Source organism: Actinocorallia aurantiaca (assembly GCF_039533685.1).
GTDB lineage: Bacteria > Actinomycetota > Actinomycetes > Streptosporangiales > Streptosporangiaceae > Actinocorallia > Actinocorallia aurantiaca.
Genome location: NZ_BAAATZ010000037.1, coordinates 14,792 through 63,790, shown reverse-complemented (window position 1 = coordinate 63,790; position 48,999 = coordinate 14,792). Strand labels below are relative to the sequence as shown.

Here is a 48,999-nt window from a genome sequence, read left to right as displayed (position 1 = left end):
TTCCTTGAATTGACTATCTGATTCGGGGATCAATTCGCTGATCTCGTCGATGGAATCTTTCAAAAGATAGGTGAACTCGCTGTCCAACGAGTACACCAAACTTGCAAGTCTGGCCCGCAGTCGGTATTTGCGCTCGAAAGATTCGAGGTCCGACCACCGGTAGAGACTGGGATCGAGGAGGTGTAGTAGCGCCAATTGGGTAACGTGGTTCGACATGACCGGTGTCGCGGTCATCAGCAGCAGACGTGTTGATCCGTGAGCAAGACGCGTGAGGCTGCGGTACGGTTCAACTTCTCCATTTGTGACCTGGACGAGTTGGTGGGCCTCGTCGACTACGACCAGATCGCTGTCCTCCCATGACACCCATCGCTCAGGTTCGTCCTGACGCAGGATCCGGATCGTCGCGCTTGGGAAGTCGTCGATGAAGAACTTCTCACGGAGCTCCCGCTGCCACTGACGTCGCAGCACATCGGGTGCTATCACGCAGATCTTTGCGCGCGGATTATCGATCAGGGTCTGTCTGATCACATAGCCGGCTTCGATCGTTTTGCCGAGGCCGACCTCGTCGGCGAGAAGGTAACGCTGAACCGGATCAGACAAGACTGTGAGCGCTGCATACACCTGGTGGGGAAAGAACTCGACAGCAGACGAAAGCAGAGCCGAGACGCTTGCACACGCCGCCCGTTGCCCAACGAGGTTCCGAAGGAAGGGCAGGCGCGCGTTAGAGAAGTAGCCGGACTCGCTTCCGCCTGATGTCAGCACCAGTACAGGATCCGCGACGGGACGGTCCCAGCGGACGTGGAGTTGCTTCTCGTGGACGGGAAGATCGTATTCGACGTTCGGGAAGCGCACAAAATACTCGCCCGTGTTGACCTGACCCTTTACCCGCCCGGCCAACCACATACCGGTATCGGGGTTGCGCCGGTAGACGCGGGTCTCGGGCATGAGGGATACGTGTTGGCATGCGCCGAGCGGTACAAAGGCTGAAGCAGCGGAGGGTTTTGCAACTGACTCGAAGAACTCGACCTGGAGATGAGAGCTAGAAACTCCGACAACCTTGCCGATGCCCGGAGAGTTGGTGTACTCGACCAATTGGCCGACCGTGAAACGTGCCGACACGGGGACAGACCTCTCTTCGCCTGCGCAGGGACCGTCTGGGGAACGGTCCTTCCGTCTACGGGACCGACGTTAGCGTCTGGATTCCGGAAATCACCTGAAACTAGCCGAGGTTCCTCCAAAGGTGACTGTAGGCTTTCAGTTGGCACCCAATCGCTACGTAAAGTAGCCACCCGACTGTGAATCCTTGGTCGTTCAAGCCGTCGGCACTCCTACCTATATGCGATCTTGGTCCTTGACCTGCGATTTTAGGATCGTACTCGGCCACTCCTGGCCCCGCCAGAACGAGTCCCGAACATAAGGAATCGACCTCTCAACCCGGGCCTTGTCCTTGGGCTTGCGGATCCTCGCGACAGCCGATGCAGGGCCGAGGGCGTTGCGGGCGGTCCGCGGGGCGCGTGCGGCTGCCCGGGAACGGGCCTGGCAGTTGGCGGGCGAGCATGCTCCGGGCGCGGACGGCTCTCTGATTCCGGTGGATCTGGACGCGACGATCGTGATCGCGCATTCGGAGAAAGAGGCCGCAGCGTCGACCTGGGAGCGTTCGTTCGAGTTCCATCCGATGACCGCGTTCATCGACCACGGCCCCGGCGGGACGGGCGAGGCCGCCGTGCTGCTGCTGCGTCGCGGTAACGACGGGTCGAACACCGCCGAAGACCACATCACGGCGGGGCGGGCCGCACTCAACCAGATCCCCGACCACCTGCACAAGCAGGTGCTGATCCGGGCTGATTCCGGGGGTGGCACGCATGAGTTCCTGAACTGGGTGGCCTCTTGCCGGCTGAAGTACTCCATCGGATTCGGCCTGACCGACGACATCTGCGCGGCGATCCTCGCCCTCCCCGAAGACATGTGGAAGGTCGCCTACGACGACGAGCGGCGGGTCCGGGACGGAGCGTGGGTCGCCGAGCTCACCGGGATGCTCGATCTGTCGTCCTGGCCCAAGGGCATGCGGGTCATCGTCCGCAAGGAACACCCCCACCCCGGCGCGCAGCTCCGCCTCACCGATCTGGATGGCCACCGCTTCACGGTCTTCGTCACCGGCACCCGGCCCGGCGGTGGCCGCGGCCAACTCGCCGACCTGGAACTACGCCACCGCCACCGCGCCCGCTGCGAAGACCGCATCCGCAATGCGAAAGACACCGGCCTGCGCAACCTGCCCCTGCATGGAGCCGCCCAGAACCAGGTCTGGCTGGAGTTCGTCGCGCTCGCCGCCGACCTGCTCGCCTGGATGCAGATGCTCGCCCTGCACGACCATCCAGCCCCACGCTGGGAACCCAAACGGCTCCGGCTCCGCCTGTTCTCCGCCGCAGGCCGCCTCGCCAAAGGCGGAAGACGGCTCCGGATCGCCGCCCGCTGGCGCTGGGCCGACCTCATCGCCTCCGCGGTCACCCGCCTGCAGACCCTGCCCGCACCCTGACCAACACCAACCTGCCCCCACCAGCCAGAAAGGACGACCACCCGGGCCGATGGAACCCCGCCCCCGACGCGACAGTCGGGCCATCCGCACGACCGCCTACCGAAAAAACGGTCTGGTCCGGTCGCTACGCGACCAAACCAGACACGCGAAAGATCGAGGTTGACGAGGTTTCAGGCGTGATGTCGCCAGGGTGAGGCCGGTGGCGGCGAGGCAGCTGTTGATGAGGTCGCTGCGGTATTGGATCTTTCGCAGGCCCTGGCGCAGGGTGGTCAGGAGCTGGTCGGGTTCGGTGAAGTGCCGGTTGGTCTGGCTGCTGCGGCGCAGCAGGGATCATGCTGTCTCGACGGGGTTGAGGTCGGGTGCGTAGGCCGGCAGGTAGAAGACGGTGAGCCAGGCCGAGGCGTCGACGAACGCTTTCAATCGCTTGTCCCGGTGGACGTTGAGATTGTCCCAGACCAGCACGATCGGGCCGTTGAGCTGGTGGTGGGCCGCTGTGAGCAGGTCGCGGTAGTCGCTCCAGGCGAAGCTGCGGCGTTGGGCGCTCTTGTGGACGGGATGTCGTTTGGGCCGGTAGATCAGCCGAGGTCGCTCACCGGGCCGGTAGCAGGCCAGGGCCGCCAGGGAGAAGCGTCGCTGAGAGCGTCCCCGGACCCGGATGAGAGGGGTGCGGCCGCGGCGGGACCAGGTCTTGCGGGTCGGCGGCGTCATCGAGAACCCGGCTTCGTCTTCGAAGATGATCCAGGCGCCGAGCGCCGCCGCGGTTTTTCCACGTGCGGCCAGGTCTCCCTCACCCAGCTGGCCACCGCGGCATCGTCTCGTTCGACCGCTCTGCGGGCGGGACTTTGGTGTGTCCAGCCGTTGCGCCGCAGCATCTGGCAGATGCCCGACAAGCTGACCCTCTTGTGGAAACGACGGCCGATGAGTGTCTGGATCCGGGCCAGCGTCCAGGTCTGGTCCGGCCAGCCATGCGCGGCCGGCCCCCGATCGAGCTCGGTCTCCAGCGCCTCCCACAGAACTGGGCTCAGCTTCGGCCGTGCCGCCGATCCCTTCGACCGCAGCCCCGCCGGCCCCCCGGCATTCCATGCCCTGCGTCAGCGCTGCACGGACCGGACGCTGACCCTCAACTCCACGCCGGCGGCGAACAACCCGGCCGCCCGCGCCCGGATCCCTTCACGGAACGCCCGCCGCTCAGCGGTCAACCCGCCACCCTGCGGATACCTCATACACCACACATACCGCCCCAGACGCCATCTGTCAGACCAGCGACATCACGCCTGAAACCTCGTTAGAAGAGGCGTTCCTGGTTGATCAGGCGAAGAAGACCCGTAGTAAGGGTACGGACGTCGTTCGGAGTGTTTTGAAAACTGTTCCACTTACGGATCTCGTCCGGGCCGAAGGACCACGTGCCACTGGTCCAAGCCGCTGCCCGTTCGATGCGTTTGAGAGCGTCGGTGACAACACTTTCGATTTCGCTGGGAACAAGGTCTTCAGTGAGGTGGTCCATGAGGAAGCCCATGGCCTGGATACCGACACCGTGGGTGAGGCGGGAGAGACGGGGCGGGAGTGCCCAGGCTTCAGGAAAGACGCCCTTGACGAGTCGCCAGTAGGTGTTCAGGTGTAGGAGTATCTGGTCGATGTCGCCAGTACCGTCCTCCGGGTTGCGGTACTGGTAGAGCGCGCCTTCGTAGAGACTGTGCTCGATCATTCGGAGGATGCTGTTGTCCTTGATGTAGCCATCCGGCGAGGTGGGGGTAGCGATAGCCCGGTAGAAGGGGCCGCCGATAGTGCCGTTCAGGCGAGTCATGATTATTGCGGGAAGTTGCCGGCGAGCGTATGCCTGGGGTAGGTGACCGGTCGTATCAGGCAAGAGCTCGTGGATCAAGCCCTTGGGCAGAGGCTTGGTGTTATTGACCAGGATGAACTGAGCGCGCTGCTCGGCCTCGTCGTCGGCGATGAATGCGACTGCGGCTACGGGGAATTCGCCGACGTCGGCTTCCCGAATCGCGGCGCTGCGCTGTTGACCATCAACGAGCCAGGCCGGTTTCTCGTTCTCGCTGAGGGTCTCGTCGATCGGGACGACCAACTCACCCGGTGTGGAATAGGGATGACCCTGCTCTGGTACGAGAGGTTCGAACTTCACTCTGCTGTCGAAGGCCAGAACGATCGCGTTCGGAAGCATCGCGCCTTCTGACTCCAGGTAACGCTGGATCGACCGAATATGAGAGGCGACCTCGGGGCGCTGATACCCGTGGAGTTGTTCGTTGTCATCGCGCTTGATTCGCGATATAGCAGCGAACTCGTGGACCCTTTTCCCATCTACTGCGAAGCAGTAGATACGACGAGAACCTTGCCGAACCTCTAGCGCCGGCAGGCGGAGCGTGTCACGGTCGGCCATTAGTTCTCCTCATTGATCGGACGGGTGACATGGTGAATTCTGTCACCAAAGACATGTAGATTATGGAATCCCCGACGCTTATTCCGCTCAGTTCCCCGGAAGATCACAATCTCGATTCCATGCTTTGTGCAGAGCGTGCAATTGCAGGACTTCCACGGTCCTACTTCCAGCGTCTTGCGATACGCCGGAATACGTGTCTTCTTCTTTCCCGACGGTTCGATGATCTTCTCGTATTCGGCGAGTATCGCTATTACTCGATCGATGGTCTCCTCGCCCTGGTCGAAGGATCGAAGCCTCTTCAGGCACTCCTTCTCCGCGGCTTTAGCCTCCATCTGAGAGACCTCGCCTGCAAGGATCTGCCGCTTGAGGGTCGGGTTCCCGTCAACCTGCGGGACGCGAATTGCCGTGTAGGCGGTATCCTTGAAATAGTAATTATTCCGTTCGTCCATGAATGCCTGACGAAACGGGGAGGTAGAGTCGATACTCGTAACGCCGTAGGCCTGAAATTCCTCCAACGAGGCGACCCGGGTAATACCGAGCAGGTGAAGTCCGGTTTCCGGCTTCAGGACCTTGCTGATTTCCTTAAGGCAGGCGAGAATATCCGGGGTCTTGAGTGGAACCATGCCCCCAAGAGCAATTCTCTTGTACCCAAATTCCTGAAGATGTGCAACACTATCGGCATAACTCGCGGGACTCCAGCCTTGCGCAGAACCGACGGGCTCAAGCCGAGAATTGCGCTCCTTGACTTTATCAATAAATTCTAGTGCATACCGTAGCGAAATATCACGGCGATTGATCCAATCTGGATTGACGTCCTTGTCAGCGATTTCACTTTCGTACCCGAAGATCAAATGGTCAATGCTGATACCAGAGTCGAATCCGCACCGCTCATAGAAATCCAGTACTTCATCCGTTGTGTACGGAGGAAGTTCCTCCTGGACGTAGGTGAATGCACCGCAGTCACCGAGCGTCGATACGTTGGCCGGCAGGCGGAAGTACTTAGTGACACCGAGCCTGTAGAGCCGCTCCCGCTGAGGCATGGAGTACTTGCCCGCACCCCTTACAGAACCGTCGACGATGGCCTTACTGACGAGGATCCCGTCATACGGGACTGGTTGGAGTACCTCATGGGCATATTTATCGTCGCGCTGCCGGACGCGGGTGGCCGGGTACTCCTCGGTGAGGAAGTTGAAGCTAGGGCTTACCTGGTCCTGGCTGTCGGGGAAGTAGAACCTCACGGGAGCTCCCTGCGGGCGTTTTGGTAGAGACGAATAAGATGGTTGGAGAGCTCTCCGACATGCTTGGCCACGTTTTCGATCTCGTTCCAGCGGTATCCAAGATCTTCCCATGTGCCCGATGTCCAGCGGCAATGCGGGGCGATGAGGGCAAGGTGCTGGCGAACCGCATCCGGTGCGTCTCGGCGTAGCGGGTCGACTGCTCCGAGCACCCGGTCCATCAGCCGTCCCATAGCGCGGATCCCTGCGCCATGCATGAGTCGGCTTTTCTCAGGCGGTTTACCCCAAGCTTCAGGGAATGTGTCGCGCACTGCCCACCAGTAGATATTCAAGGCTTTGATGATGCCGTCAAAGTCGGTCTCACCCTTACCGATGTCTCGGAAAGGATAGAGACAACCAGAAGACAAGGTCAGGCTCTGCTGGATCATGTCAACGATGCCGGTGTCGGTGATCACCGCTTGGGATGATTTGCCGGCCATCGACGCACGCTTGATCATGCCGAAAAACGGTGAGTTTTTATCAGAGTTCAGCACATCACACAACTGCGAAGGTGCTTTGCGAACTGCCAGACGTGGAGGAAGAGGGCTGTCCACATCAGGCAATAGTTCGGTCACTAGACCGCGCGGAAGCGGTTTGGTGTTGTTGATCCTCACGAATTGGTCACGCTGGAGATTGACGGTATCCGCCACAAACGCAGTAATTGGAACGGGGAAGTCACAACGTTCTGCCTGCGCCAAGGCGAGAGCCCGTTGCTGTCCATCAACAATCCATGCAGGCTTCGTGCGGCCTTCCTCCGGAGTTGGGATCGACAGCCTACCTGTGTCGGAGAGACCGTCGTCGGGAAGGCCGTGCCCTCCTCGAGTCCGGTTAAAATGAACTTGAGGAGACAACGCCATGATGATCGGGTTCGGGAAGATTGGAAAGTCGCTGTTAAGGTAGTCGACGATCTCCTGGATATGCTTTTTGACATGTGGTCGTTGATAACCGATCAACTTGCCAGCATCATCACGGCTTACACGGGAGATGTCGGCAAAATTGAGGATATCCGCCGCGCGCAACATGAAGATGTAGAGAGGGTAACTCTTGGCTTGGATGATGCGCAGCGCCCTGACTTCGGTGAAGCCAGGTTTGAGCGGAGCGGTCATCAGAAAAGCCCCCCTGACCCTGCAGACCTCGATGCGGTGACATCAAGGAAAAGTTGCCTGAAGCGTGACTGCTCGCAAGACAGACCTGCATCGCGAAGAGCCCGCAACAATTTGGTCGCCGATGTAGGACCAAAAGCCACGTGCTTGAAGATGAAGTCACGCACCTGATCGTCGGTGAGGCGTGCCCCAGCAGGCCTGGCTTCAATGACAGGCGCGGCCTCATGGGCGCTCTGCATGAGTTTCTTGAGGAACGGCCGTTTAAGCGGATCGCCCACACGCTGGCAAGCATCAATGACATCGGCGGCAGCACGCACGTTCAACGACAGCAAACTGCCACCCACGGCACTGCGTAGCGCCGCTGTGACGGGCACGACCATGTCATCGACCTCGTGGCAGCGTCCTGCGGGGCCGACGACGGACAGGCTGTCCGCGTCGGAAAGTTGCTTCTCCGCGTCTCGCAGATCGAGCGCACAAGCTCGCACATATGGATCGGATAGCACCGCGATGATCACAGAGTCCGGCTCTCGCGCAGCAAGAGCACTGATCGAACGCGGCTGTCCCGGCTCAGGTCCCTCCCACTGAGCCAAGCCTTCCCACCAGGCTCTTACCCCGACAAGGTCGTCGGCGACCGAGTCGTCTTGCCCCAATGCGAACGTTGCGCCATACGGGGCCAAGGGGGCATCGGCACTGATCAAACCGTAACCGGCTGAACTAACCCAGAGACGTCCGTGGGCCCCGACACGTTCGGCCAGACCACGTGCAATCTGCCAGTGTTCACCGGCATAGAGTTCCTTGGCCAGCGCTACCGTTGGCGCATCGGACAGTCGCTTGATCCATGCCCGACTGCGCCTTGCTACGTCTGACTTCTGAAGATCGCGCACCTGTAGGTGGCTAGGAACACGAACGCGTTTACGGTTAGTGCACGTCACCACGATATGAACAGTCGGCGCCTCGTTCTCGACGGCGCTACCCATCGTCAGGCGTCTCCTGGGAACGTCCAGGCAACCGCTGCGTAGGCCGCGTGATTATGGATACTCTCGTCGTTTAGTGCCCGAACGCGATAGCCGACGACTCGATCCGATGCCCTAAGCGCGAGGCATACGTTACGCACCATGTCTTCAACGAAAACAGGATGGTCGTAACCCGCCATCGTTACATATCGCTCATCAGGTCGCTTCAGCAATGCATAGACGGGCGACGAGGAGGATGCCTCTGCGATGTCGATCAATTCATCGAACCAGAGATCATCCGCAGCAGGGCGGGCATCAATGGTGATGTAGCCGCGCTGGTTATGTGCGCCGTAATCACTGATCGCCTTGCTACATGGGCACACACTAGTAACTGGAACCACCACTCGGAAGGTTGCTGTCGTCCCCTCAGGGTTGCTAGATGCACTGATCGAGCAGGTGTATTCCACATAAGCCCTAGCGCGAGTGACCGGTGCCTCCCGCTCCAGAAAATAGGGAAAGGAAAACTCAATTTTCGCGGTTGGGCTCCCCATGTGCTGGCGCAACTCGTCTGCGAGGTTCTTCGCCGAATCCAGAGTGAGTTGTTCCCGAGAGCCATGCATGACCTCGACGAACCGACTCAGATGGGCTCCCTTGACGTCAGGACTAAGGCCGACGGACATCTTGGCAGTCGCCACTGTCTCGCGTTTAGCCCCTTGACCATCTGCTACGAGCACCGGATAGCGAAGACCGTCAATGCCCACCTCGTCAAGTGCAATGCCCCGGGTGTCAGGCGTGGCCTGGACGTCTTCGAGCATCACTGTTCACCTCGGTAGACGCATCCAGAGGTACAGGTTTCCCGGACGACGATCTTTGATAGGGGGAGAACATCGGTCAGTCGGCCCCAGACCCACTTGGCGAGCACTTCGCTGGTCGGATTCTCCAGGCCAGAAATTTCGTTGAGGTAGTAGTGGTCGAGTCGGTCGATCACTGGTTTCACGGCCGCTTTGACGTCGGCAAAGTCCATGAGCCAGCCCATCGACTCGTCCACCTCGCCGCGGACATGCACCTCCAGTCGGTAGCTGTGCCCGTGCAGGCGCGCGCACTTGTGCCCATCAGGAACGTTGGGCAGTCGGTGCGCCGCTTCGAAGGTGAACTCGCGAAAGATCTCGATCAAGGGATTCCCAGAGTCTTGTGGGTTTGGAGGCTCAACTGCCACTGCGGGTGTTCGAGGCAGTAAGCGACGGTGGCTTGTATGTTCGCGACGATGTCCGGCCCATCCATCGGCTGAAGCAAGAACCGGTCGAAGTCGAGGTGCTCAAAACGCTCCGGCGGGGCCTCAGGCTGTGGATACACCAGTTTCAAGTCGTGACCGGATGTCAGGACGACTTCTGCATCTGCTTTGGGGCTGACGCAGATCCAGTCGATGCCATTAGGCGCGGGACGTGTGCCGTTGGTCTCGATGGCGACCTCGAAACCCTCCGCATGAAGTGCGTCAACGGCGTCCTGGTCCAACTGCAGGAGTGGTTCACCCCCGGTGCAGACCACGTAGGGCTTGCTCCGTGGGTGCGGTTTGCCCTGCCAAGCCTTCGCGACAGCGGCGGCGAGGTCAACGGATGTTTGGAACCTTCCGCCGCCGGGCCCGTCTGTTCCAACGAAGTCTGTATCACAGAACTTACAGATTGCCCGGTGGCGATCCTTCTCTAGACCGGTCCACAAGTTACAGCTTGTGAATCGACAGAACACGGACGGACGCCCAGCATGACTGCCCTCGCCCTGAAGCGTGTAAAAGATCTCTTTGATCCGGTACATGGACCGGATCAAGCCTTCGCGGAGGTGAATGACGGGTCGACGAGACCGAGTTCAGCAAAGCCGCGACTGCGCAGCAAGCACGAGTCACAGGTTTCGCAAGCACGGCCGCCGACCGGGTCGTAGCAACTGTGGGTCAGGGAGTAGTCGACACCAAGTTCGAGCCCACGCTGGATCGTCTGGGCCTTGGTCAACTGAATCAGCGGGGTGTGAACCTTCAGCTTCTGGGTGCCCTCAACACCGGCCTTGGTAGCGAGGTTCGCCATCTTCTCGTAGGCCTCGATGTACTCAGGGCGACAGTCAGGGTAGCCGCTGTAGTCGAGTGCGTTGACACCGATGAAGACGTCGGACGAGTTGAGCGTCTCCGCCCAAGCGAGGGCGAAAGAGAGGAAGATGGTGTTGCGTGCGGGAACGTAGGTGATCGGAATCTCAGTACCGATGTCCTCAGCGCTCTTGTGGTGCGGAACATTCAGAGAGGCGTCGGTGAGGGCAGATCCACCGAAGACAGCGAGGTTGATGTCAGCGATCACATGTTCGGTGGCGCCGAGCTCGGCGGCGATCCTCTTGGCTGCTTCGAGTTCTTCGGTGTGCCGCTGGCCGTAGCGGAAGCTGAGCGCGTACGTCTCGTAGCTTTCGTGGCGAGCGATCGCGAGAACAGTGGTCGAGTCCAGGCCGCCGCTCAACAGCACAACAGCCTTACGCTTCTCTGTAGTCACTTGCGCCCTCTGCTCGTCTCAGGTCCTGTCAGGAAACTACGCCCCTGCTGTCGCATGGTCGAGCGTAGTTTCAGCAGGCCATCTGGGCAACCTGAACACGAATAAACACCAGACCAGCTGGCGGAGCCGGTGCCACAGCGGCGCGCGGATCCTTGTTCCTCGCCTGGTCGTCAAGGCGAACTGGATCTTCGGCTCGTAAGTGTCGACAAGGCTCAACCGCTGAGTACTCAGTTATCTGTAGATGCCTACAGAGTCGAAGTGCTACACCGCGTGCCACTCCGACCGCTCTCCCTCTCCTGCTCTGATGGGCTTGGGAACTCGGCCCTCTGGGCGCGGACGGCCTGATGATTGAGCGTGGTGCAGCGGCGGATCTGGTCGCTGGCGTGGTCGGCAACTCGGGCGGCGTCGTCGTAGACCACTTGGAGTTCCGCGTGAGCTTCCCGCGGCACGGACTCTTGATGTTGCCCTGGTTGGCGGGCACGAGTGTTGAGAGAGATTCGGTTCGACGACCTTCTGACGGCTTTGGTAGTGCCGGCGGAGAGCGGATGGCCAGCGGGCCCGGAGCTTCGGCAAGGTCAGATCCGGAGCGAGCCGTCCGCCGCTGAAGTAGATCGGCCAGCCGTCGCGGCTGCTGTTGCCTGGGAGTGCGACGGCGTAACCGGTGATCTGCTCCGGGTTCTGGCGGCTGTGCCGGAACTTGACCAGGACGCCTTCGCCACGCAGCCGGGAGAAGAACTCCTTCTCGCTGCGTGCCCGGCGGCGCAGGTAATGACATGCCGTCGCAGTGAGGCTCGTGGAGCCTCCGGAGGGTGGTGGCGACTTGCCTTCTCCGTCTCTCCCCGGGTCGGTCTCTTCGCCGCTGTCCTGTCCGCCGGGGACGTCCGCACGAAGCCGTTCTTCCGCTCGATGCGGCGTGGCGCCGCCCGTCCTGTCGGGCCAGCGTTGCGACCAGGTGGATGTGGTCGTCAACGTGCCGGACCGTGAACCAGCGGCAGCCGTCGTCGCCTCCTTTCGGAGCCAGTCCGGTGGTGTGCATGATCTCGCGGGCGATCTGGGCCCATTGCTCGTTCGTGAGGATCGGATCGTCCGGATGAGGTAATGCCGCACCGGCCTGGCCAGGTTGAGCTCTCCGAGCAGCGCCAGCGGTTGCGTCATCACCTCCTCCAGTGCCTGGAAGTCCAGGCCTCCGTCAGCCCTGCGCGGAGGTTCCAGGTCCTCGGCCGAGCGGTATTTCGTGATGACGTGCGGGTCGTGATGCCTCCCGTGGTTATCGGGGCCGAACACGTAGCGGATCAGGCCTTGGACCCGCTTCCCTCGGATCACCTTCCCGACCACGACAGATGGGCCCTCACCCGAGCGGTCAGATCGTCCATTCTCCGCAGGGTCCGGTCAGCCGCCGCTGCGTATACAGCGAACCGTTCCGCCTGCTTGCCTGTTGCGTTCAGCCTGGCCACCACCTGGTTGAATAGCACGCCGGCTTTCCGGACCTGACCTGTCCGCCAGTATCAACGCCCCCAGCAGGTCACGCAGCGCTTCCTGCTCGACCGAGTCCAGGTCTCGTACATGTGCCATGCACGCCTGCGCCGCATAGATCCCGTTCGACAAACCCCGCCGTTCGGCGGCCGAAGGGAACGCCGCGTACTCCTCCTCGTTGAAACGCATCTGAACCAGTCGCCGCCGACCCACGCCCCGGCGTGGAGCCTGTGGCAGCGTTGATTCCCAGCAGCGCCACGTCATTGATTCCGTAGTCGGCGATCGCGACGTCCAGCGCCGTGGTGTGCAGTTCGGGCCGCCAGCGCCGACTGGCCAGGCGCCGTTGCGGCACCACGACGTAGTAGCCGTGCGCGACTGCCCGCAACGCCCTGACGTGCCAACTGCGGACGGGGATGCGCGTAGACATCGGTGCAGCACCGCGTTGTGTCGGTGGGGAGCTTCAGTGGCAATCCCACTGCCGTCTCCGGCGCATCTGACACGTCTTTACCCCTGGAGAGATCCTGAGGCCCGTTGTGGTGATGAACGCAGGCTAAGACCCTACGTTCGTCATAGTGATTCGAGCGGGCTGCGGGGTGTCGACGGAGGAAGCAGGGGGTGCCGGGCGATGCTGATCGAGACCGGGTTCGCATGTGAACTGCCAGCGCGTAGCGGCGATTCCCAGTGACATTTGGGTGACAAAAGATCTTGAGCCGTGATCCACTAGAGTGAATCACGGCTCTGACCTGCGGAAACAAAGAGCGGATGACGGGAATCGAACCCGCGTAGCTAGTTTGGAAGACTAGGGCTCTACCATTGAGCTACATCCGCGTGGGGCCGTGTTGATTGGCTCCGTCGGTAGCGTACAGGGTTTCGGGGGGTGTACGCGAAATCGGGGTGCGGCGGGCTCGGTGTTGGGCCGGGGTGAGGCCTCGGGTGCGCTTGAAGGCGGTGCTGAGGGCGTAGGGGGTGGCGTAGCCGACTCTTCGGGCTATGGCCTCCAGGGTGAGGGCCGGGTCCTCGAGGAGGTCGGCGGCGAGGCTCAGGCGCCAGCGGGTGAGGTGGGCCATGGGGGGCTCGCCTACCAGGGCTGTGAAGCGGCGGGCCAGGGCCGAGCGGGAGACGCCCAGTTTTGTGGCGAGGAGCTCCACCGTCCAGGGGTGGGACGGGTTGTGGTGCAGGAGGCGCAGGGCCTGGCCGATCAGAGGGTCGGACTGGGCTTGGTACCAGGCGGGAGGGCGTGCGTCTTTCCGGGTGAGCCACGTGCGCAGGAGTGTGATCGTCAGCAGGTCCAGGAGGCGGTCGAGGACCGCGGTCTGGCCGGGGGAGTCCTGGGTGATCTCCGTGGTGAGGAGGGAGATCAGCGGGGTGTGGGCCGGGTCGGCCGGGAGGGTCAGCAGCGGGGGCAGGGCGTTCAGGAGTTGCTGCGTGGTCTCGGTGGCGGTCTCGTAGGTGCCGGTGAGCATGACGGTCTCGCCCTCGGGGGTGTTGCCCCAGGTGCGGACGCCCTGGGACATCGTCTCCTCCAAGCGGGTGCCGTCCAGGGTGGTGCAGATCTGGCCGGGGTGGATGACGATCTGAGGTGGCGTGCCGGGGGAGTCGGAGACGGTGTAGGGGCGGTGGCCTCGGACCAGGGCGACCTCGCCGGGGGCCAGTTGAAGGGGAGACCCCGTCTCGGGGGTGATCCAGGCATGGCCTTGGGCGATGACCACGACCGTCAGGGGCGAACGGTCCTGGATGCGCATGGACCACGGAGGGTCCATGACCGAGCGGAGAAGGAATGCGCCTTGGGCCCGGGGGCCGTCCAGCAGGGCGGCTAGAGCGTCCATGGGATGAAGGTAACGCGTGGACGGATGCGTATGCGCGTGCGCTTCTCAGCGATGGAGGTCGCGGCTTCGGAGCGGTGGGATGAGGGGGTAGCCCAATCCTGGAGGAGAACACCTTGAACCGTACTCTGCTGCTCGTCTCGACTGTCGGGGCCGGAGTTAACGCCGGCGTCTTCTTCGCCTTCTCCACCTTCGTCATGCGCGGGCTGGTGAATCTGCCGGCCGCTCAGGGTGCCGCCGCGATGCAGTCGATGAACAGGGCCGCGCCCAGTTCGCTCTTCATGCTCACTTTGTTCGGCACGGCGGTGACGGGGGTCGTCGTGGGGGTCGGGGGGCTGCGTGACCTCGGGGCGCCGGGAAGCACGTATGCGGTGGTGGGAGCCGGCCTGTGCCTGGTTCCGATCGTGCTGACGGCCGTCTATCACGTGCCTTACAACAACCAGCTCGAGGCGCTGGACGCTGCGGCCGCCGGTACAGCCGAGTTCTGGAAGACGTACGCGTCGCGGTGGACGGCGTTCAACCATCTGAGGGTTCTGGGCGCGCTCGGTGCGGCCGCGGCGTTTGCGCTCGCGTACAGAAGTGGAAAGTAAACCCTTACGGAGGGTGGAGGAAGCAGGGGTCATTGGGGTTGAATGAGAAACCGAATCCGATTCGGTTGAGGAGCCCGGATGACTGATATCGAGGCGTATGCCAGTCAGGCGAAAGCCTGGCTGGAGAAGACCCCCATTCCGGAGAACACGGGGACGGAGGTGTCCCGGGAGTTCATGGCGAAGCTCTACGACGCGGGCTACTCCGGCATCTCCTGGCCGGCCGAATACGGCGGGCAGGGGCTGAGCACCGCGGAGGAGCGGGTCTTCCAGCAGGCCGCGCGCGGAAAGGCCCTGCCGGTCGGCGTGTTCGGCATCGGCCTCGGCATGTGCGGGCCGACGCTGCTGTCGCTGGGCACCGAGGAGCAGAAGAAGCGCTACATCCGGCCGCTGCTGCGCGGCGAGGAGATCTGGTGCCAGCTGTTCTCCGAGCCCGGCGCCGGCTCGGACATCGCCTCGCTGCAGACCCGCGCGGTCCGCGACGAGGACGGGTGGGTCCTGAGCGGCCAGAAGGTCTGGACGACCGTCGCGCAGCACGCCGACCACGGCCTGATCATCGCCCGTACCGACGCGGACGTGCCCAAGCACAAGGGCATCACGATGTTCATCGTCGACATGCGCGCTCCCGGCGTCACGGTGCGCCCGCTGCGTGACATGACGGGCATCGCGCACTTCAACGAGGTCTTCTTCGACGACGTCCGCATCGCCGAGGACCAGGTCCTCGGGGGAGTGAACAACGGCTGGCACGCGGCCATCACCACCCTCCTGCACGAGCGCATGTCGATCGGCATGGGGAGCGCCGCCCCGGACCGTCCCACCTCGTACAAGAGCATCGCCGCCCGCGCGCAGAAGCGCGGCCTCACCGAGGACCCGGCCGTCCGCGAGAAGCTGGTCGACCTTTACATCCAGGAACGCGCGCTGGAGCTGTTCAACGCCCGGCTGGCGCAAGAGGTCAAGGCCGGCGTGAACCCGGGTTCGCGCGGTTCGGTCACCAAGCTCCTGCTGGCCGAACTGACCCTCGACAGCGCCGAGACGGCCGCCGAGATCTTCGGCGAGGGCGTCGTCGCCCACTCCGAGGACGACGAGCTGGCGCGTTACGCCGTGGCCCTGGCGTGGGCTCCGGGCATGGCGCTCGGCGGCGGCACCAACGAGATCGTCCGCAACGCGATCGGCGAGCGGGTGCTGGGCCTGCCGCGCGAGCCGCAGGTCGACCGCGACGTGCCCTTCCGTGAACTCAAGGTCGGCACGCAGAAGAAGGAGACGGGCGCGTGAGACTCATCCTTACCACCGAGCAGCAGGAGCTGGCCGGGGCCGTCCGGTCCTTCCTGGCCTCCGCCGCGCCCATCGCGCGGGTCCGGCAGGTCGTCGAAGGCGAGGAGTCCTACGACCGCAAGACGTGGGACCGGCTCGCCGGGGAGCTGGGCGTCACCGGCCTGGCCATCCCCGAGGAGTACGGGGGAGAGGGAGCCGGGCGCGCGGAGGTCGCGATCGTGCTGGAGGAGCTGGGCACGGCTCTCACCCCGGTGCCGTACTTCGCCTCGTCCGTCCTGGCGGCCGAGGCGCTGCTCGCGCTGGACGACGAGGACGCCAAGCGGGAGTACCTGCCGGGGATCGCGGCGGGCACGACGGTCGCGACGCTCTCGTTCGGCGAGGGCGTGACGGCCTCCGCCGACCACACCCTCGACGGCCGTGCCGAGCGCGTCCTCTACGGCGCGGACGCCGACCTGCTCCTGGTCGTCGCGAGCCTGGACGGGAAGCCGGCCGTGTTCGCCGTCTCCGGCGAGGCCGTCAAGCGCACTCCGCTGGAGGTCCTGGACCTCACCCGTCCTCAGGCCGCCGTGGAGTTCGACGGGATCCAGGCCCGGCTCGTCGGCCCGGCGGACGCCACCGAGGCACTGGCCCGCACGCTCGACGTCGCCGGCGCGGTCCTGGCGGCCGAGCAGCTGGGCGGGCTGCGCCGCTGCCTGGACACGATCGTCGATTACGCCAAGCTGCGCGTGCAGTTCGGCCGGTTCGTCGGTTCCTTCCAGGGGGTGAAGCACCGGCTCGCCGATCTGCACTGCCTTCTGGAGCAGTCCGAGTCGGTGGCCAGGTACGCCGCGTGGGCCGCGGACGAGGCGCCGCAGGAGCTGCCGCAGGCCGCGGCGCTCGCCCAGGCCTACGTCGGCCCGGCCTACTTCCGGGTCGCCAAGGAGCATCTGCTCCTGCACGGCGGCATCGGCTTCACGTGGGAGCACGACGCGCACTTCTACTACAAGCGCGCCAAGAGCGCCGAGTTGCTGCTGGGTCCGGGCCGGCGTCACCGGGCCCTGCTGGCCGAGCGGCTGGGCCTGGTCTGAGCCGGGCGGCGTGACGTTCCCTCCGCTCGATTCCGGTCGGTCTTGAGCGGGGGGGATAAAAACGCCGGAAACTCCTTGCCGTCGCTGCCTGCTATCTGGCATATCCGTCATGTCACGATGAGTGTCCCTTCGACCCACCCCCGGAGGAACCATGCAGCCCGTACTCCTGGCGTGCGCCGCCCACCTCGTCTACCTCACCGGTTTCGTGATCTTCAAGATGACCGGGGCGTCGCTCCCGCCGCTCACCGCCCGCCGCCCGTTCCACGCCACGATGAAGCTGGCGACCAGCGGTTCGTGGATGATCGGCCTGACCACGGTGATGAGCGGGACCGTGGTGGCCGCGGCCGCGGTGAACACCGCACCCGTCTCGATCATGCTGGCCACCTACCTCTTCGGCCTGCTCCTGCTGCTGCTGGTCGGCGTCCAGGGCTTCAAGGAGCGACTGTCCCGCCGGGAGGCCGGCGCGATCTCCCTGCTGGTCGCGGCACTGGTCCTCGTCGCGGTCTCCGTCGCCTTCGGGTACGGCTCGTTCCCCTCGCGCAGCCTGGCCGGTCCGCCCGACCCGTCCCCCTGGACGTTCGCCGCGGCGACGGTCCCCTCGCTCCTCTTCCCCATCTGGCTGTTCTGCGTGCGCGAGCGCAAGGTGGAGGGCCGGCACGCCCGGCGGCTGACGGGGGTCGCGTACGGGATCGGCGCGGGCGTGCTGCTCGGCACCGCCGAGACGATGGGCGTGGCGATGATCCCCTACATCACCGGAGACCCGCGCTACCTGCTGTTCACGCCCTACCCGGTGCTGTTCGTGCTCGCCGGGGGGCTGGGCCTGGGCCTGCTGCACATCGGCCTGCAGCAGCGCCGCCTGATCGTGGTCTGCGTCGTGATGAACATCGTCGGCAAGATCCAGCTGGTGTGCGGCGCGGCGCTGCTCTTCGGGGAGCCCTGGCCGTCCGAGCCGCTGTGGCTGGCGCTGGAACTGGCGGGCGTCTTCCTGGCGCTCTACGCCGTCCTGCTGTTCCCCCGCTACGAGCGGGTCACGCGGACTCCCGCCGCGCCGGCTCCGGAGCCCGTGCGCCACCCTCGCCCGGAGCACCGGACGGAACCGTGGATGACCACGCCCCCGCGTGCCCGCCGGTGAAGGCGGGCACGCGGAAAGGGGTCAATTCTTGACGGGCTCGCCGTCGCCGTCTTCGACGGAAGCGGAGCCGGATTCCTCCGGTCCCGCGTCGGCGCCGACTGCGGCGTCGACTTCATCGACGCCGTTCGATTCGGTCATCTCCTGGCGCCCCGCCTCGGCCTTCTTCCGCCGGAAGAAGGGGAGGTGGTCCTCGGGGTGGTCGGCCAGCGAGGTGATGACGGGCTGCAGCAGCCGCGCCGCCAGCGGGCCGAACGCCGCCAGGATGAGGACGTAGCCCGCGGCCAGCGGGCCGAGGTCCGGGTGGGCTCCGGCCGCGACGGCCAGACCGGCGATGACGATGTTGAACTCACCGCGGGGGACCAGCGCGAGACCGGCCCGCGCCCGTCCGGCCCGTCCGATGCCCGCCTGCTGCGCCGCGTAGTAGCCGGTGAGCAGCTTCGTGAGGATGCTGACGAAGGCCAGCAGCAGCGCCAGCCCGGCGACCGGGAGGATCTTCGCCGGGTCGGTGTTGAGGCCGAAGAAGACGAAGAACACCGCGGCGAACAGGTCGCGCAGCGGGGCCAGGATCTCCTGCGCCTCGTGGGCGAGCTGCCCCGAGAGCGCGACGCCGACGAGGAACGCGCCGACGGCGGCGGAGACCTGCAGCTGCTGGGCGATGCCGGCGACCAGCAGCGTCAGGCCCAGCACCTTGAGCAGCAGGACCTCGGAGTTGGGGCTGGAGACGAACATCTCCAGGTAGCGCCCGAACTTCAGGGAGATGACCAGGACCACCGTGACCGTGGCCAGCGCGATGCCGACGCTGGTGGCGCCGGCGGCGAAACCCGCGCCCGCCAGGATGGCGGTGAGGACCGGCAGGTAGACGGCCATCGTGAGGTCCTCGAAGACCAGCAGCGACAGCACGACGGGGGTCTCGCGGTTGCCGACCCAGCCCAGGTCGGTGAGGACCTTCGCGGTGATGCCGGAGGAGGTGGCGTAGGTGACGCCGCCCATCGCGATGGCGGCGACCGGTCCCCAGCCCAGCACCAGGGCGATGATCACGCCGGGCGCCGCGTTCAGCACGAGGTCGACCAGACCGCCCTTGGCGTTGCCCTTGAGCGAGGTCAGCAGCTCGTTGGCGTTGTACTCCAGGCCGAGGGTGAGCAGCAGGAGGATGACACCGATCTCCGAGGCGGTGTGGACGAACTCCTCGCTGGCGCCCAGAGGGAGGATCCCGCCGTGGCCGAAGGCGAGACCGGCGATGAGGTAGAGGGGGATGGGCGAGATGCCCGCGCGGAGGGCGAAGGATCCGAGGATGCCCAGGGCGAGGATGATGCCGCCGAGCTCCAGGAAAAGAATGGCTATGTCGTGCACGCGCTCCCCTACCCGCTGGCCAGGATCTGGCCGGCAGCCTCAGTGGTCTCCGGACTTCCGACGACGACCGCGACGTCGCGCTCCCGCAGGACGAAGTCCGGCAGAGGGCTGGCGTTGACCTCGCCGCTGCGGACGACGGCCACGATGGACGCGCCCGTCTGGGTGCGGATCTGGGCCGAGCCCATCGTCTTGCCGTCCCACCTGGACGAAACCGGCACCTGCAGGCTGACCAGGCCCTCGACTTCGCGGTGCAGGTCGTTGAGGCGCTGGACGATGCGGGGCGCGCCGAGCAGCTCGACGAGGGCGTCGGCCTCCTCGTCGTTGAGTTTGACGGTCTCACAGGCCCGGTCGGGGTCCGCTTTGTCGTAGATCACCAGGTCGCGCCGGCCGGTCCGGTAGGACACGACGCCTACACGGCGTCCGGCGCGGGTGGTGAACTCGTGGCGCAGCCCTATACCGGGCAGCGCCGTCTGCTCTACGTCCACTGCTTCCCCTCCCTTGGGTACAGCACGAAAGTCCAGGGGCTGATTTTGGCCTAACGACACGTGTCGGACCAATCCGGGGTGTGATCCCGGCACGTGCCCGTACCTCTCTCTGATCCGGAGAGTCGTCGGAACCGGAAGACCGTCGGGTTGAAGAACGTCCAAAACCCGCCAGGTAGTGGCCGATAACTCTGTGACATGCATCTGACCGGTCAGGTAACGGATGTGTTAACGCTTCTTCACGCTCCGGTTCGGCGAGGTCGAGAAGGGCTCACACTGACGCGCCGTGCCCGGTGCGTGACAGGTAATCGGGTCTTGACCTCGTGGCAACAGCCGGGAAGGAGCCCGTACCTACCTTCGGGACGACGGCAACGACAGAGCAGAGCAGAAGTACCTGGAGGCAGGGCATGACCACGCTGACCGGCGAAAGGCCCGAGGCGCCCGGCGCAGACCAGGGCCGCTGGATCGAAGACTGGCGACCCGACGACGAGCGGTTCTGGAACGAGACCGGCAAGAGGGTCGCCCGCCGCAACCTCGCCTGGTCCATCCTCACCGAGCACCTCGGCTTCTGCGTCTGGCTCCTGTGGAGCATCGCCGTCATCAACCTCGGCACGGTGGGCGTCACGCTGGACGTCGGCCAGCAGCTTTGGCTGACGACCGTCCCGAACCTCGTCGGCGCCTTCATGCGCATCCCCTACACCTTCGGGCCGGCCCGGTTCGGCGGCCGGAACTTCACGATCATCAGCGCCCTGCTCCTGCTGATCCCGTGCGCCCTGTTCGTCTACGCGATCGAGAACCCCGACATCCCCTTCTGGGTCCTGCTGCTCATCGCGGCCACCACCGGCCTGGGCGGCGGCAACTTCGCCTCGTCGATGTCGAACATCACGCACTACTACCCGACGAACAAGCAGGGCCTCCCGCTCGGCCTGAACGCCGCGGGCGGCAACCTCGGCACCAGCGTCACGCAGCTGGCGATGCCGCCGCTGATCGTCGCCGCGGGGCTCGTGGCGGTGGGCTGGGTGTGGATGCCGCTGGTGCTGGTCGCCGCCGCGGGCGCGTATTTCTTCATGAACAACCTGCGGCACGCCACCAGCTCCTACACGGTCAAGGAGATGGCGGCCATCTCCCGCAGGCCGCACACGGTCATCATGTCGGTGCTCTACATCGGCACGTTCGGCTCGTTCATCGGCTACTCCTTCTCCTTCGGAGTGCTGATCAAGAACCAGTTCCCCGACATCAAGGCCGCCGACTACATCTGGCTGGGCGCGCTGGTGGGCTCCGTGGCCCGCCCGATCGGCGGCTGGCTGGCCGACCGGCTCGGCGGCGCCAAGGTGACGTTCTGGAACTTCCTGATCATGGCGTTCGGCATCGCCGCCGTCTGGTTCGCGGTCGGCGCTGGCAGCTGGCCGCTGTTCCTGGCCGCCTTCCTGTGCGTCTTCGCCACGACCGGCATCGGCAACGGCTCGACCTACAAGATGATCCCGGCGATCTTCAAGAACAAGGCGATGGAGGGGGTGGACCCCGCGGACGAGGGGGCCGTCGCCGCCGCGATCTCCTCGGCCCGGCGCACCGCGGCCGCCGCCATCGGGATCTCCTCGGCCGTCGGCGCCCTCGGCGGGGTGCTCATCCAGCAGACCTTCCGGATCTCCCTGGCCGAGGCCGGGTCGATCGCCCCCGCGCTGCTCATCCTCGCGGCCTTCTACACGGTGTGCGTGGTCCTCACCTGGGTCACCTACCTGCGCAGGACCGGCGACCTGCGGCGCAGCCTCGCGGACGCGGGGGTCTGATCCCGGCAGGAGGACGCGGCCCCCGCGGACGGGCCCGTCGACGAGAAGAGCCCCGGCGTCGTGACGCCGGGGCTCTGATCATCTCGTCGGGCTGGCGGGATTTGAACCCACGGCTTCTTGCACCCAAAGCAAGCGCGCTACCAAGCTGCGCCACAGCCCGCGACGCGCGACAGTCTAGCCGCTCGGCGGCCGGGGGGAGAGTGGTGTTTCCGCAGCGGCGATCATCCGCTCCGCGCCCCGGGGGCGGGAAGGGCCCGGAAGGCACGCGGAGAGGGGGCGCGCGTGGAGGCATGTCACGGGAGGTGGCCGTGACCCCCTAGACTGAGGGCCGCATAGGCATGTGCCGTGCCGCCCGAAACGACCACGTGAGACCGGCGGCCGCTCGCGCTCGCGGCCTGGCAGGGTCCAGGGTCGCTCCACAGCGCGCCGAGCCGTGTGACCCGCCGGATCAAGGAGACCTGCCCCAGTGAAGACCGCTGTCGAGGAGCTGACCCCGACCCGGGTGAAGCTCACCATCGAAGTTCCGTTCGAAGAGCTCAAGCCGAGCCTCGACAAGGCTTACAAGGAGCTCGCCAAGCAGGTGCGGCTCAAGGGCTTCCGCCCGGGCAAGGCGCCCGCGCGCCTGATCGACCAGTACGTGGGCCGCGGCGCGGTGCTCCAGGAGGCCGTCAACGACGCGCTTCCGGGCCTGTACGGCGCGGCGATCGAGGAGAAGGAGCTCTTCGTCCTCGGCCAGCCCGAGGTCGAGGTGACCAAGATCGACGACGGCAAGGAACTCGAGTTCACCGCCGAGGTCGACGTCCGTCCGACCTTCGAGGTGCCCGAGTACGAGGGCCTGCCCGTCACGGTCGACGACGCCGTCGTCACCGACGAGGAGATCGCCGAGACCCTCGACAACCTGCGTGACCGCTTCGCCACCCTCACCACCGTCGAGCGCGCCGCCGCCGAGGGCGACACCGTCACCATCGACCTGAGCGCCGTCATCGACGGCGAGGAGGTCGAGGACGCCGCCACCAAGGGCTACTCCTACGAGGTCGGCGCCGAAGGCGCCATCGAGGGCCTCAACGAGGCGATCGTGGGCCTGTCCGCCGGCGAGTCCAAGTCCTTCCCCTCCACGCTCGTGGCCGGTTCCCGCCAGGGCGAGGAGGCGGAGGTCACCGTCGCCGTCCAGTCGGTGAAGGTCAAGGAGCTGCCCGGCGCCGACGACGAGTTCGCCCAGCTGGCCTCGGAGTTCGACACGATCGAGGAGCTCAAGGACGACGTCCGCAAGCGCCTCGACCGGCAGAAGAAGATGAACCAGGTCGGCCAGGCCCGGGACAAGGCCCTGGAGGCCCTCCTGGAGAAGGTCGAGATCCCGCTGCCCGAGAGCGTGGTCGACAGCGAGAAGGCCCGCCGCAACGAGCAGCTCGACCAGCAGCTCGCCTACGCCGGCCTGACCCGCGAGGCCTACCTGGCCGAGGAGGACAAGAGCGCCGAGGAGTTCGACGCCGAGCTCGACGAGGCCGCGCGCAAGGCGGTTGCGGGCGGCTTCATCCTCGACCAGCTCGCCCTCCAAGAGGAGCTGGGCGTCGAGAACGAGGAGCTCAGCGAGTACGTGGTCACGCAGGCCATGCAGATGAACCTGCCGCCCCAGCAGCTCGCCCAGTACCTCACCGAGAACAACCAGATCCCGGCGCTCGTCGCCGAGGTGCTGCGCAGCAAGGCGCTCAACCTCATCGTCGAGCACGTCAAGATCTCCGACGAGTCCGGCAACGAGCTCGACCTCGAGGAGCTCCGCAAGGAGATCAACGGCGAGACCGCCACCGTCGAGGTCGCGGACGAGGCCGAGTCCGACGAGGCCGCGGAGGTCGCCGAGGCCGAGATCGTCGAGGAGGCCCCCGAGGCCGCCGAGGCGAAGGACGAAGAGGGCTCTAGCAAGGCCTGATTTGCACGAAAAAGCCAATTGCGCCCCGTATGCCGGAAATGGCATGCGGGGCGCCGGCGTTCAAACCACCGTTCGCTCGCGGCTAAACCCCGCACCGGGAAAAGGGCGAAGGGTACGCCGCCAGCGAAAAGAACGTCCGTATGGCGTGAGGCCCCCGCGGGGCGCGTTAGTGTCCAATCATCCGACCGTTCAGGGATCAGACTCGCTAGACACCTACGGAGGAACAGGGTGAGCAAGCCTCCGATTTTCCACGATCCGCTCTTCGCCCGGGAGGGCGGACTGCAGGCCATGGCCGCACAGGAGGCCCTGCACCAGCAGTTGCTGCGCAAGCGGATCGTGGTCCTCGGCCAGCAGGTCGACGACGACATCGCCAACCGCCTCGCCGCCGAACTGCTGCTGCTGTCGGCCGAGGACGGCAAGCGCGACATTACCTTTTACATCAACTCTCCGGGTGGCTCCGTGACCGCCGGTATGGCGATCTACGACATCATGGAGTATGTGCCGAACGACATCGTGACGGTCGGCATGGGTCTGGCGGCGTCCATGGGGCAGTTCCTGCTCTGCGCGGGCACCCCGGGCAAGCGCTACGCCCTTCCGCACGCGCGCATCATGATGCACCAGCCGTCCGGCGGCATCGGCGGCACCGCCTCGGACATCAAGATCCAGGCCGAGCAGATGCTCTACGTCAAGAAGACGCTCGCGGAGCGGATCGCCTACCACACCGGCCAGACGGTGGAGCAGATCGGCGCCGACTCCGACCGCGACCGCTGGTTCACCGCCGAGGAGGCCAGAGCCTACGGACTGGTCGACCACGTGGTCACCAGCGCCAACGAGGTTCCCTCCGAGGGCACGGTCTCCTGATGGAGGGGTTCCGACCGATCATGCAGAGCAGCCGTCCGATTATGGAGAGCAGCATGGAGATTCGTGCCGGCGGCGTTCAGCCGGTCGACAGCCGCTACATCATCCCGTCCTTCGTGGAGCGGACCGCGTACGGGGTCAAGGAGATGAACCCGTACAACAAGCTCTTCGAAGAGCGGATCATCTTCCTGGGCGTGCAGATCGACGACGCGTCCGCGAACGACGTGATGGCCCAGCTGCTGACCCTGGAGTCGATCGACCCCGATCGCGACATCAGCATCTACATCAACTCGCCCGGTGGCTCCTTCACGGCGATGACGGCCATCTACGACACGATGCAGTACGTCAAGCCCGACATCCAGACGGTCTGCATCGGCCAGGCCGCCTCGGCGGCCGCGGTGCTGCTGGCGGCGGGCACGCAGGGCAAGCGCGCGGCGCTGCCGCACTCGCGGATTCTGATCCACCAGCCCGCCACGGAGGGCACCTACGGCCAGGGCTCGGACATCGAGATCCAGGCCCGCGAGATCATGCGCATCCGCGAGCTGCTGGAGACCATCCTGGCTCGTCACAGCGGCAAGACGACGGACGAGGTCCGGCTCGACATCGAGCGGGACAAGATCCTCACGGCGGACGAGGCCAAGGCCTACGGTCTGGTCGACGACGTCTTCGTCAGCAAGAAGCGCCGGGTAGAGGTAGTGTCTTGATAAGACGGCGCTAAGTTCGGGGAGACCCCCGGCTTCGCGGTCGGATCCCGAGACTCTCGGGATGTGACCCGGCGCCCCGGAGACGGTACCGTCGAAGCAGCCTCTGCCGGCGGTGCGCGGAACGAGAACTCCGCGCACCGCCGGGCGCAAGGCGGCCCCACGAAAAGGAGACAACCGGGTGGCACGCATCGGCGACGGTGGTGACCTGCTGAAATGCTCTTTCTGCGGCAAATCACAGAAGCAGGTCAAGAAGCTCATCGCGGGCCCGGGTGTGTACATCTGCGACGAGTGCATCGATCTCTGCAACGAGATCATCGAGGAGGAGCTCTCCGAGAGCTCGGACCTCAAGTGGGACAGCCTGCCCAAGCCCCGGGAGATCTACGAGTTCCTCGACGGCTATGTGATCGGGCAGGAGAAGGCCAAGAAGGCGCTGTCCGTCGCGGTCTACAACCACTACAAGCGAATCCAGTCCGGAGACTCGCGGGACGACGGGATCGAGCTTTCCAAGTCGAACATCCTGCTGCTCGGCCCGACCGGATCCGGTAAGACGCTGCTCGCGCAGACCCTGGCCAAACTGCTCAACGTCCCGTTCGCCATCGCGGACGCCACGGCTCTGACCGAGGCGGGCTACGTCGGTGAGGACGTCGAGAACATCCTGCTGAAGCTCATCCAGGCCGCCGACTACGACGTCAAGAAGGCCGAGACGGGCATCATCTACATCGACGAGGTCGACAAGATCGCCCGCAAGAGCGAGAACCCGTCGATCACCCGGGACGTCTCCGGGGAGGGCGTGCAGCAGGCCCTGTTGAAGATCCTGGAGGGCACGACCGCCTCGGTCCCGCCCCAGGGCGGGCGCAAGCACCCGCACCAGGAGTTCATCCAGATCGACACCACCAACGTCCTGTTCATCTGCGGCGGCGCCTTCTCCGGCCTGGAGAAGATCATCGAGTCCCGGGTGGGCAAGCAGGGCGTGGGCTTCGGCGCGGTCATCCGCTCGAAGGTCGACTTCGCCAAGAACAGCGACATCTTCGGCGACGTCATGCCCGAGGACCTGCTGAAGTTCGGCATGATCCCCGAGTTCGTCGGCCGCCTCCCGATCATCACCAGCGTGCACAACCTGGACCGGGAGGCGCTGATCAACATCCTCACCGAGCCGAAGAACGCGCTGATCAAGCAGTACCGGCGCCTGTTCGAGCTGGACGGGGTGGAGCTGGAGTTCACCGACGACGCCCTCGAGGCCGTCGCCGACCAGTCCATCCTGCGGGGCACCGGGGCGAGGGGTCTGCGGGCCATCCTCGAAGAGGTGCTGCTCTCGGTGATGTACGAGGTGCCCAGCCGGCAGGACGTCGCCCAGGTGGTCATCACCCGGGAGTCGGTGCTGGAGCACGTGAACCCGACGCTCGTCCCGCGCGAGCGCTCCCCCAAACGCGAACCGCGCGAGAAGAGCGCCTGAGCGTTCCTGTGACAGACCCGGCTCTTTCGAGCCGGGTTTCGTCATTCCAGGGCTCTGTACGAGCCTCTGCCGCCCCCTCAGGGCCGCCTGAGGGGGAGGGTGCGGGGAAGGCGTGCGGCGGGTCAGGTCAGGGGGAGGCGGGCGGTGACGGTGGTGCCGCCTCCCGGGCGGGAGGCGATGGTGAAGGTGCCGCCGAGTTCGGAGGCCCGCTCCCGCATCGACGTCAGGCCCAGGCCCGCACGGGGCTGGCGGGGCAGGCCCCGGCCGTCGTCCGAGACGGTGATCTCGAGTTCGCCGTTCCGTTCGGAGAGCCGCAGGTCCACGCTGGTCGCCTTGGCGTGCCGCCGGACGTTGGTGAGCGCCTCCTGGATGATCCGGTAGGCGGTCACCTCCTGGACGGGGGCGAGCTCGGGCAGGTCCTCGCAGCGCACGTCCACCCGGGGTTCGGGCAGGTCCGAGGCGAGGGCCTGGATCGCGCCCAGCAGGCCGAGCCGGTCCAGGGCGGGCGGGCGCAGCCCGTGCACCAGCTCCCTGATGCCGCCCATCGCCGTGGTCATGCGTTCGCGCAGCGCCAGCAGGGACGGCTCCACCGACTCGGGGTCGGTGGTGAGGCGGACCCGGGCGGCGTCCACCGACAGCGCCAGCGCCGCCAGGGTGGGGCCGAGCCCGTCGTGCAGGTCGCGGCTGAGCCTGCGGCGCTCGGCCTCGCGGGTGTTGATGACGGTCTCGTGGGAGACCCGCAGCAGTCGGACGGTGTGCGCGAGGTCGGCGACGTGCCGGGTGAGCACCCCGATCAACCTGTGGTCGGCGTGGCCCGGACCGTACAGCAGCATCCGGCCGATCTGCTCGCCGTGCCACACCAGCGGGACCACCTGCGCCTGCCCCTCCTCGATCCCGTCGGTGTGCACGACGGCCCCGTCGATCTCCACGGAGACCCCGGAGACCGCGAGCGTGCGCCGCACCGCCCGGACGGCCAGCCGCAGCGCGGTGGCCGGGTCCTCGGTCTGCTGGACGGTCCTGGCCAGTTTGTCGGCCAGCCGGTAGGGGTCTCGCTCCACCCCGAACAGCAGGTCGATGGAGAGCTGGACGCGGGAGCGGACGGGCTGGAACAGCGCGCCGACGGTCAGGGCGCCGAAGAACCCGGCGGCCTGGCCCGCGACCAGCCTGCTGACCAGCGCGATGAGCCCGAAGTAGACCAGGCCCAGGATCAGCGTCAGGGTGGCGTAGACCAGCGTCCGGTTGACGATCACGTCGATGTCGTAGAGCCGGTGGCGCAGGATGGCGATCGCCAGCGAGATCGGCACCAGGCCCACCGCGGTGCAGGTCAGGGTGGCGAACAGCCAGAACGGCATGTCCGGCCAGATGAGGTCGGAGTAGCCGGCGAGCGCGGTGCCCAGCAACGGGTAGGCGATGAGCGCGATCTGCCGCCGGGCGATGGGGCTGCCCGCGCGGAAGCGCACGGCCAGCGAGAAGAGGTTCAGGAAGGTGACCGCCACCGTGATCGGCTGGACGCCCTGCACGTAGACGTCGTCGAGGCCCAGGACCGCCTGGACGCCGAACGGGTTGGCCGCCTCCCGTCCGCCCACGCCCAGGTCGGCGGGGAGCAGCATCCGGTGCACGACGTTGAGGCCGATGAGCAGCACCGACAGCCACAGCACCGGACGCCAGCGCCGGGAGGGCGTCCTGCCGTCCGGGAAGAGCAGCGGGACGATCATCACCAGGGGCAGGAACTCCAGCATGTACAGCCAGGTGGCGCTCCAGCGCAGCACCGCGGCGCCGGTCAGGTCGTGCAGCAGGGCCCAGCGGGAGAACGGGATCATCAGCCAGTGGGCGGCCGCGAACAGGCCGATGCCCCACAGCAGCCTGGCTATCACCAGTCCCCGCCTGCGGCTGAGCAGGTAGGCGCCGACGGCCGGGTACAGGCAGCCCATGATGACCTCGGGCCGCCAGGACTGGCTGGTGCGGTACTCCAGCGGCACCGAGTAGCGGAAGGCGTACGCCAGGACGACGCACAGCGGGCCGGCCAGCGCCCCGGCCCACAGGATGGTCCTACGTGCCAAGGCCGGCCTCGCGAGCCAGCACTATCGCCTGCGCGCGGTCGGCAACGTGCAGTTTCATGAAGATGTTGGAGACGTGGTTGCGGATCGTCTTGGGCGACAGGAACAGGATCCCGGCGATCTCCCCGTTGTTGCGCCCCTGGGCGATCAGCTCGAGCACCTCGCGCTCCCGGTCGGTGAGCTCGGGGAAGGCGGACTTGCGCGGGTCGGGCATCTCGGTGAAGTAGGTGAGGACCCGCCGCGCGATCTCCGGCCCGTAGATGGCCTCCCCGGCCGCCACGGCCCGGACGGCCCGCGCGATCTCCTCGGCGCCCGACTCCTTGAGCAGGTAGCCGCGCGCCCCGGCGCGCATCGCGGCGAACACCGAGTCGTCGTCGCGGAACATGGTCAGCACCAGCACCCCGATGTGCGGGCTGGTGCGGGTGATGGTGCGGGTGGCCTCGATGCCGTTGCCGCCGGGCATGTGCAGGTCCATCACGACCACGTCGGGCTGGACGTCGTGGGCGAGCCGGACGGCGGCGGGCCCGTTCTCGGCCTCGCCGACGACCTCGATGCCCAGGGCCTCCAGCAGGGCGCGCAGGCCCTGGCGGAACATGGGATGGTCGTCAGCGATGATCACTCGGATGTCGTCGGACACGACTGGGTTCCTCCGGGAGCAGGTTGAGGGGAAGGCGTGCGACCACCGCGGTGCCGCCTCCGGGTCGGGGTCCGATGGTGCAGACGCCGCCGACTTCGGCGGCGCGTTCGCGCATCGCGGCCAGGCCCACGCCGTCCCGGCCGGACGGGACGCCGGTGCCGGGGTCGGCGACGACCAGGTGGAGCGCGTCGGGTCCGCGGTTGAGGCGGACCAGGGCGTTGGCGGCCAGGGAGTGCCGCCGGACGTTGCTGAGCGCCTCCTGGACGATGCGGTACGCGGCGACCTCGATCGCCGCGGGAAGCGAGGCCAGCTCACCGCTGATCTTGACTTCCACCATGATCCCGTCCATTCCGTCCGCGAGCCCGCCGACCGCCCCGGCCAGGCCGAGGTCGTCCAGCGCGGGCGGGCGCAGGCCCGCCACCAGTTCGCGGATGTCGCCGACCGCCGCGGCCAGCCGCTGCCGCAGGTCGCTCAGCAGCGGGCCGATCCGCTCGGGCCGGTCGCCCAGGGTGAGCCTGGCGGTGTCGAGGGCCATCGCCAGGCTGGCGAGGGTGGGGGCGAGCCCGTCGTGGAGGTCGTGCCGCAGCCGCCGGCGTTCTTCCTCGGCCGCCGCCAGGATGCGTTCCCGGGAGCGCTGGAGCGCTCCGGCGCGGTCGTCCGCGGTGGGGGCGAGCCGCCGGGTCGCGATGACGCCGACGACGAGCCCGAGCAGGAACGCGCCGAGCGCGGTGACGCCGTACATGCCGGAAACTCTCTCCGATCGCCTGAGCCACCGAACAGGGACGCGTGTCCCGGGTCAGGCGGGCTTCTCGACGTCCGGTCGCATCTGGCGCATCACGTCGGCCAGCCGGCTCCAGTTCATCGAGGTGCCTCCGGTGGCGTTGGGGCTGGCCGTGACCATGCCGAGCGAGGTGTCGGTCTGCCAGTAGCACAGCGGCACGGTGACGGTGGCCACGGTGATCTCGGCGCAGCCCGCGGTGCCCGGGCCGCCGGGGTCGGTGTCGTGGTGGGTGATGTTGGCGCCGGAGCCGGATTTCTCCAGACCCTGGCGGAACCCGCCGGCGTCTCCCATGTCGGTGCCGCTGACCCCGGTGAAGGTGACCGTGGTGCCGTTGACGTCGTAGGCCGCCGTGACCACGGTGCCCCGCGAGCCGAGCAGGTTCTTGAAGGCGTTGCCGTACGGGTCGCCGCTGGAGTCGCCGGCCTGCGGGTAGCCGCCCGCGGAGGGCGGCGCGCTGACGGTGTACTTCTGGTCGCCGATGCCTCCCCCGCCGCTCAGGCTCACGACGACGATCACGGCGATGATCACCACGACGACCGCCGCTCCGGCGAGCGCCAGGATCAGGCCGGTCTTGTTCTTCCTGGGCGGCGCGGGGTGGAACCCCTGCTGCCCGAAGGGCGGGGGAGTGGGCTGCCCGAACGGCGGCGGAGTCTGCCCGTAGGGCTGCTGGGGCTGTCCGTAAGGCTGCTGGGACTGCCCGTAGGGCTGTTGGGGTTGTCCGTAAGGCTGCTGCGGCGGCTGGTCCCCGCCATAGCCGGGTCCCTGCGGCGGGGGATTCCAACCACTCAAGGTCATCTCCGGGGGCTTTGCGATGGAAATGGGCAGAAGGATATTCTGTCCTATCTGCTGTTCCCTGTCTCTCGCTCTTCGGCTCCGGCCCGTGGCAAGGGTTGACAGCCCGTAGAATCGACCTCCGTGACCGAGTCCCAGTTGCCTACTCAGTACGCGCCCGCCGAGGTCGAGGGGAAGCTCTACGAGCGGTGGACCTCCGCCGGCCTGTTTGAGGCCGACCCCGACCGCGATCCCGGCGCCCCGTCGTACACGATCGTCATCCCGCCGCCCAACGTGACCGGCTCGCTGCACATGGGTCACGCCCTGGACCACTCCATCCAGGACACGCTGGTACGCCGCAGGCGCATGCAGGGATACGAGGCGTTGTGGCTGCCGGGCATGGACCACGCCGGCATCGCCACCCAGAACGTGGTCGAGCGCGAGCTCAAGAAGGAGGGCCTGACCCGCCACGACCTGGGCCGCGAGGCGTTCCAGGAGCGCGTGTGGCAGTGGAAGGCCGAGTCCGGCGGCCGGATCCTGGGCCAGATGAAGCGCCTGGGCGACAGCGTCGACTGGTCGCGTGAGCGCTTCACCATGGACGAGGGCCTCTCCCGCGCCGTCCTGACCATCTTCAAGCGCCTGTACGACGACGGCCTGATCTACCGCGCCGAGCGCATCATCAACTGGTGCCCGCGCTGCCTGACCGCGCTGTCGGACATCGAGGTCGAGCACTCCGACCGCGAGGGCGAGCTCGTCTCGATCCGCTACACCGACGACGTCACCGTGGCCACCACCCGGGCCGAGACGATGCTCGGCGACACCGCGGTGGCCGTCCACCCGTCCGACGAGCGCTACGCCCACCTGGTCGGCACCGAGATCGAGCTGCCGCTGACCGGCCGCCGCATCCCGGTCGTGGCCGACGAGCACGTCGACCCCGAGTTCGGCACCGGCGCGGTCAAGGTCACCCCCGCCCACGACCCGAACGACTTCGAGATCGGTCAGCGGCACGGCCTGCCGTCCCTGACCGTCCTGGACGAGCACGCGAAGGTCACGGCGCCCGGCCCGTTCCAGGGCATGGACCGCTACGAGGCCCGCGCCGCGGTGGTGGAGGCGCTGCGCGAGCAGGGCCGGATCGTCAAGGAGGTCCGCCCCTACGAGCACTCCGTCGGCCACTGCCAGCGCTGCCGGACGGTCGTCGAGCCGCGCGTGTCCCTGCAGTGGTTCGTCAGGGTCGAGCCGCTGGCCAAGGCCGCCGGCGACGCCGTCCGCGACGGCCGGGTCCAGATCCAGCCGCCGGAGCTGTCCTCCCGGTACTTCGCCTGGGTCGACAACATGCACGACTGGTGCATCTCCCGGCAGCTGTGGTGGGGCCACCGCATCCCCGTCTGGTACGGCCCCGACGGCGAGCAGCGGTGCTTCGGCCCCGGCGAGGAGGCGCCCGAGGGCTGGACCCAGGACACCGACGTCCTGGACACCTGGTTCTCCAGCGCGCTGTGGCCCTTCTCCACGCTCGGCTGGCCCGACGACACCCCCGACCTGCGGCGCTTCTACCCGACGTCCGTGCTGGTCACCGGCTACGACATCCTCTTCTTCTGGGTCGCCCGGATGATGATGTTCGGCCTGTACGCGATGGACGGCGTGGAGCCGTTCAAGGTCATCGCCCTGCACGGCATGGTCCGCGACCAGCACGGCAAGAAGATGTCGAAGTCCTTCGGCAACGTCGTCGACCCGCTGGACTGGATCGACCGCTACGGCGCGGACGCCACCCGGTTCACGCTGCTGCGCGGCGCCAACCCCGGCAGCGACGTCCCGGTCGCCGAGGACTGGGCGCAGGGCTCGCGCAACTTCTGCAACAAGCTGTGGAACGCCACCCGGTTCGCGCTGATGAACGGCGCGCACGTCAACGGGGAGCTCCCCGCCGGGCCGTCCGCCCTGTCCACCACGGACGCGTGGATCCTCTCCCGCCTGCAGACGGTCATCGCCGAGGTCGACGCCCACCTGGAGGGCTTCGACTTCGCCAAGGCGTGCGAGGCGCTGTACCACTTCGCCTGGGACGAGGTCTGCGACTGGTACCTCGAGCTGTCGAAGGTCCCGCTGGCCGAGGGCGGCGAGGTCGCCGAGACCACCCGCCGGGTGCTGGGCGAGGTGCTCGACACCGTGCTTCGCCTGCTGCACCCGATGGTCCCGTTCGTCACCGAGGAGCTGTGGACGGCCCTGACCGGCCGCGAGACGATTCTCCGCGCCGCGTGGCCGACGGCCGACGCCGCGCGCGCCGACGCCGCCGCCGAGGCCGCCGTCGTCTCGCTGCAGCGGCTGGTCACCGAGGTGCGCCGGTTCCGCTCCGACCAGGGCCTGAAGTCCGGCCAGCGGGTCACCGCCGCGCTGGAGCTGGACGGCAGCCCCCTGGCCGCCTACGAGGAGCAGATCCGTTCGCTGCTGAAGCTGACGGCTCCCGGCGAGTCCTTCACCGCCACCGCGTCCCTGCCGGTCGAGGGCGTCGTGGTGAGGCTGGACACCGCCGGCGCCATCGACGTGGCGGCCGAGCGCGCCCGGCTGGAGAAGGACCTGGCCGTCGCCCGCAAGGAGGTCGCCCAGACCTCCGGCAAGCTGGCCAACGCCGACTTCGTGGCCAAGGCGCCCGAGGCCGTCATCGGCAAGAACAGGGCCCGCCTGGAGGCCGCCCGGGCCGACATCACCCGCCTGGAGGCCCAGTTGGAGGCTCTGCCCTCCGCCTGAGCGCACGGGAACGGCCCGGTCTCCCTTCGAGGAGGCCGGGCCTTCTCCTTTTCCTCAGCCGGTTCTCATGCGGGCCTCAGCGGCGGTTCAGGGGGCGGAGGGAGGTTGAGGAGTGCAGGGCGCGGTTCCACCGCGTTGTTCCTCCAGTGAGATGAAGATGACCGAGCAGGAGCCGGAACGGGAGACCGAGGCGTCCGAACCGCGGGACGAGCGGGCTCCCACCGGACCGGCCCGGGTGACTGATGGAGAAGCGGGCCTCTTGCGGGAGGCCCCGCCGGAGGCGGGGGAGCGGCCTGAGGCGGCCGCCCCCGCTTCGCGGCCCCGGCCGGATCCGGGGTGTGCCGGGAGCGGGATAGCCTTCGGATGTGATGGATTATCGGACCGCCGTGGCCTCGATCATGGCACGGGGAGTCGAATGGGAGTTCGATCCCACCCTGGACCGCATACGGGACCTGCTGGACCTGCTCGGTGAGCCGCAGAGGGCCTGCCCGGTGATCCTGGTCGCGGGGACCAACGGCAAGTCGAGCGTGGCCCGCATGGTCGACGCGCTGCTCACCGAGCGGGGGCTTCGCGTCGGGCGGTTCACCAGCCCGCACCTGAGCGAGCTGCGCGAGCGCATCGCGATCGACGGCGAGCCGCTGGACGAGGAGCGCTTCGCCGAGGTCTACGCCGACATCGAGCCCTACCTGCAGATCATCGACGGCAAGCACCCGGTGCGCCTGTCGTTCTTCGAGACGCTGACCGCGATGGCCTACTCGGCGTTCGCGGACGCCCCGGTGGACGTCGCGGTCGTGGAGATCGGCATGGGCGGCGCCTGGGACGCCACCAACGTGGTGGACCCGGTGGTGTCGGTGGTCACCCCGATCGGCCTGGACCACACCGACTACCTCGGCGACACGCTGGAGGACATCGCCCACGAGAAGGCCGGGATCATCAAGCCCGGCACCGTCGCGGTGATCGCGCAGCAGGCGCCGGAGGCGGCCGAGGTGCTGCTGCGCCGGGCGGTGGAGACCGGCGCGCAGGTGGTCCGGGAGGGCATCGAGTTCGGGGTGCTCAACCGCGACGTGGCGCTGGGCGGCCAGCTGCTGAACCTGCGCGGCGTCCACGGAGCCTACGACGAGGTCTTCCTCCCGCTGTTCGGCGCGCACCAGGCCGCCAACGCCGCGGTCGCGCTCGCGGCCGTCGAGGCGTTCGCCAGCGGCGCCCCCACCAGCGCGGTCCTCGACGCCTCCGAGGTGACCAGGGGCGTCGTCTCCTCGGACTTCCTCACGTCCGAGGGCGAGGAGGGACGGCTGGACCCGGCGCTGGTCAGGGAGGGCTTCGCCAAGGTGTCCTCGCCCGGCCGGATGGAGGTCGTCCGCACCGGCCCCACCGTCATTCTGGACGCCGCGCACAACCCGGCGGGCATGGCGGCCTCGGCGCAGACGCTGAGCGAGTCCTTCGACTTCACCAGGCTCATCGGGGTGGTGGCGGTGGCGGCCGACAAGGACGTCACCGGCATGCTCGAGGAACTGGAGCCGGTCCTGGCCGAGGTGGTCGTGACCCGCAACTCGTCTCCGCGCGGCATGCCGGCGGAAGAACTGGCCGCGCTGGCCGCGGAGGTCTTCGGGCCCGAGCGGGTGCACCGGGCCGACCGGCTGGACGACGCGTTCGACCGGGCGGTCGCGCTGGCCGACGAGGCCGGGGAATACGGAGGTTCCGGGGTGGTCGTCACCGGGTCGGTCGTCACGGCGGGCGACGCACGAGTTCTGTTGAAGGTGAAGTGATGCGGCGTCTACTCGCCACGATCCTGGGCTGTGAAGCGCTCATTCTCGCGCTGGCGATTCCGGTGGCGATCTCGGTCGCGAAGGTGGACGCCGCGACGGCGGGGATCACCGGGGCGGTGCTGGTGGTCCTGGCCCTGCTCCTGGCGGGAACGCTGGGCCGGTCCTGGGGCGTCCCGGTGGCGACCGCATTCCAGGTGCTCGTGCTCGCGCTCGGTTTCTTCGTGCCGACCATGTTCATCCTCGGCTTCATCTTCAGCGCGCTGTGGGCTTATGGCATTTGGCTGGGTCTGAAGGTGGAAGGGCGCCAGAACCACTAGGTTCTTCCCCGGCCGCCTTTTCTTCCCGGATTCTGACTCTTAGAAAACGGATATTGCAGATATTTGCGATATCCCTCCTTGGAACGCCTCCGGGCGGACCACGGGCTCCGGCCCGGCGGGCGGTCCTCGTCGAGGAAGGACGCGGGGGCCGCGGCCGTTCGCCGCCGGTGCGGGAGCCGCGTCCGCGGGGCGCCGCGCACCGCGCGTGCGCCCGCGCGGGCACTTCCGGCGCCGTGCCACGGCGCCGGGACGCGATCGGGGAAGATAGGCTCTCCAGGGCATTCAACTAGTCGAATCCTCTGGAGAGCACAGTCGTGTCCGAGCGCACTCTGATCCTGGTCAAGCCCGACGGCGTACGCAAGGGCGTCGTCGGCGAGGTCGTCGCACGCATCGAGCGCAAGGGCCTGAAGCTGGTCGCCCTGGAGCTGCGCACCCTGGGCCGCGAGGTGGCCGAGGAGCACTACGCCGAGCACCGGGAGCGCCCGTTCTTCGGCGAGCTCGTCGAGTTCATCACCGGCGGTCCCCTGGTCGCCCTGGTCGCCGAGGGCCCGCACGCCATCAAGGCCTTCCGCGGCCTGGCCGGCGCCACCAACCCGGTCGAGGCCGGTCCCGGCACCATCCGCGGGGACTTCGCCCTGGAGATCGGCGAGAACATCGTCCACGGCTCCGACTCGCCCGAGTCCGCCGCGCGCGAGATCAAGATCTTCTTCCCCGAGCTCGGGGCCTGATCGACGCCTGATCCGGTCGTACCGGCAGCACAGCCGCACCGCGCGCCGTATGATCGGCGCGCGGTGCGGCTGTGTTTCACGGACCGGCGGTCGTTTTGCTGGAAACTGAACGTCGGCCGGACGTATTTTCGCGTAAGCGCACCCCGTTGGCGGCTGCCATGGGAGTCAATATCGCGTTACGATGAATCACGCCGCTTCGATCGTCATCTCTGGTGACACCGCCAGCAGGAAGGGCCCCCTTTTCTCCATGGGTAACAAGTTGTCGTTCCTCGGTCGTGACATGGCGGTTGATCTGGGCACCGCCAACACCCTCGTTTATGTGCGGGGGCGCGGGATCGTGTTGAACGAGCCTTCGGTGGTCGCCATCAACACCCACACGAACAAGATCGTCGCGGTGGGGATCGACGCCAAGCGCATGATCGGCCGAACGCCCGGCAACATCGTCGCGGTCCGGCCGCTGAAGGACGGCGTCATCGCCGACTTCGAGGTCACCGAGCGGATGCTGCGCTACTTCATCCAGAAGGTGCACAAGCGCCGGCACTTCGCCAAGCCGCGCATCGTCGTCGCGGTGCCCTCGGGCATCACGGGCGTCGAGCAGCGCGCGGTGAAGGAGGCCGGATACCAGGCGGGGGCCCGCCGGGTCTTCATCATCGAGGAGCCGATGGCCGCGGCGATCGGCTCGGGCCTGCCGGTGCACGAGCCGACCGGCAACATGGTCGTGGACATAGGCGGCGGCACCACCGAGGTCGCCATCATCTCCCTCGGCGGCATCGTCACCAGCCAGTCGGTGCGGGTCGGCGGCGACGAGCTCGACCAGGCCGTCATCACCTTCGCCAAGAAGGAGTACTCGCTCATGCTGGGCGAGCGCACCGCGGAGGAGATCAAGATCGCCATCGGCAGCGCCTATCCGGCGAGCGACGGCGAGGAGCCGAACGCCGAGATCCGCGGCCGAGACCTGGTCTCCGGCCTGCCCAAGACCGTCGTCATCTCCGCCGAGGAGGTGCGCCGCGCCATCGAGGAGCCGGTCGCCACCATCGTCGACGCGGTCAAGACGACCCTGGACAAGTGCCCGCCGGAGCTGTCCGGCGACATCATGGACCGGGGCATCGCGCTCACCGGCGGCGGCGCCCTGCTCAAGGGCCTGGACGAGCGGGTCCGCGAGGAGACCGGCATGCCCATCCACATGGTCGACAATCCGCTCGACTCCGTGGTCCTGGGCACCGGCAAGTGCGTCGAGGACTTCGAGTCGCTGCGTCAGGTCCTGGTGCCCGAGCCGCGTCACTGATGCGAGACAGCCGACGGACCCGTCTGGTGCTGGGCTTCCTGCTCTTCACCTCACTGGTCCTGATCACCGTGGACTACCAGGGCGGGGAGAACTCCCCGCTGCGCGGGCTGCGAGGCGTGGGCGCGGCGGTGTTCGGCCCGCTGGAACGTGTCGCCTCCAGCGTCGTGCGCCCCGTGGGCAACACCTTCGACGCCCTGCGCGACGCGCCCGGCCAGCGGCGGCGCGCCGAGGACCTGCTGCGCGAGAACCAGCGCCTGCGCGAACGGCTCCGGTCGGGCACCATCGACAAGGACCGCGCCGCGCAGCTGGAGCGGCTGCTGGGCAGCGCCGGGCTGGGCGGCTACAAGATCGTGGCGGCGAACGTCATCTCGGCCGGTCAGGGGTACGAGGACACCGTCACCATCGACGCGGGCACCCTCAGCGGAGTCAAACCCGAGATGACGGTCATGACCGGTGACGGGCTGGTCGGCCGGGTCACCAGGGCCGGACCCGCCACCGCGACCGTCCTGCTGGCCACCGACGCCTCCTCCACCGTGGGCGCGCGGCTGGAGGACTCCAAGGAGATCGGCGTCATCAAGGGAGAGGGAAGGCGCGGCCTCGGCGTCGGAGCCACCCCGCTGCGGCTGCAGCTCTTCTCCGCCGACGCGGCGCTGACCGTCGGCCAGAGGGTGGTGACGCTCGGATCGCAGGGCGACCGCCCGTACGTGCCCGGCGTGCCGATCGGCACGGTGGAGCGGATAGAGAAGACCCCCGGGTCCCTCACCCGCACCGCGCTGATCCGCCCCTACGTCATGTTCACCCGGCTGGACGTCGTCGGCGTGGTGGTCGCTCCGCCCCAACGCGACCCGCACGACTCGGTCCTGCCGCCCAAGCCTTCTGCGAGCCCGTCGGGGAGCTAGCCGTGCTGAACTCGGTCGAAGAGGTCAGGGGCGGTTCGTTCCGCTCCTTCCTCGTCATCGTCGTGGCGATCCTGTTCCAGGTCGCGGTGGCCAACCGGCTTCCGCTGCCCGGTTCGGTGACCCCCGACTTCGTCATGCTCACCGTGGTGGCGCTGGCGCTGTTCAGGGGCGAGACGGTGGGCATGGTCTCCGGGTTCTTCGCGGGCCTGGCCACCGACCTGGTGCCGCCCGCCGACCACACCATCGGCATGTACGCGCTGGTGTACTGCCTCGTCGGCTACCTGGCGGGGCTGGCCAGCCCGGAGATGGACCGTTCGCAGACCCTGCCGTTCATGGCGGTCGCGGTCGGCGCGCTGGTGGGCAACCTCGCCTACGCGCTGGTCGGGATGATGCTCGGCGATCCGCGCGCGGACTGGTCCATCGTCTCGCGGATGGTGCCGATCGCCGTCCTGTACAACGTGCTGGCCAGCCCGTTCGTGGTCTGGGCGGTACTGAGGGTGTCACGCAACAACGAACGGCTGGAGCCGCGCGGCGGGCTCAGCGTCCCCGGCTACGCGGCGAGGCTCGGCAGGCAGCAGCGGTGAACCCACGCACTCACTCCCGTCTCCTGGTGCTCCACGTCATGGTGGGGGCCCTGCTGCTGGTGCTGCTCGGCCGCATGTGGGTCCTCCAGGTGGCGCAGGGCGAGCACTACAAGGCGATCGCCGCCAACAACCGCACCCGCGACATCGTCGTCCCGGCCGTCCGGGGCTCGATCCTCGACGACATGGGCCGTCCGCTGGTCCGCAACCGCACCGCGCTGGTCGTCTCGGTCGACAAGACCGTGCTGTCCCGGCAGGAGGACCAGGGCGAGGCCGTGCTCGGCAGGCTGGCCGAGGTGCTGAGCACCACCCGGGAGGAGCTGGAGCTCAAGACCCGGCTGTGCTCGCCGACGGTGCCCCGGCCCTGCTGGCCCGGCTCGCCCTACCAGCCGATCCCGGTGGACGACCGGGTGAGCGCCAAGGAGGGGCTGCAGATCCTGGAGCGGCCGGAGGACTTCGACGGCGTCATCGCCCAGGTCCAGGCCGTCCGGGAGTACCCGAACCCGGAGGGGGCCAGCGCCGCGCAGGCGCTGGGCTACCTCCAGCCGATCACCCAGGGGGAGCTCGACAAGCGCGAAGGGCTGAAGGTCACCGGCTACAGCGGGGTCGACCTCATCGGCCGGGACGGGCTGGAGGCCACCTACGACACCGACCTGCGCGGCGAGCCGGGCGTCCGGCGGGTGAACGTGGACGCCAAGGGCCGGGTCACCGGCGTCGCCAGCGAGACCGAGGCCGTCCCGGGCGCGCACCTGGTCACCAACCTGGACGCCAAGGTGCAGGCCGCGGTCGAGGAATCGCTCGCCGAGCAGGTCAAGGCGGTGAAGAAGGCGGGCGGCGACCCGGCGGCCGCGGGCGTCGTCCTGGAGGTCGAGACCGGCAAGGTCGTCGCGCTGGCCAGCTACCCGACCTACGATCCGACGGTGTGGACCGGCGGCATCTCCCAGGAGGAGTACGACAGGCTGCTGGGCCCCAAGCGGGGCGAGCCGCTGATCTCCCGGGCCATCGCCGGCCAGTTCCCGCCCGGCTCGACCTTCAAGATCTCCTCGCTGGCCGCGGCGGTGGCCGACGGCTACTCGCTGAAGGGCATCTACCCCTGCCCCGGCTCCTACAACGTGGGCAGCCGCGCGTTCACCAACTTCCGGAGCACGCCCTATCCTCCGATGAACCTGCACCGGGCGATCGTGGTGTCCTGCGACACGATCTTCTACAAGTTCGCCTACGAGCAGTGGATCCGCGACGGTTCGACCAAGCCGGTGAAGGACCCCAAGGACCCCATGATCAAGATGGCCCGGGTGTTCGGCTTCGGCGCCAGGACCGGGATCGACCTGCCCGGCGAGGTCCCCGGCCGCATCCCCGACCGGGCCTGGAAGCAGAGCTACTGGGAGAGCACCAAGGACAACGACTGCAAGCGCGCCAAGACCGGCTACCCCGAGATCAAGAACTCCTCCCACGCGGCCTACCTGACGGCCATCGCCAAGGAGAACTGCCTCGAGGGCAACATGTGGCGCGCCGGCGACGCCGCGAACCTCTCGGTCGGCCAGGGCAACGTGCTGGTCACCCCGCTGCAGCTGGCCCGCGCCTACGCGGCCATCGCCAACGGCGGCACCCTGGTGGTCCCGCAGGTGGCCAAGGCGGTCGTCCGCCCCGACGGCACCGTGGCGCGCGAGATCAAGCCGGCCCAGGGCACGAAGCTGCAGGTCGACAGGAAGACCATCGAGTACATGCGGAACGCCCTGGCCGCCGTCACGACGGAGGGCACCGCGGCGGGCGCCTTCAACGGCTTCCCGTCGGACAAGGTGCACGTGGCCGGAAAGACGGGCACCGCCGAGGCGTACGGCTACAAGGACACCGCCTGGTTCGCCTCCTTCGCTCCGGCCAAGAACTCCAAGTACGCGGTGGTCGTCATGATCACTGACGCCGGCACGGGCGGCAGCTACGCGGCCCCGGCCGTCCGGAAGATCTACGAGGCGATCTACGGGTTCAACAAGCGGCCCGCCGCGCTCGAGAACGGCGAGGTGCCCACCCGACTGCCGAAGGTGAGCCAGTGACCACGTTGAACGAACGACGGGCCTGGCCCGGCCGGGCCGTGCGCCGCGACTCGGTGCTGCGCAGGCTGGACTGGGGCCTGGTGCTGCCCGTCGTGGCGCTGGGCGTGATCAGCGCGCTGATGGTCTACTCGGCGACCCGGGCGGGCCACCGCGGCGACCCCGAGGCGTTCCTCAAGAAGCACCTGCTCAACCTGGGCATCGGGGCGGTCCTGTACACCGTCGTGGCGTCCTTCGACTACCGGCTGCTGCGCGCCTACGCCCCGATCCTCTACGGGCTCTCGCTCATCGGCCTCATCGCGGTCCTGACGCCCCTGGGCGAGACGATCAACGGCTCCCACTCCTGGATCGTGATCGGCGGCGGCTTCCAGGTGCAGCCGTCGGAGTTCGCCAAGGTCGGCCTGGTCGTCCTGCTGGCGATGATCCTGGCCGAGCCCAGGGACGGCGAGGTCGGCCCCGGCCGCAAGGACATCCTGGTCGCGCTGGCGCTGGCCGGGGTGCCCGCGGCGCTGATCATGCTCCAGCCCGACCTGGGCACCACGATGGTGCTGTGCGCCATCCTCATGGGCATGCTGGCGATCTCCGGGGTCGCCAAGCGCTGGACCCTCGGGCTGGTGCTGGCGGGGGTGGGCACCGCTGTCGCGGCCGTGGCGCTGGGACTGCTGGAGGACTACCAGATCGCCCGGTTCACCGCTTTCGTCGACCCCACCGCCGACCCCAGGGGCGCCGGGTACAACGCCAACCAGGCCAAGATCGCGGTCGGTTCCGGCGGGCTGCTGGGCAAGGGGCTCTTCCAGGGCGAGCAGACCACCGGCCAGTTCGTGCCCGAGCAGCAGACGGACTTCATCTTCACCGTCGCGGGGGAGGAACTGGGCTTCCTCGGCTCGCTCGTGATCGTCGTGCTGATCGGCGTGATCCTCTACCGGGGCCTGCGGATCGCCGTCCACGCCAGCGACCAGTTCGGTACCCTGGTGGCGGCCGGAGTGGTGTGCTGGCTGGGCTTCCAGACCTTCGAGAACATCGGGATGTGCCTGGGGATCATGCCCATCACCGGCCTTCCGCTGCCACTGGTCTCCTACGGCGGTTCCGCCACCTTCGCCACGATGATCGCCTTCGGCCTGCTCCAGGGAGTGCACTCCCGGGGCCGGAGCCTGTGAGCGGCGGTACCCTGAGGGATTGACCTGGGACTCCGTTCCCGCAAGCCACCTGGAAGGTATGACATGCCTGTTGAGTCGGTGTTCCCCCGGCTGGAACCGCTGCTGCCGTCGGTGCAGAAGCCGATCCAGTACGTCGGCGGAGAGCTGAACTCCCAGGTCAAGGACTGGGACTCCGCCGAAGTGCGCTGGGCGCTGATGTACCCGGACGCCTACGAGGTCGGCCTGCCCAACCAGGGCGTCCAGATCCTCTACGAGGTGCTGAACGAGCGCGAGGGGGTGCTGGCCGAGCGCACCTACTCGGTCTGGCCCGACCTCGAGGCGATCATGCGGGAGCACGGGATCCCGCAGTTCACCGTGGACGGGCACCGGCCCGTCGGCGCCTTCGACATCCTGGGCGTCTCCTTCTCCACCGAGCTGGGCTACACCAACCTGCTCACCGCCCTCGACCTGGCCGGCCTGCCGCTGCACGCCGTCGACCGGCGCGAGGAGGACCCGATCGTCCTGGCGGGCGGGCACGCGGCCTTCAACCCCGAGCCGATCGCCGACTTCGTCGACGCCGCGGTGCTGGGCGACGGCGAGGAGATCGTCCTGAAGATCACCGAGGTGATCCGGGAGTGGAAGCGCGAGGGGCGCCCCGAGGGCCGCGACGGCCTGCTGCACCGCCTGGCGGTGTCCGGCGGCGTCTACGTGCCCAAGTTCTACGACGTCTCCTACCTGCCCGACGGGCGGATCCAGCGGGTCGCGCCCAACCGTCCCGGCGTGCCGTGGCAGATCGTCAAGCACACCGTGATGGACCTCGACGCCTGGCCCTACCCCAAGACCCCGCTGGTGCCGCTGGCCGAGACGGTCCACGAGCGCTTCTCCGTGGAGATCTTCCGGGGCTGCACCCGCGGCTGCCGGTTCTGCCAGGCGGGCATGATCACCCGCCCGGTGCGGGAACGGTCGATCACCACCGTCGGCGAGATGGTCCAGCAGGGCCTCAAGGCGTCCGGCTTCAACGAGGTCGGCCTGCTGTCGCTGTCCTCGGCCGACCACAGCGAGATCGGCGACATGGCCAAGGGCCTGGCCGACCAGTACGAGGGCACCCAGACGTCGCTGTCCCTGCCGTCCACCCGCGTGGACGCCTTCAACATCACCCTGGCCAACGAGTTCTCCCGCAACGGGCGGCGCTCCGGGCTGACGTTCGCGCCCGAGGGCGGCTCCGAGCGCATGCGCAAGGTGATCAACAAGATGGTGTCGGAGGACGACCTCATCCGCACCGTCACCACCGCCTACGAGAACGGCTGGCGGCAGGTCAAGCTCTACTTCATGTGCGGTCTCCCCACCGAGGAGGACCAGGACGTCATGGAGATCGCCGGCATGGCCCGGCGGGTCATCCAGGCGGGCCGCGACGCCACCGGCAGCCGCGACATCCGCTGCACCGTCTCCATCGGCGGGTTCGTGCCCAAGCCGCACACCCCGTTCCAGTGGGCGGCCCAGGCCGACCACGAGACCGTCGACCGGCGGCTGCGCGCGCTGCGCGACGAACTGCGCCAGGACAAGCAGTACGGCCGGGCCATCGGCCTGCGCTACCACGACGGCAAGCCCTCGATCATCGAGGGCCTGCTCTCCCGCGGCGACCGCAGGGTCGGTGCGGTGATCCAGAAGGTCTGGGAGGACGGCGGCCGGTTCGACGGCTGGTCGGAGCACTTCTCCTACGAGCGCTGGACGGCGGGGGCCGAGAAGGCCTTCGCCGGCCTGCAGGTCGACGTGGACTGGTACACCACCCGCGAGCGCGAGGAGGTGGAGGTCCTGCCCTGGGACCACCTGGACGCCGGCCTCGACCGAGAATGGCTCTGGCAGGACTGGCAGGAGGCCGTCGACGGCGGCGCCGAGGTCGAGGACTGCCGCTGGACGCCGTGCTACGACTGCGGCGTCTGCCCCTCCATGGGGACGGAGATCCAGATCGGTCCCACGGGGAAGAAACTTCTTCCGCTGACGGTGGTGAACGGTTGAGGACCTTCCCCCACGGGAAGGGCCAGACGAAGTGAACGCGGTTCGGTCGACGCCGGACACACGGGCCCGTCGAAGACGTTGAACCGCGTAAACGCAGTCTGACAAGGGGTGCGGGTCGGGGGGACCGCCGCGCTGGCCCCAGTTGGGTCGCGCGCACCGTACCCTAGGGGCAGATACTTGCTCGGACGACGGTCCCCGGACCGCCGTGAGAGACCTTGAGTAGGAAGGACAGACCACTGGCCCCCATGCCGGACGGTCCAGCACCGGCCCCGGTGATCCAGAAGCTGCGAGTCCGCTATTCCAAGCGCGGCCGCCTCAGGTTCACCAGCCACCGTGACATCTCCCGGGCCGTGGAACGCGCAGTGAGGCGCGCCGGGATCCCTGTCGCGTTCAGTGCCGGATTCACTCCGCACCCGAAGATCTCTTACGCGGGTGCGGCGGCCACCGGGACGGCCAGCGAGGCGGAATACCTCGAGATCGGGCTCACCGAGACCCGCGACCCTGAGCGGGTGCGAGCAGACCTCGACGCGGCGCTCCCCGACGGCATCGACGTCATCGACGTCGTGCCGGCCCGGGCGGGCACGGCTCTGGCCGACCGCCTCGAGGCGTCCGAGTGGCTCCTGCGGCTGGACGGTGTCCCCTCGGACACCGCCGCTTCGGCCGTAGCCGCCTTTCTCGGCTCCGAACTGATCGAGGTGGAACGCCTCACCAAAAAGGGACGGCGCAGGTTCGACACGAGGAGCGCGGTCGTCGCGCTGACGGTCGAGCCTTCGGACGCCGCTCCCAGTGCGGTTTTGCGCATGGTCGTACGGCACGCGATACCCGCCGTTCGACCGGACGACGTCCTCACCGGGCTTCGTCAGGTGGCCGACCTGGCGCCGCCGTCACCACCCCTGGTGACGCGGCTGGCGCAGGGGCCGCTGGACGGGCACGGAGTGATCGCGGACCCGCTCGATCCCGACCGTGACCCGGAGGTCACGACCGGAGCGGGCACCGGGCAGGACGCCGTCGGTGCCTGACCGGGACACCGCCGCCCGCGCACGGGCGGCGGCTCCCAGGGAACGGTCGGGCACACCCTCGTGAGCCGAAACGGCTCTGAAGACTTCGTCGCGGCCCGGCCGCGACGCCGACAGAACGGAGCGCTCCTGTGCGGCGCACTTTGAGCCCCGCCCGCGGCAGTGCCGCAGGCGTCCTCGGTGCTGCCCGGGAGCCTGACGGGAGACTGCCCGAATGCTCGACAACGAGAACGAACCCAACGCAGATGTGACGGAGGAGACCGCCGACGCCCGGGCCATCGCAGCCGGGCGCCGCAGGGCGGCCCGGCCGGCGGGCCCGCCGCCCGAACCCGAGGACGAGCCCGCGCCCGCGGTGATCACGGTCCCCGCGTCGGCGGTCCCGGCGGCCCCTGAGACCCAGGTGCCCGAGGAGGCCGCCGAGGTCCTCGAGACCGCGGAGGTCCCCGAGGCCGTCGAGGTCCCCGAGGCCGCGGAGGCCGCCGGGTCCGAGCCGCCTCTCCAGGCCGCGCCGGCCGTCACGCCGGTGCGCAAGGAGCGGCGTGCCGCGCGTCCCGCGGGCCCGCCGCCCGAGGACGACGGGGTGCCCGCCGTGATCACGGTGAGCGAGGCGCCGGCGCGTCCCGCCGTCGCCGAGCCCGCCGCCGCGTCGGCCCCCGCCGAGGCGCCCGCCGTGGTGAAGGTGCGCAAGGAGCGGCGTGCCGCGCGTCCCGCGGGCCCGCCGCCCGAGGACGACGACGCCGAGGACGCCGCCGAGCTCGGCCCCGACACCGAACTCGCCGAGCCGGTCGAGGACCTGGCCGAGGTGACCGGTGAGGCCGAGGCCGTGCTGGAGGCCGCCGCGGTGCTGGAGCAGCCCGCCAAGCGCGCCAGGACCCGCAGGCGCAAGCCCGCCGAGGTCGAGGCCGCGTCCGTGGAGGCCGCACCCGCGGAGGCCGTGGAGGCCGCACCCGCTACTTCTGCCGAGCCCGCCCCGCAGGCCGCTGAGGAGCCCGCTGAGGCTCCGGCGGCCGTGGAGCCCGTCGAGGCCGCACAGACCGAGCAGCCCGCGGCCGTGGAGCCCAAGAGGACCCGCAGGCGGACCGCCCGCAAGGCCGAGCCGGCCGCCGAGGCCGTTCGGGAGGACGAGCAGGCCTCCGCGGAGCAGCCCGTCCCGCTGGTCGCCGACCCGTTCTCCGCCCCGTTCGGGCCGCCTTTCGCCACCCCCTTCTCCCCGCCGGCCGAGACCGCCGCCGTGCCTGAGACCGCTCCCGCGGCCGAGGCCGAGCCCGCCGGGGCTCCGGACGTGCTGTTCCAGCCGCCGATGGTGGTGTTCCAGCCGCCCACGGTCGTCGAGCCCAAGCCCGTCCAGGCCAGGCCCGCCCAGACCACGCCCGCTCCGTTCGCCGGGCAGCAGCCCTCGGCGGAGCCGGTCGAGGAGGCGGAGGAGCCCGAGGAGGAGCCCGAGGGCACGGAGGAGGACGAGTCCGAGGACCTGGAGCGGCCCAGCCGCCGCCGGCGCCGCAGGGGCGGCAGGGGCAGGGGCCGGGGCCGGGACGAGTCCGAGGACGAGGGCGCCGAGGAGGCCGGAGAGGCCGCCGAGACCGACAAGCCCGCCGAGGAGTCCGCCGAACAGGCGGGCGAGTCCGAGGAGGACGAGGAGCGGGAGGAGTCCGACGAGTCCGAGGACGAGGGAGTCTCCTCCACCCGCCGCCGGCGCCGTCGGCGCCGCCGCTCGGGCGGGGGCGAGGACGAGCCGCAGCCCGACGACCCGCCGAACACCGTGGTGCGGGTGCGCGCGCCCCGGGTCACCCGGATCGAGGACGAGGTCCAGGCGGTGCGAGGCTCCACCCGGCTGGAGGCCAAGAAGCAGCGCCGCCGCGAGGGCCGCGAGCACGGCCGCCGCCGTCCGCCGATCATCACCGAGTCGGAGTTCCTGGCCCGGCGCGAGTCGGTCGAGCGGGTCATGGTGGTGCGCCAGCAGGGCGAGCGCACCCAGATCGGCGTGCTGGAGGACGGCGTCCTCGTCGAGCACTACGTGGACCGCGCCAGCCACCAGTCCTACGTCGGCAACGTCTACCTGGGCAAGGTCCAGAACGTGCTGCCGTCGATGGAGGCGGCGTTCGTCGACATCGGCAAGGGCCGCAACGCCGTGCTGTACGCGGGCGAGGTCAACTGGGACGTGGCGGGCCTGGTGGGCCAGCCGCGCCGGATCGAGTCGGCGCTCAAGTCCGGCCAGTCGGTGCTGGTGCAGGTCACCAAGGACCCGCTGGGCCACAAGGGCGCCAGGCTGACCAGCCAGGTCTCGCTGCCCGGCCGCTACCTGGTGTACGTGCCGGACGGCTCGATGACCGGCATCAGCCGCAAGCTCCCGGACGCCGAGCGCTCCAGGCTCAAGTCGATCCTGCGCCGGATCATGCCGGAGAACGCGGGCGTCATCGTGCGCACCGCGGCCGAGGGCGCCTCGGAGGAGGAGCTGGCCGGCGACGTCAACCGGCTGGCGGCCCAGTGGGAGCAGATCCAGAAGCAGATGAAGACGGCGACCGCGCCGTCGCTGCTGCACGGTGAGCCGGACATGACCGTCCGGGTCATCCGCGACATCTTCAACGAGGACTTCGTCAACCTGGTCGTGTCCGGGGACGAGATCTGGGACCAGGTCCAGGACTACGTGCACGGGGTCGCCCCGCACCTGGAGGACCGGACCGAGAAGTGGGACGGCGAGGCCGACGTCTTCTCGCACTACCGGATCGACGAGCAGCTGGCCAAGGCGCTGGAGCGCAAGGTGTGGCTGCCCTCGGGCGGCTCGCTGGTCATCGACCGCACCGAGGCGATGACCGTCGTGGACGTCAACACCGGGAAGTTCACCGGGCAGGGCGGCAACCTCGAGGAGACCGTCACCCGCAACAACCTGGAGGCGGCCGAGGAGATCGTGCGCCAGCTGCGGCTGCGCGACCTCGGCGGCATCATCGTGGTCGACTTCATCGACATGGTGCTGGAGTCCAACCGGGACCTGGTGCTGCGCCGCCTGCTGGAGTGCCTGGCCCGCGACCGCACCAAGCACCAGGTCGCCGAGGTCACCAGCCTCGGCCTGGTGCAGATGACCCGCAAGCGCGTCGGCAGCGGCCTGCTCGAGGTCTTCTCCGAGGTCTGCGAGTGCTGCAACGGGCGCGGTATCCACGTCCAGCTCACTCCGGTGGACGAGGGCAAGCCCGAGGTCGCGGCGGCCCAGGGCGGTCGCAAGCGCAAGCGCAAGGGCGAGATCGAGCGGGTCGTGGAGGCCAAGCTCACCCGGCAGGAGGCCAAGCCCGCCGCCGAGGTCGCGGAGAGCCAGGCGCCGGTCGTCGTCTCCGTCGCCGAACTGCCCGCCGTCGAGCCCCAGCCCGCCAAGCCGCGGCGTGCCCGCCGCACCCGCCCGGCCGGCCCGCCCCCCGAGGAGTTCGAGGACATCGGCACCGTCGCCCTCACCCTCGACAACGGCGACACCGTCCGCGTGGAGGCCGTGGTGGGCAACGGCGACACCGCCGCCGAGGGCGAGCAGCTCACGGTGGAGGCGGGGGGCG

40 protein-coding genes, 2 tRNA genes and 1 pseudogene are annotated in these 48,999 nt (G+C 67.9%); 22 read left to right on the top strand and 21 right to left on the bottom strand.

Annotation, left to right across the window (positions count from 1 at the left end; genetic code table 11):
* The coding region (dpdE, locus tag ABD327_RS35195) for a protein DpdE (RefSeq protein ID WP_344457566.1) at positions 1 to 1,092 on the bottom strand (1,092 nt) is incomplete at its 3' end.
* Positions 1,093 to 1,486: 394 nt separating this feature from the next.
* Here dpdE and ABD327_RS35190 point away from each other — a divergent pair.
* Positions 1,487 to 2,533: pseudogene (locus tag ABD327_RS35190) on the top strand (IS1380 family transposase); the annotation flags it as partial.
* 330 nt (positions 2,534 to 2,863) lie between these two features.
* Here ABD327_RS35190 and ABD327_RS35185 read toward each other — a convergent pair.
* From ABD327_RS35185 to ABD327_RS35130, 13 genes are all read right to left on the bottom strand, one after another.
* Positions 2,864 to 3,241 carry a transposase gene (locus tag ABD327_RS35185; protein ID WP_344457563.1) on the bottom strand — a complete coding sequence of 126 codons (378 nt, stop codon included), beginning with the start codon at positions 3,239 to 3,241 and terminating at the stop codon, positions 2,864 to 2,866.
* Entirely contained in the window at positions 3,238 to 3,453 is a 216-nt protein-coding gene (locus ABD327_RS37560; protein WP_425547288.1) for a helix-turn-helix domain-containing protein, read from the bottom strand. The genes ABD327_RS35185 and ABD327_RS37560 overlap by 4 nt, the downstream gene beginning before the upstream one ends.
* Before the next feature lie 365 nt (positions 3,454 to 3,818).
* Positions 3,819 to 4,928, bottom strand: a complete 1,110-nt coding sequence (gene dbpB / locus ABD327_RS35180) for a DGQHR domain-containing protein DpdB (protein ID WP_344457561.1) — start codon at positions 4,926 to 4,928, stop codon at positions 3,819 to 3,821.
* Positions 4,928 to 6,166, bottom strand: a complete 1,239-nt coding sequence (gene dpdA, locus ABD327_RS35175; protein WP_344457559.1) for a tRNA-guanine transglycosylase DpdA — start codon at positions 6,164 to 6,166, stop codon at positions 4,928 to 4,930. The genes dbpB (ABD327_RS35180) and dpdA overlap by 1 nt, the downstream gene beginning before the upstream one ends.
* The gene (gene dbpB / locus ABD327_RS35170) at positions 6,163 to 7,308 is read right to left on the bottom strand and encodes a DGQHR domain-containing protein DpdB (protein WP_344457557.1); all 1,146 of its coding nucleotides are present in this window, start codon (positions 7,306 to 7,308) and stop codon (positions 6,163 to 6,165) included. The genes dpdA and dbpB (ABD327_RS35170) overlap by 4 nt, the downstream gene beginning before the upstream one ends.
* The gene (locus ABD327_RS35165; RefSeq protein ID WP_344457555.1) at positions 7,308 to 8,189 is read right to left on the bottom strand and encodes a hypothetical protein; all 882 of its coding nucleotides are present in this window, start codon (positions 8,187 to 8,189) and stop codon (positions 7,308 to 7,310) included. Before ABD327_RS35165 ends, dbpB (ABD327_RS35170) begins: the two co-directional genes overlap by 1 nt.
* A 95-nt stretch (positions 8,190 to 8,284) precedes the next feature.
* On the bottom strand, positions 8,285 to 9,073 hold the full coding sequence (gene folE2 / locus ABD327_RS35160; RefSeq protein WP_344457552.1) for a GTP cyclohydrolase FolE2: 789 nt from the start codon (positions 9,071 to 9,073) through the stop codon (positions 8,285 to 8,287).
* Positions 9,073 to 9,432, bottom strand: a complete 360-nt coding sequence (gene queD, locus ABD327_RS35155) for a 6-carboxytetrahydropterin synthase QueD (RefSeq protein ID WP_425547284.1) — start codon at positions 9,430 to 9,432, stop codon at positions 9,073 to 9,075. Before queD ends, folE2 begins: the two co-directional genes overlap by 1 nt.
* A complete protein-coding gene (gene queE / locus ABD327_RS35150) occupies positions 9,429 to 10,067 on the bottom strand; it encodes a 7-carboxy-7-deazaguanine synthase (RefSeq protein ID WP_344457550.1) in 639 nt (212 codons plus the stop codon). Before queE ends, queD begins: the two co-directional genes overlap by 4 nt.
* Before the next feature lie 8 nt (positions 10,068 to 10,075).
* Positions 10,076 to 10,780 carry a 7-cyano-7-deazaguanine synthase QueC gene (gene queC, locus ABD327_RS35145; RefSeq protein ID WP_344457548.1) on the bottom strand — a complete coding sequence of 235 codons (705 nt, stop codon included), beginning with the start codon at positions 10,778 to 10,780 and terminating at the stop codon, positions 10,076 to 10,078.
* A gap of 1,389 nt (positions 10,781 to 12,169) precedes the next feature.
* Positions 12,170 to 12,442 (bottom strand): hypothetical protein, encoded by a 273-nt coding sequence (locus tag ABD327_RS35140; RefSeq protein WP_344457546.1) that lies wholly within the window; start codon positions 12,440 to 12,442, stop codon positions 12,170 to 12,172.
* 568 nt (positions 12,443 to 13,010) lie between these two features.
* A tRNA-Gly gene (locus tag ABD327_RS35135) sits at positions 13,011 to 13,081 on the bottom strand.
* Complete coding sequence (locus ABD327_RS35130) at positions 13,072 to 14,079, bottom strand: AraC family transcriptional regulator (protein ID WP_344457544.1); 1,008 nt, start codon at positions 14,077 to 14,079, stop codon at positions 13,072 to 13,074. The genes ABD327_RS35135 and ABD327_RS35130 overlap by 10 nt, the downstream gene beginning before the upstream one ends.
* A 113-nt stretch (positions 14,080 to 14,192) precedes the next feature.
* On the opposite strand from ABD327_RS35130, the gene ABD327_RS35125 reads away from it, so the two are divergent.
* The 4 genes from ABD327_RS35125 (at position 14,193) to ABD327_RS35110 (ending at position 18,134) form a co-directional block, all read left to right on the top strand.
* Entirely contained in the window at positions 14,193 to 14,666 is a 474-nt protein-coding gene (locus ABD327_RS35125; protein ID WP_344457542.1) for an anthrone oxygenase family protein, read from the top strand.
* 78 nt (positions 14,667 to 14,744) lie between these two features.
* Positions 14,745 to 15,935 (top strand): acyl-CoA dehydrogenase family protein, encoded by a 1,191-nt coding sequence (locus tag ABD327_RS35120; protein ID WP_344457540.1) that lies wholly within the window; start codon positions 14,745 to 14,747, stop codon positions 15,933 to 15,935.
* Complete coding sequence (locus tag ABD327_RS35115) at positions 15,932 to 17,002, top strand: acyl-CoA dehydrogenase family protein (protein ID WP_344457537.1); 1,071 nt, start codon at positions 15,932 to 15,934, stop codon at positions 17,000 to 17,002. Before ABD327_RS35120 ends, ABD327_RS35115 begins: the two co-directional genes overlap by 4 nt.
* A 151-nt stretch (positions 17,003 to 17,153) precedes the next feature.
* Positions 17,154 to 18,134, top strand: a complete 981-nt coding sequence (locus ABD327_RS35110) for a hypothetical protein (RefSeq protein WP_344457534.1) — start codon at positions 17,154 to 17,156, stop codon at positions 18,132 to 18,134.
* Positions 18,135 to 18,155: 21 nt separating this feature from the next.
* Here the strand turns inward: ABD327_RS35110 and ABD327_RS35105 are convergent, their stop codons facing one another.
* Positions 18,156 to 19,484 (bottom strand): cation:proton antiporter, encoded by a 1,329-nt coding sequence (locus tag ABD327_RS35105; protein WP_344457532.1) that lies wholly within the window; start codon positions 19,482 to 19,484, stop codon positions 18,156 to 18,158.
* A gap of 8 nt (positions 19,485 to 19,492) precedes the next feature.
* Complete coding sequence (locus ABD327_RS35100) at positions 19,493 to 19,969, bottom strand: cation:proton antiporter regulatory subunit (protein ID WP_344457530.1); 477 nt, start codon at positions 19,967 to 19,969, stop codon at positions 19,493 to 19,495.
* Between the two features lie 404 nt (positions 19,970 to 20,373).
* On the opposite strand from ABD327_RS35100, the gene ABD327_RS35095 reads away from it, so the two are divergent.
* On the top strand, positions 20,374 to 21,753 hold the full coding sequence (locus ABD327_RS35095) for an MFS transporter (RefSeq protein WP_344457528.1): 1,380 nt from the start codon (positions 20,374 to 20,376) through the stop codon (positions 21,751 to 21,753).
* 86 nt (positions 21,754 to 21,839) lie between these two features.
* Here ABD327_RS35095 and ABD327_RS35090 read toward each other — a convergent pair.
* Positions 21,840 to 21,913: transfer RNA gene (locus tag ABD327_RS35090), tRNA-Pro, on the bottom strand.
* Between the two features lie 306 nt (positions 21,914 to 22,219).
* Here ABD327_RS35090 and tig point away from each other — a divergent pair.
* From tig to clpX, 4 genes are all read left to right on the top strand, one after another.
* Positions 22,220 to 23,677: a trigger factor gene (gene tig, locus ABD327_RS35085; protein ID WP_344457525.1), complete on the top strand. Its 1,458-nt coding sequence runs from the start codon at positions 22,220 to 22,222 to the stop codon at positions 23,675 to 23,677.
* Positions 23,678 to 23,965: 288 nt separating this feature from the next.
* On the top strand, positions 23,966 to 24,538 hold the full coding sequence (locus ABD327_RS35080) for a ClpP family protease (RefSeq protein WP_344458107.1): 573 nt from the start codon (positions 23,966 to 23,968) through the stop codon (positions 24,536 to 24,538).
* 53 nt (positions 24,539 to 24,591) lie between these two features.
* A complete protein-coding gene (locus ABD327_RS35075) occupies positions 24,592 to 25,239 on the top strand; it encodes an ATP-dependent Clp protease proteolytic subunit (protein ID WP_344457523.1) in 648 nt (215 codons plus the stop codon).
* A gap of 178 nt (positions 25,240 to 25,417) precedes the next feature.
* Positions 25,418 to 26,692 (top strand): ATP-dependent Clp protease ATP-binding subunit ClpX, encoded by a 1,275-nt coding sequence (gene clpX / locus ABD327_RS35070; RefSeq protein ID WP_344457521.1) that lies wholly within the window; start codon positions 25,418 to 25,420, stop codon positions 26,690 to 26,692.
* Positions 26,693 to 26,814: 122 nt separating this feature from the next.
* Here the strand turns inward: clpX and ABD327_RS35065 are convergent, their stop codons facing one another.
* From ABD327_RS35065 to ABD327_RS35050, 4 genes are read right to left on the bottom strand one after another with little or no spacing between them, the layout of a single operon-like run.
* Positions 26,815 to 28,752, bottom strand: coding sequence for a sensor histidine kinase (locus tag ABD327_RS35065; protein ID WP_344457519.1), 1,938 nt, complete (start codon positions 28,750 to 28,752; stop codon positions 26,815 to 26,817).
* Positions 28,742 to 29,344, bottom strand: coding sequence for a response regulator (locus tag ABD327_RS35060; protein WP_344458105.1), 603 nt, complete (start codon positions 29,342 to 29,344; stop codon positions 28,742 to 28,744). The genes ABD327_RS35065 and ABD327_RS35060 overlap by 11 nt, the downstream gene beginning before the upstream one ends.
* A gap of 10 nt (positions 29,345 to 29,354) precedes the next feature.
* Positions 29,355 to 30,128 (bottom strand): sensor histidine kinase, encoded by a 774-nt coding sequence (locus ABD327_RS35055; protein WP_344457517.1) that lies wholly within the window; start codon positions 30,126 to 30,128, stop codon positions 29,355 to 29,357.
* Positions 30,129 to 30,182: 54 nt separating this feature from the next.
* Complete coding sequence (locus ABD327_RS35050) at positions 30,183 to 30,956, bottom strand: hypothetical protein (RefSeq protein WP_344457515.1); 774 nt, start codon at positions 30,954 to 30,956, stop codon at positions 30,183 to 30,185.
* Positions 30,957 to 31,082: 126 nt separating this feature from the next.
* On the opposite strand from ABD327_RS35050, the gene ABD327_RS35045 reads away from it, so the two are divergent.
* The 12 genes from ABD327_RS35045 to ABD327_RS34990 form a co-directional block, all read left to right on the top strand.
* Positions 31,083 to 33,674: a valine--tRNA ligase gene (locus tag ABD327_RS35045; RefSeq protein ID WP_344457513.1), complete on the top strand. Its 2,592-nt coding sequence runs from the start codon at positions 31,083 to 31,085 to the stop codon at positions 33,672 to 33,674.
* 368 nt (positions 33,675 to 34,042) lie between these two features.
* Positions 34,043 to 35,440 (top strand): bifunctional folylpolyglutamate synthase/dihydrofolate synthase, encoded by a 1,398-nt coding sequence (locus ABD327_RS35040; protein WP_344458103.1) that lies wholly within the window; start codon positions 34,043 to 34,045, stop codon positions 35,438 to 35,440.
* On the top strand, positions 35,440 to 35,757 hold the full coding sequence (locus tag ABD327_RS35035) for a DUF4233 domain-containing protein (protein WP_344457511.1): 318 nt from the start codon (positions 35,440 to 35,442) through the stop codon (positions 35,755 to 35,757). Before ABD327_RS35040 ends, ABD327_RS35035 begins: the two co-directional genes overlap by 1 nt.
* Before the next feature lie 314 nt (positions 35,758 to 36,071).
* Positions 36,072 to 36,485: a nucleoside-diphosphate kinase gene (gene ndk / locus ABD327_RS35030; protein WP_344457509.1), complete on the top strand. Its 414-nt coding sequence runs from the start codon at positions 36,072 to 36,074 to the stop codon at positions 36,483 to 36,485.
* 247 nt (positions 36,486 to 36,732) lie between these two features.
* On the top strand, positions 36,733 to 37,770 hold the full coding sequence (locus tag ABD327_RS35025) for a rod shape-determining protein (RefSeq protein ID WP_425547283.1): 1,038 nt from the start codon (positions 36,733 to 36,735) through the stop codon (positions 37,768 to 37,770).
* On the top strand, positions 37,770 to 38,669 hold the full coding sequence (gene mreC / locus ABD327_RS35020) for a rod shape-determining protein MreC (RefSeq protein ID WP_344457507.1): 900 nt from the start codon (positions 37,770 to 37,772) through the stop codon (positions 38,667 to 38,669). Before ABD327_RS35025 ends, mreC begins: the two co-directional genes overlap by 1 nt.
* Before the next feature lie 2 nt (positions 38,670 to 38,671).
* The gene (gene mreD / locus ABD327_RS35015) at positions 38,672 to 39,253 is read left to right on the top strand and encodes a rod shape-determining protein MreD (RefSeq protein WP_344457505.1); all 582 of its coding nucleotides are present in this window, start codon (positions 38,672 to 38,674) and stop codon (positions 39,251 to 39,253) included.
* Positions 39,250 to 41,298 carry a penicillin-binding protein 2 gene (gene mrdA, locus ABD327_RS35010; protein WP_344457502.1) on the top strand — a complete coding sequence of 683 codons (2,049 nt, stop codon included), beginning with the start codon at positions 39,250 to 39,252 and terminating at the stop codon, positions 41,296 to 41,298. The genes mreD and mrdA overlap by 4 nt, the downstream gene beginning before the upstream one ends.
* Positions 41,295 to 42,452, top strand: a complete 1,158-nt coding sequence (rodA, locus tag ABD327_RS35005) for a rod shape-determining protein RodA (protein ID WP_344457500.1) — start codon at positions 41,295 to 41,297, stop codon at positions 42,450 to 42,452. Before mrdA ends, rodA begins: the two co-directional genes overlap by 4 nt.
* A 63-nt stretch (positions 42,453 to 42,515) precedes the next feature.
* A complete protein-coding gene (locus ABD327_RS35000; protein WP_344457497.1) occupies positions 42,516 to 44,447 on the top strand; it encodes a TIGR03960 family B12-binding radical SAM protein in 1,932 nt (643 codons plus the stop codon).
* 245 nt (positions 44,448 to 44,692) lie between these two features.
* Complete coding sequence (locus ABD327_RS34995; RefSeq protein WP_344457495.1) at positions 44,693 to 45,466, top strand: TIGR03936 family radical SAM-associated protein; 774 nt, start codon at positions 44,693 to 44,695, stop codon at positions 45,464 to 45,466.
* 211 nt (positions 45,467 to 45,677) lie between these two features.
* Positions 45,678 to 48,999, top strand: a 3,322-nt coding sequence (locus ABD327_RS34990; RefSeq protein ID WP_344457492.1) for an Rne/Rng family ribonuclease, incomplete at its 3' end; no start/stop codon positions are given.

What these genes read in the sequence shown, in the direction of transcription:
- dbpB (WP_344457557.1), bottom strand. Translation starts at nt 7,308, where the DNA reads ATGACCGCTCCGCTCAAACCTGGCTTCACCGAAGTCAGGGCGCTGCGC.
- mreC (WP_344457507.1), top strand. Translation starts at nt 37,770, where the DNA reads ATGCGAGACAGCCGACGGACCCGTCTGGTGCTGGGCTTCCTGCTCTTC.
- ABD327_RS35185 (WP_344457563.1), bottom strand. Translation starts at nt 3,241, where the DNA reads ATGACGCCGCCGACCCGCAAGACCTGGTCCCGCCGCGGCCGCACCCCT.
- ABD327_RS35035 (WP_344457511.1), top strand. Translation starts at nt 35,440, where the DNA reads ATGCGGCGTCTACTCGCCACGATCCTGGGCTGTGAAGCGCTCATTCTC.
- ABD327_RS35060 (WP_344458105.1), bottom strand. Translation starts at nt 29,344, where the DNA reads ATGTTCCGCCAGGGCCTGCGCGCCCTGCTGGAGGCCCTGGGCATCGAG.
- dbpB (WP_344457561.1), bottom strand. Translation starts at nt 4,928, where the DNA reads ATGGCCGACCGTGACACGCTCCGCCTGCCGGCGCTAGAGGTTCGGCAA.
- ABD327_RS35080 (WP_344458107.1), top strand. Translation starts at nt 23,966, where the DNA reads ATGGCCGCACAGGAGGCCCTGCACCAGCAGTTGCTGCGCAAGCGGATC.
- ABD327_RS35040 (WP_344458103.1), top strand. Translation starts at nt 34,043, where the DNA reads ATGGATTATCGGACCGCCGTGGCCTCGATCATGGCACGGGGAGTCGAA.
- ABD327_RS35130 (WP_344457544.1), bottom strand. Translation starts at nt 14,079, where the DNA reads ATGGACGCTCTAGCCGCCCTGCTGGACGGCCCCCGGGCCCAAGGCGCA.
- ABD327_RS35075 (WP_344457523.1), top strand. Translation starts at nt 24,592, where the DNA reads ATGGAGATTCGTGCCGGCGGCGTTCAGCCGGTCGACAGCCGCTACATC.
- ABD327_RS35000 (WP_344457497.1), top strand. Translation starts at nt 42,516, where the DNA reads ATGCCTGTTGAGTCGGTGTTCCCCCGGCTGGAACCGCTGCTGCCGTCG.
- ABD327_RS35055 (WP_344457517.1), bottom strand. Translation starts at nt 30,128, where the DNA reads ATGTACGGCGTCACCGCGCTCGGCGCGTTCCTGCTCGGGCTCGTCGTC.
- ABD327_RS35110 (WP_344457534.1), top strand. Translation starts at nt 17,154, where the DNA reads ATGCAGCCCGTACTCCTGGCGTGCGCCGCCCACCTCGTCTACCTCACC.
- ABD327_RS35140 (WP_344457546.1), bottom strand. Translation starts at nt 12,442, where the DNA reads ATGCGTTTCAACGAGGAGGAGTACGCGGCGTTCCCTTCGGCCGCCGAA.
- ABD327_RS35025 (WP_425547283.1), top strand. Translation starts at nt 36,733, where the DNA reads ATGGGTAACAAGTTGTCGTTCCTCGGTCGTGACATGGCGGTTGATCTG.
- ABD327_RS34995 (WP_344457495.1), top strand. Translation starts at nt 44,693, where the DNA reads ATGCCGGACGGTCCAGCACCGGCCCCGGTGATCCAGAAGCTGCGAGTC.
- ABD327_RS35120 (WP_344457540.1), top strand. Translation starts at nt 14,745, where the DNA reads ATGACTGATATCGAGGCGTATGCCAGTCAGGCGAAAGCCTGGCTGGAG.
- ABD327_RS35095 (WP_344457528.1), top strand. Translation starts at nt 20,374, where the DNA reads ATGACCACGCTGACCGGCGAAAGGCCCGAGGCGCCCGGCGCAGACCAG.
- folE2 (WP_344457552.1), bottom strand. Translation starts at nt 9,073, where the DNA reads ATGCTCGAAGACGTCCAGGCCACGCCTGACACCCGGGGCATTGCACTT.
- queE (WP_344457550.1), bottom strand. Translation starts at nt 10,067, where the DNA reads ATGTACCGGATCAAAGAGATCTTTTACACGCTTCAGGGCGAGGGCAGT.